Source organism: Cellulomonas sp. PhB150, assembly GCF_003755175.1.
In the GTDB taxonomy this organism is placed as follows: Bacteria; Actinomycetota; Actinomycetes; order Actinomycetales; family Cellulomonadaceae; genus Cellulomonas.
In genome coordinates this window covers 456,320-512,175 of record NZ_RKHX01000003.1, presented here as the reverse complement: position 1 = coordinate 512,175, position 55,856 = coordinate 456,320, and the positions used below count along the sequence as shown (strand labels likewise).

Annotated in this window: 55 protein-coding genes and 1 tRNA gene (2 of these 56 running past the window's edge); 33 read left to right on the top strand and 23 right to left on the bottom strand. The window is 72.5% G+C overall.

The annotated features are described in order from the left end of the window. Positions 1-58 carry the 3' portion of a hypothetical protein gene (locus EDF34_RS12690; RefSeq protein WP_123371829.1) on the top strand. Its footprint begins 374 nt before the window's first position, so 58 of the gene's 432 nt are visible here — the last part of the coding sequence; its start codon lies beyond the left edge, outside the window; it ends in the stop codon at positions 56-58. Continuing rightward, the gene (locus tag EDF34_RS12685; RefSeq protein WP_123371828.1) at positions 48-239 is read left to right on the top strand and encodes a hypothetical protein; all 192 of its coding nucleotides are present in this window, start codon (positions 48-50) and stop codon (positions 237-239) included. The genes EDF34_RS12690 and EDF34_RS12685 overlap by 11 nt, the downstream gene beginning before the upstream one ends. 170 nt (positions 240-409) lie before the next feature. Here the strand turns inward: EDF34_RS12685 and EDF34_RS12680 are convergent, their stop codons facing one another. Beyond that, positions 410-3,631 carry a glycoside hydrolase family 9 protein gene (locus EDF34_RS12680; protein WP_123371944.1) on the bottom strand — a complete coding sequence of 1,074 codons (3,222 nt, stop codon included), beginning with the start codon at positions 3,629-3,631 and terminating at the stop codon, positions 410-412. 127 nt (positions 3,632-3,758) lie between these two features. Continuing rightward, positions 3,759-4,418 (bottom strand): GNAT family N-acetyltransferase, encoded by a 660-nt coding sequence (locus tag EDF34_RS12675; protein ID WP_123371827.1) that lies wholly within the window; start codon positions 4,416-4,418, stop codon positions 3,759-3,761. Positions 4,419-4,501: 83 nt separating this feature from the next. Here EDF34_RS12675 and EDF34_RS12670 point away from each other — a divergent pair, with 83 nt between their 5' ends. From EDF34_RS12670 to EDF34_RS12660, 3 genes are read left to right on the top strand one after another with little or no spacing between them, the layout of a single operon-like run. After that, positions 4,502-5,428: an ABC transporter ATP-binding protein gene (locus EDF34_RS12670; RefSeq protein WP_123371826.1), complete on the top strand. Its 927-nt coding sequence runs from the start codon at positions 4,502-4,504 to the stop codon at positions 5,426-5,428. Continuing rightward, positions 5,425-6,261, top strand: a complete 837-nt coding sequence (locus EDF34_RS12665; RefSeq protein WP_123371825.1) for an ABC transporter permease — start codon at positions 5,425-5,427, stop codon at positions 6,259-6,261. Before EDF34_RS12670 ends, EDF34_RS12665 begins: the two co-directional genes overlap by 4 nt. After that, entirely contained in the window at positions 6,258-7,082 is an 825-nt protein-coding gene (locus EDF34_RS12660; RefSeq protein WP_123371824.1) for an ABC transporter permease, read from the top strand. Before EDF34_RS12665 ends, EDF34_RS12660 begins: the two co-directional genes overlap by 4 nt. Positions 7,083-7,148: 66 nt before the next feature. Here the strand turns inward: EDF34_RS12660 and EDF34_RS12655 are convergent, their stop codons facing one another. Further along, complete coding sequence (locus EDF34_RS12655) at positions 7,149-8,021, bottom strand: hypothetical protein (protein WP_123371823.1); 873 nt, start codon at positions 8,019-8,021, stop codon at positions 7,149-7,151. A gap of 155 nt (positions 8,022-8,176) precedes the next feature. Here EDF34_RS12655 and EDF34_RS12650 point away from each other — a divergent pair, with 155 nt between their 5' ends. After that, complete coding sequence (locus EDF34_RS12650) at positions 8,177-8,716, top strand: peptidylprolyl isomerase (protein ID WP_123371822.1); 540 nt, start codon at positions 8,177-8,179, stop codon at positions 8,714-8,716. Positions 8,717-8,783: 67 nt separating this feature from the next. Continuing rightward, complete coding sequence (locus EDF34_RS12645; RefSeq protein ID WP_233575368.1) at positions 8,784-9,575, top strand: rhomboid family intramembrane serine protease; 792 nt, start codon at positions 8,784-8,786, stop codon at positions 9,573-9,575. Positions 9,576-9,678: 103 nt separating this feature from the next. Here EDF34_RS12645 and EDF34_RS12640 read toward each other — a convergent pair whose 3' ends face one another. Continuing rightward, the gene (locus EDF34_RS12640) at positions 9,679-9,927 is read right to left on the bottom strand and encodes a cell division protein CrgA (protein ID WP_123371821.1); all 249 of its coding nucleotides are present in this window, start codon (positions 9,925-9,927) and stop codon (positions 9,679-9,681) included. A 146-nt stretch (positions 9,928-10,073) separates the two neighbouring features. Here EDF34_RS12640 and EDF34_RS12635 point away from each other — a divergent pair, with 146 nt between their 5' ends. The 4 genes from EDF34_RS12635 to EDF34_RS12625 are packed head-to-tail and all read left to right on the top strand — an operon-like array spanning position 10,074 to position 12,488. Beyond that, complete coding sequence (locus tag EDF34_RS12635) at positions 10,074-10,907, top strand: DUF881 domain-containing protein (RefSeq protein WP_123371820.1); 834 nt, start codon at positions 10,074-10,076, stop codon at positions 10,905-10,907. After that, positions 10,904-11,707 (top strand): class E sortase, encoded by an 804-nt coding sequence (locus EDF34_RS12630; RefSeq protein WP_123371819.1) that lies wholly within the window; start codon positions 10,904-10,906, stop codon positions 11,705-11,707. The genes EDF34_RS12635 and EDF34_RS12630 overlap by 4 nt, the downstream gene beginning before the upstream one ends. Further along, positions 11,704-11,865 (top strand): hypothetical protein, encoded by a 162-nt coding sequence (locus EDF34_RS17545; RefSeq protein ID WP_158580775.1) that lies wholly within the window; start codon positions 11,704-11,706, stop codon positions 11,863-11,865. The genes EDF34_RS12630 and EDF34_RS17545 overlap by 4 nt, the downstream gene beginning before the upstream one ends. Continuing rightward, positions 11,865-12,488: an aminodeoxychorismate/anthranilate synthase component II gene (locus tag EDF34_RS12625; protein WP_123371818.1), complete on the top strand. Its 624-nt coding sequence runs from the start codon at positions 11,865-11,867 to the stop codon at positions 12,486-12,488. Before EDF34_RS17545 ends, EDF34_RS12625 begins: the two co-directional genes overlap by 1 nt. 63 nt (positions 12,489-12,551) lie before the next feature. Here the strand turns inward: EDF34_RS12625 and pknB are convergent, their stop codons facing one another. Genes pknB through EDF34_RS12590 form a run of 7 tightly spaced genes read right to left on the bottom strand, consistent with a single transcriptional unit; the run spans position 12,552 to position 21,216 of the window. Next, positions 12,552-14,546: a Stk1 family PASTA domain-containing Ser/Thr kinase gene (gene pknB, locus EDF34_RS12620; RefSeq protein ID WP_123371817.1), complete on the bottom strand. Its 1,995-nt coding sequence runs from the start codon at positions 14,544-14,546 to the stop codon at positions 12,552-12,554. After that, the gene (locus tag EDF34_RS12615) at positions 14,546-15,796 is read right to left on the bottom strand and encodes a serine/threonine-protein kinase (RefSeq protein WP_123371816.1); all 1,251 of its coding nucleotides are present in this window, start codon (positions 15,794-15,796) and stop codon (positions 14,546-14,548) included. Before EDF34_RS12615 ends, pknB begins: the two co-directional genes overlap by 1 nt. Next, a complete protein-coding gene (locus EDF34_RS12610) occupies positions 15,793-17,244 on the bottom strand; it encodes a penicillin-binding protein 2 (RefSeq protein ID WP_123371815.1) in 1,452 nt (483 codons plus the stop codon). Before EDF34_RS12610 ends, EDF34_RS12615 begins: the two co-directional genes overlap by 4 nt. After that, positions 17,241-18,677, bottom strand: coding sequence for an FtsW/RodA/SpoVE family cell cycle protein (locus EDF34_RS12605; protein WP_123371814.1), 1,437 nt, complete (start codon positions 18,675-18,677; stop codon positions 17,241-17,243). Before EDF34_RS12605 ends, EDF34_RS12610 begins: the two co-directional genes overlap by 4 nt. A gap of 10 nt (positions 18,678-18,687) precedes the next feature. Then, positions 18,688-20,010: a Stp1/IreP family PP2C-type Ser/Thr phosphatase gene (locus EDF34_RS12600; RefSeq protein ID WP_123371813.1), complete on the bottom strand. Its 1,323-nt coding sequence runs from the start codon at positions 20,008-20,010 to the stop codon at positions 18,688-18,690. After that, complete coding sequence (locus EDF34_RS12595; protein WP_123371942.1) at positions 20,007-20,498, bottom strand: FHA domain-containing protein; 492 nt, start codon at positions 20,496-20,498, stop codon at positions 20,007-20,009. The genes EDF34_RS12600 and EDF34_RS12595 overlap by 4 nt, the downstream gene beginning before the upstream one ends. A gap of 10 nt (positions 20,499-20,508) precedes the next feature. Then, positions 20,509-21,216 carry a DUF3662 and FHA domain-containing protein gene (locus tag EDF34_RS12590; RefSeq protein WP_123371812.1) on the bottom strand — a complete coding sequence of 236 codons (708 nt, stop codon included), beginning with the start codon at positions 21,214-21,216 and terminating at the stop codon, positions 20,509-20,511. A 255-nt stretch (positions 21,217-21,471) separates the two neighbouring features. On the opposite strand from EDF34_RS12590, the gene EDF34_RS12585 reads away from it, so the two are divergent. Next, a tRNA-Leu gene (locus tag EDF34_RS12585) sits at positions 21,472-21,554 on the top strand. Between the two features lie 86 nt (positions 21,555-21,640). Here the strand turns inward: EDF34_RS12585 and EDF34_RS12580 are convergent. Further along, complete coding sequence (locus EDF34_RS12580) at positions 21,641-23,308, bottom strand: carboxypeptidase-like regulatory domain-containing protein (RefSeq protein WP_123371811.1); 1,668 nt, start codon at positions 23,306-23,308, stop codon at positions 21,641-21,643. Positions 23,309-23,558: 250 nt separating this feature from the next. Here EDF34_RS12580 and EDF34_RS12575 point away from each other — a divergent pair, with 250 nt between their 5' ends. Then, the gene (locus tag EDF34_RS12575) at positions 23,559-25,235 is read left to right on the top strand and encodes a fibronectin type III domain-containing protein (protein ID WP_158615087.1); all 1,677 of its coding nucleotides are present in this window, start codon (positions 23,559-23,561) and stop codon (positions 25,233-25,235) included. A 61-nt stretch (positions 25,236-25,296) separates the two neighbouring features. Then, positions 25,297-28,335 (top strand): hypothetical protein, encoded by a 3,039-nt coding sequence (locus EDF34_RS12570; RefSeq protein WP_123371809.1) that lies wholly within the window; start codon positions 25,297-25,299, stop codon positions 28,333-28,335. 19 nt (positions 28,336-28,354) lie between these two features. Here EDF34_RS12570 and EDF34_RS12565 read toward each other — a convergent pair whose 3' ends face one another. After that, on the bottom strand, positions 28,355-28,867 hold the full coding sequence (locus EDF34_RS12565; protein ID WP_123371808.1) for a hypothetical protein: 513 nt from the start codon (positions 28,865-28,867) through the stop codon (positions 28,355-28,357). A 103-nt stretch (positions 28,868-28,970) separates the two neighbouring features. Continuing rightward, positions 28,971-29,489 (bottom strand): flavodoxin, encoded by a 519-nt coding sequence (locus tag EDF34_RS12560; RefSeq protein WP_123371807.1) that lies wholly within the window; start codon positions 29,487-29,489, stop codon positions 28,971-28,973. 463 nt (positions 29,490-29,952) lie between these two features. On the opposite strand from EDF34_RS12560, the gene EDF34_RS12555 reads away from it, so the two are divergent. Both EDF34_RS12555 and EDF34_RS12550 read left to right on the top strand, forming a co-directional pair. Further along, on the top strand, positions 29,953-30,522 hold the full coding sequence (locus EDF34_RS12555; protein ID WP_123371806.1) for a hypothetical protein: 570 nt from the start codon (positions 29,953-29,955) through the stop codon (positions 30,520-30,522). A 3-nt stretch (positions 30,523-30,525) separates the two neighbouring features. Next, positions 30,526-31,593 carry an OmpA family protein gene (locus EDF34_RS12550; RefSeq protein ID WP_123371805.1) on the top strand — a complete coding sequence of 356 codons (1,068 nt, stop codon included), beginning with the start codon at positions 30,526-30,528 and terminating at the stop codon, positions 31,591-31,593. 12 nt (positions 31,594-31,605) lie between these two features. On the opposite strand, the gene EDF34_RS12545 is transcribed toward EDF34_RS12550, so the two are convergent. Both EDF34_RS12545 and EDF34_RS12540 read right to left on the bottom strand, forming a co-directional pair. Beyond that, positions 31,606-32,391: a CAP domain-containing protein gene (locus tag EDF34_RS12545; protein ID WP_148076624.1), complete on the bottom strand. Its 786-nt coding sequence runs from the start codon at positions 32,389-32,391 to the stop codon at positions 31,606-31,608. Between the two features lie 51 nt (positions 32,392-32,442). Next, positions 32,443-33,006, bottom strand: a complete 564-nt coding sequence (locus EDF34_RS12540) for a hypothetical protein (protein WP_123371803.1) — start codon at positions 33,004-33,006, stop codon at positions 32,443-32,445. 246 nt (positions 33,007-33,252) lie between these two features. On the opposite strand from EDF34_RS12540, the gene EDF34_RS17540 reads away from it, so the two are divergent. Then, a complete protein-coding gene (locus EDF34_RS17540; protein ID WP_158615086.1) occupies positions 33,253-33,420 on the top strand; it encodes a hypothetical protein in 168 nt (55 codons plus the stop codon). Positions 33,421-33,436: 16 nt separating this feature from the next. On the opposite strand, the gene EDF34_RS12535 is transcribed toward EDF34_RS17540, so the two are convergent. Then, on the bottom strand, positions 33,437-33,808 hold the full coding sequence (locus EDF34_RS12535) for a glyoxalase superfamily protein (protein ID WP_123371802.1): 372 nt from the start codon (positions 33,806-33,808) through the stop codon (positions 33,437-33,439). A 120-nt stretch (positions 33,809-33,928) separates the two neighbouring features. Here EDF34_RS12535 and EDF34_RS12530 point away from each other — a divergent pair, with 120 nt between their 5' ends. Continuing rightward, the gene (locus EDF34_RS12530) at positions 33,929-34,111 is read left to right on the top strand and encodes an antitoxin (protein ID WP_123371941.1); all 183 of its coding nucleotides are present in this window, start codon (positions 33,929-33,931) and stop codon (positions 34,109-34,111) included. 1 nt (position 34,112) lies between these two features. Here the strand turns inward: EDF34_RS12530 and EDF34_RS12525 are convergent, their stop codons facing one another. Further along, positions 34,113-35,576, bottom strand: a complete 1,464-nt coding sequence (locus tag EDF34_RS12525; protein ID WP_123371801.1) for an XRE family transcriptional regulator — start codon at positions 35,574-35,576, stop codon at positions 34,113-34,115. A 151-nt stretch (positions 35,577-35,727) separates the two neighbouring features. On the opposite strand from EDF34_RS12525, the gene aceA reads away from it, so the two are divergent. From aceA to EDF34_RS12505, 4 genes are all read left to right on the top strand, one after another. After that, the gene (gene aceA / locus EDF34_RS12520) at positions 35,728-37,062 is read left to right on the top strand and encodes an isocitrate lyase (RefSeq protein WP_123371800.1); all 1,335 of its coding nucleotides are present in this window, start codon (positions 35,728-35,730) and stop codon (positions 37,060-37,062) included. Positions 37,063-37,083: 21 nt separating this feature from the next. Beyond that, positions 37,084-38,739: a malate synthase A gene (aceB, locus tag EDF34_RS12515; RefSeq protein WP_123371799.1), complete on the top strand. Its 1,656-nt coding sequence runs from the start codon at positions 37,084-37,086 to the stop codon at positions 38,737-38,739. Positions 38,740-38,885: 146 nt separating this feature from the next. Next, the gene (gene wrbA, locus EDF34_RS12510; protein WP_123371798.1) at positions 38,886-39,488 is read left to right on the top strand and encodes an NAD(P)H:quinone oxidoreductase; all 603 of its coding nucleotides are present in this window, start codon (positions 38,886-38,888) and stop codon (positions 39,486-39,488) included. A gap of 9 nt (positions 39,489-39,497) precedes the next feature. Further along, a complete protein-coding gene (locus EDF34_RS12505; protein ID WP_123371797.1) occupies positions 39,498-39,719 on the top strand; it encodes a hypothetical protein in 222 nt (73 codons plus the stop codon). Here EDF34_RS12505 and EDF34_RS12500 read toward each other — a convergent pair. From EDF34_RS12500 to EDF34_RS12490, 3 genes are all read right to left on the bottom strand, one after another. Next, positions 39,691-40,386: a GNAT family N-acetyltransferase gene (locus tag EDF34_RS12500; RefSeq protein WP_123371796.1), complete on the bottom strand. Its 696-nt coding sequence runs from the start codon at positions 40,384-40,386 to the stop codon at positions 39,691-39,693. The genes EDF34_RS12505 and EDF34_RS12500 overlap by 29 nt on opposite strands. A gap of 52 nt (positions 40,387-40,438) precedes the next feature. Then, complete coding sequence (locus tag EDF34_RS12495; protein WP_123371795.1) at positions 40,439-40,852, bottom strand: VOC family protein; 414 nt, start codon at positions 40,850-40,852, stop codon at positions 40,439-40,441. 177 nt (positions 40,853-41,029) lie between these two features. After that, positions 41,030-41,665: an NADPH-dependent F420 reductase gene (locus tag EDF34_RS12490; RefSeq protein ID WP_123371794.1), complete on the bottom strand. Its 636-nt coding sequence runs from the start codon at positions 41,663-41,665 to the stop codon at positions 41,030-41,032. Between the two features lie 342 nt (positions 41,666-42,007). Here EDF34_RS12490 and map point away from each other — a divergent pair, with 342 nt between their 5' ends. Next, positions 42,008-42,772, top strand: coding sequence for a type I methionyl aminopeptidase (map, locus tag EDF34_RS12485; protein WP_123371793.1), 765 nt, complete (start codon positions 42,008-42,010; stop codon positions 42,770-42,772). On the opposite strand, the gene EDF34_RS12480 is transcribed toward map, so the two are convergent. Next, the gene (locus EDF34_RS12480; RefSeq protein WP_123371792.1) at positions 42,756-44,018 is read right to left on the bottom strand and encodes a M18 family aminopeptidase; all 1,263 of its coding nucleotides are present in this window, start codon (positions 44,016-44,018) and stop codon (positions 42,756-42,758) included. The two genes, map and EDF34_RS12480, sit on opposite strands and share 17 nt — an antisense overlap. 178 nt (positions 44,019-44,196) lie before the next feature. Here EDF34_RS12480 and EDF34_RS12475 point away from each other — a divergent pair, with 178 nt between their 5' ends. From EDF34_RS12475 to EDF34_RS12465, 3 genes are read left to right on the top strand one after another with little or no spacing between them, the layout of a single operon-like run. Then, positions 44,197-47,331, top strand: a complete 3,135-nt coding sequence (locus EDF34_RS12475) for an esterase-like activity of phytase family protein (protein WP_233575367.1) — start codon at positions 44,197-44,199, stop codon at positions 47,329-47,331. Between the two features lie 58 nt (positions 47,332-47,389). Next, positions 47,390-47,899 carry a GNAT family N-acetyltransferase gene (locus tag EDF34_RS12470; RefSeq protein ID WP_123371791.1) on the top strand — a complete coding sequence of 170 codons (510 nt, stop codon included), beginning with the start codon at positions 47,390-47,392 and terminating at the stop codon, positions 47,897-47,899. Beyond that, positions 47,896-48,354: a low molecular weight protein-tyrosine-phosphatase gene (locus tag EDF34_RS12465; protein ID WP_123371790.1), complete on the top strand. Its 459-nt coding sequence runs from the start codon at positions 47,896-47,898 to the stop codon at positions 48,352-48,354. Before EDF34_RS12470 ends, EDF34_RS12465 begins: the two co-directional genes overlap by 4 nt. A 54-nt stretch (positions 48,355-48,408) precedes the next feature. On the opposite strand, the gene EDF34_RS12460 is transcribed toward EDF34_RS12465, so the two are convergent. Beyond that, the gene (locus EDF34_RS12460) at positions 48,409-49,893 is read right to left on the bottom strand and encodes an MFS transporter (RefSeq protein ID WP_233575366.1); all 1,485 of its coding nucleotides are present in this window, start codon (positions 49,891-49,893) and stop codon (positions 48,409-48,411) included. Between the two features lie 107 nt (positions 49,894-50,000). Here EDF34_RS12460 and EDF34_RS12455 point away from each other — a divergent pair, with 107 nt between their 5' ends. The 7 genes from EDF34_RS12455 to EDF34_RS17880 form a co-directional block, all read left to right on the top strand. Beyond that, a complete protein-coding gene (locus EDF34_RS12455) occupies positions 50,001-50,594 on the top strand; it encodes a TetR/AcrR family transcriptional regulator (protein ID WP_199737871.1) in 594 nt (197 codons plus the stop codon). Between the two features lie 25 nt (positions 50,595-50,619). Continuing rightward, positions 50,620-51,798: a pyridoxal phosphate-dependent aminotransferase gene (locus EDF34_RS12450; protein ID WP_123371937.1), complete on the top strand. Its 1,179-nt coding sequence runs from the start codon at positions 50,620-50,622 to the stop codon at positions 51,796-51,798. A gap of 66 nt (positions 51,799-51,864) precedes the next feature. Next, positions 51,865-52,164: a zf-TFIIB domain-containing protein gene (locus EDF34_RS12445; protein ID WP_123371789.1), complete on the top strand. Its 300-nt coding sequence runs from the start codon at positions 51,865-51,867 to the stop codon at positions 52,162-52,164. A 132-nt stretch (positions 52,165-52,296) separates the two neighbouring features. Further along, positions 52,297-53,454, top strand: a complete 1,158-nt coding sequence (moeB, locus tag EDF34_RS12440; RefSeq protein WP_123371788.1) for a molybdopterin-synthase adenylyltransferase MoeB — start codon at positions 52,297-52,299, stop codon at positions 53,452-53,454. 62 nt (positions 53,455-53,516) lie between these two features. Continuing rightward, positions 53,517-54,716, top strand: coding sequence for a gephyrin-like molybdotransferase Glp (glp, locus tag EDF34_RS12435; protein WP_123371787.1), 1,200 nt, complete (start codon positions 53,517-53,519; stop codon positions 54,714-54,716). Position 54,717: 1 nt separating this feature from the next. Continuing rightward, positions 54,718-55,191, top strand: a complete 474-nt coding sequence (gene moaC / locus EDF34_RS12430) for a cyclic pyranopterin monophosphate synthase MoaC (protein ID WP_123371786.1) — start codon at positions 54,718-54,720, stop codon at positions 55,189-55,191. Continuing rightward, on the top strand, positions 55,188-55,856 hold the 5' portion of the coding sequence (locus tag EDF34_RS17880) for an NTP transferase domain-containing protein (protein WP_233575365.1). 225 nt of this gene lie beyond the right edge of the window; 669 of the gene's 894 nt are visible here — the first part of the coding sequence; its start codon is at positions 55,188-55,190; the stop codon falls past the right edge of the window. Before moaC ends, EDF34_RS17880 begins: the two co-directional genes overlap by 4 nt.

The window sequence follows — 55,856 nt, the reverse complement described above, 5'->3', positions numbered from 1 at the left end:
AGCAGGAGACCTGCTCGTGTCGCCGGGAGCGGAGGATGGTGAGACCGATGGCGGATGAACGCATCATCTACGTCGACGCCAAGACCGGGATGACGCTCGGCGTGCAGGCGAAGCGGAAGCCGCTGACTCCCGCCCAGATCGCCCGCGTGCGCCGCATGCAGAGTCGCATCGACACCGACCTGGCTCTCAAGTACGACGTCGAGCTGCCCGCCTCGTCGCGCCGCGTTCAGGCGGACTGACGCCGCGGTTCGTCCACGGGGATGTCCACCGGTGTGGATTCCGCCGCGCGGACGATCGTGCCATTCCCGTGCCTGTTGATGACGTCCCCGGCGGCTCGTGCTGACGGCCGAGCCCGGGCCGCCGCGCCCTGACAGGGAGCGCGGCGACCCGGGCCCGGGTTCGTCCGAGGTCAGCTCACCGCGCAGGCGACCCCGTTGACCGTGATGCTCGTCGGGCGCGTGTTCGTGCCCGTGTGCGAGGCGTTGAACCCGACCTCGGTGCTCGCGCCCGGCGTGAGCGTGCCGTTCCAGCCGAGGTCGGCGCCCGTGAGGACCGCACCCGTCTGGGACCAGGTCGCGCTCCAGCCCTGCTGCAGGACCTGACCGGCCGGGAAGGTGATCGCGACCTTCCACCCGTTGATCACCGAGCTGCTCGTGTTGGTGATCTTGACCGTGCCGGTGAACCCGACGTTCCAGTCGTTGGTGGAGTACTTCACCGCGCAGCCGCCCGTCGGTGCCGTCGGCAGCGTGGTGAAGGTGATCGCGGTGCTGCTCGCCGAGACGTTGCCGGCCGTGTCCTTGGCGCGGACGACGTAGCTGTACGCGGTGCCGGCGGTCAGGCCGGTGAGCGTGGTGGTCGCGGTGGTCGGTGAGGCGACGAGGGTCGTCGTCGTCCCGTTGACGCGCAGCACGTCGTAGCCCGCCAGTCCGCTTCCGCCGGTGTCGGTGGAGGCGGTCCAGGACAGGGTCGCGCCGGTCTGCGTGATCGCCGAGGCCGTGCCGCCGCCCGGCACGGACGGTGCCGTGGTGTCCGGGACGGTGACGGGCGCCGTGGTGAAGGTGACCGGCGTGCTCGACGCCGAGACGTTCCCCGCGCCGTCCTTGGCCCGCACGGCGTAGGTGTACGCGGTGCCGGCGGTGAGGCCGGACAGCGCCGCGGTGGCCGTGGTCGACGAGGCGACGACGGTGCTCGTCGTGCCGGCGACCCGCAGGATCTCGTAGCCGACGAGACCGCTGCCGCCAGTGTCGGTCGAGGCGGTCCAGGTCAGGGTCGCCCCGGTCTGGGTGACTCCTGATGCGGTGATACCGGCCGGGACCGACGGAGCCGTCGTGTCCGGGACCGTGGCGGGCAGCGTGGTGAAGGTGATCGCGGTGCTGCTCGCGGAGACGTTGCCGGCCGTGTCCTTGGCGCGGACGACGTAGCTGTACGCGGTGCCGGCGGTCAGGCCGGTGAGCGTGGTGGTCGCGGTGGTCGGCGAGGCGACGAGCGTGGTCGTCGTCCCGTTGACGCGCAGCACGTCGTAGCCCGCCAGTCCGCTTCCGCCGGTGTCGGTGGAGGCGGTCCAGGACAGGGTCGCGCCGGTCTGCGTCACGGCCGAGGCCGCGCCGCCCGCCGGGACGGACGGCGCCGTGGTGTCGGGCGTCGGCGGGACGGTCGTCGGCTCGGTGCCCCAGATGAGCTTGCCGCCGTCGTAGAGCGTGATCGCCTTCGTCTTGACCAGCGCCGTGCCGTCGAGGCCGGCGAACGACGGGTCGTTCGCCGCGTTCCACGTGGAACCACCGGTCACCCGGAACTGGATCTCACGCCGGTGCTGCGACTGGCCGCCCGGGTAGATGTTCTGCCCGATGCAGCTGACCTCGACGTAGTACAGGCTGCCGCCCGCGGACACGGGCTTGCCGGTCTGCGGCCCGCACTCGCTGTAGTTGGCCGAGAACGCCAGGTTGGCCGCCGAGTCACCGGAGTCGAGCGTGAACCAGTAGCGCAGCGTGCCGTTCTTCAGCGACCGGGCCGGGAACGCCGACTGGTTGCGGATCATGGCCTTGATCTCGGTGAAGTTCGACGTGGCCGGCTGGTTGAGCTTGGCCTCCACGAAGATCTCGTCGCCGTCGGGCTTCTCCGCGACGGGGAAGTTCGTCAGCGCCGTGCCGCCGTACTCCTGGACCAGTCGCGCCAGCGCGCTCGAGAAGCCGGCGTTGTAGTCGGTGGCGACCTCGTTGGACACGTAGTCGGAACGGCTGTCCGTGTACGCGTCGTTCGCCCCGCTGGGTCCGCCGACGAGCGCGCCGTACAGGACGTGGCGCGTCGCGACCGGGTCGGTCAGCGAGTCCAACCACGAGCCGTGCGCCGTGCGGTGGTGGGGGTTCTGCGGGGCGTTGGTCCCGAAGCCGACGACGTAGCTCGACTTGCGGGGGTTGTCGCCGAGCGCGTAGTTGATCTGGCGCACGCCGAAGTCGTGGTACCTGGCCTTGCGCGTCGCGTCGGTGAGCCAGTCGGAGTACACGAGGGCCACGAACGAGGTGTTCGCGGCGTAGCGCAGCGACCCCCAGCTGTCGAGGACCGCCTCACCGCCGGGCGAGTACGGCACGCGCTGCCCGTTCACGCCGACCGTCCAGTAGTCGAGCCAGCGGTTCGCGTCGTCGATGTACTTCTGCTTGCCGGTCTCCATGGCGAGCAGCGCGTACGTCGCGTACGTTTTGTCGTCCCAGGCCACGGTCCACTTGTAGGAGTGCGTGGTCGTCTGGTTCTCCACCGACAGGCCGTCGTACGCGGCCTCGGCCTTGGCCAGGTAGGACGCGTCGCCGGTCGCCTTGTAGAGCCAGTAGGCGCCCCAGACGAGCTCGTCCTGGTAGCCCGACCACGACTTGTAGTAGGCCGCGGCGGCCGTGACGCAGTCGGAGTACTTGCCGCGGTAGGTGTCCGCGAAGCTGTAGAGCTGCTTGGCGTTCGTCAGCAGCTTGGCCGAGTAGGCCGGGTCATCGGTCTTGAAGAGGATCGAGGCGGTGGCCATCGACGCGGCGGTCTCGCCGGCCACGTCCGAGCCGGGGCAGGACGGGTCGATCTTGTACGACGGGCGCGCCATCGTCATGACCTCGGCCGGGCCCCACCACTTGTGGTCGGCCTCGCCGTCGCCCACCTGCACGTACAGCTCGTTGGGAGCGGTGTGCGCCTTGAGGAAGTAGTCGTTGACGTGCCGCAGGCTCGACTTGAGCTCGTCGAGCTGGCCCGACTTCGTGTAGCCCTGCGGGCTGGCGATCGCGCCCCACGCGAGCATCGTCGACGTGAAGGCCATCGGCAGGCCGAACTTCACGTGGTCGCCGGCGTCGTACCAGCCGCCCGTGAGGTCCTTGCCGACGTCGGCACCGTCGGTCATCCCCGAGTCCGCGCGCCAGCTCACGCGGAAGTCGTCGGGCAGGTCGCCCGAGCGCTGCGCGTCGTAGAAGAACATCGACTTCTGCAGCGCCTCGGCGTAGTTGAAGGCGGGGTCGGCGGCGGTCGCGGCGGTCGCGAGCGGCGCGGCGAGCATGCCGGCCGCGAGGGCGAGGGTGGCGCTGACGGCGACGGCCGCGCGGCGGCCGCGCGGCCGCGGTGGGTCGGCGGGCCCGGACAGGGTGCCGGGATCGAGGCGTGACATGGGGATCCCCTTCTGCGTCATCGGAGATGGGCGCGGGCACACGCCCGCTCGCGCATCGTCCAGTGAGGGCGCAGGGGGGTCAACGAGCCGAATCGATTAGGAGTCGCCGTTGGTTCCACGTGAAACGTCAGGTGATCTGCAGGAACTCCCGCACGGCGTCGAGGCCGGTGTACGAGACGTCGAGCCTCTGCTCGTCGGGACGGGCCGCCCACGCCTCGCGGGTCAGCACGTACCGGAGGTTGATCGCCGGCTGGTCCTCACGCAGCAGCACCTCGCTGCCGTTCTCGGCGTAGCCGATGCGCCGGGTGACCGCGTTCGACGCCGGGTTGTCCTGGAAGGCCCCGGTCGTCGCCCGCTCGGCGCCGAGGCCGTCGAACAGGAGGTGCAGGACCAGGAGGCGCATGCGCGTGCCGACGCCCTGGCCCTGGAACCGGCGGCCGAGCCACGAGCCCGACTCCGCCGTGCGCAGCCGGGGGTAGTGGCTGCTGCTGATCGACTGGATGCCCAGCACCTCCCCCCGCCTGAGCACGGCCAGCTCGAGCGCCCAGGCGTCGGGCGCCATGCGGGACCGCGTGCCCCAGTGGTAGGCGAGCACCGAGCGCGCCACCTCGGTGGGTGTCCCGCGCGTCCACGGGAAGAAGAACGGCATCGCGTCGGGCGCGTGCACGCCCGCGGCGGCGAGCTCGGCGAGGGCGACCAGGAGGGCGTCGTCGGCGTAGCGCAGCTCGAGGTCCTCGCAGGTCAGCGCGAGACCGGCGGGTGGCCAGAGGTCGGCGAGCGTCGTCATCTCTGCAGGCTGCTCGACACCGGTTCACGGGTCAAACCGATTCTGCTCGTCGCGTGTGGGGGGCACCGCATAGGTTGTCCGGCGTGAGTGCTCCCGTCATCGCCGCCCAGGGTCTGACCAAGACGTTCGGTGACCTGACCGCCGTCGCCGGCATCGACTTCGAGGTGCCGCCGGGCGAGTCGTTCGGCCTGCTCGGTCCCAACGGAGCCGGCAAGTCGACGACGATGCGCATGGTCGGTGCGGTGTCGTCGCGCACCTCCGGGTCGCTGACCGTGCTCGGTCTCGACCCCGAGACGCACGGGCCGGAGATCCGCTCGCAGCTGGGCGTGGTCCCGCAGGACGACAACCTCGACACCGAGCTGCGCGTGCGCGACAACCTCATCGTCTACGGCCGGTACTTCGGCCTGCCGCGCCGCACGTGCGCCACGCGGGCCGACGAGCTGCTGGCCTTCGCCCAGCTCGAGGACAAGGCCCGGGCCAAGGTCGACGACCTCTCGGGCGGCATGAAGCGCCGGCTCACGATCGCGCGGGCGCTGATCAACGAGCCGCGCATCCTCATGCTCGACGAGCCGACGACCGGCCTCGACCCCCAGGCCCGCCACGTGCTGTGGGACCGGCTGTTCCGGCTCAAGGAGCGCGGCACCACGCTCGTGCTCACCACGCACTACATGGACGAGGCCGAGCAGCTCTGCGACCGCCTCGTCGTCGTCGACCACGGCCGGATCATGGCCGAGGGCAGCCCGGCGTCCCTGATCCGCGAGTACTCGACCCGCGAGGTCGTCGAGCTGCGGTTCGGCTCGGACCACAACGCGTCCGCAGCCGCGCAGCTGGAGGGTGCCGCGCAGCGCGTCGAGGTCCTCCCCGACCGCGTCCTGCTCTACACCGACGACGGCGAGGGCCTGCTCGAGCGCGTCGCGCACCTGGGTCTGCACCCGACGACGAGCCTCGTGCGCCGGTCGAGCCTCGAGGACGTGTTCCTGCGCCTGACCGGGCGGAGCCTCATCGAATGACCGTCGTCGAGCCCATGACCGAGGCCGCGATCCGGGGCGCCGAGCGGCCCCGGCGGTTCGGCGCGCTCTACATCGCCGAGCACCAGCTGCGCGCCATGCGGGCGTACGGCTGGACCATCGTCGTGACCGCCGTGGGGTCGCCGCTCGTCTACCTGCTCGGCATCGGGCTCGGGCTGGCCGCGTTCATCGACGAGCCGGTCGCGAGCGGGACGGCCGGGCCGGTCGACTACGTGTGGTTCGTCGCGCCCGCGCTGCTGGCCACCGCCGCCGTGGGCGTCGCGCTCGACGAGTTCACCTACGTGGTGATGGCGGGGTTCAAGTGGCGCCGGATCTTCTGGGGCATGAACGCCTCACCGGTCTCCCCCGAGCAGATCTGCACGGGCCTGGTCCTGTCGGTCGGCGCCCGCATCCTGTTCACCACGACCGCGTACTACGCGCTGATGCTCGCGTTCGGAGCGGTGGGAAACCCCTGGGCCGGCCTCGCGATGCCGTTCGTCGGGCTGCTCGCCGGCCTCGCGTTCGGGCTCCCGCTGCTCGCCTACTCGGCCAGCCTGAAGGACGACGGCGGGCAGTTCGCGGTGGTGCAGCGGTTCATCTTCACGCCGCTGTTCCTCTTCTCCGGCACCTTCTACCCGCTCGACAGCGTCCCGACCTGGCTCCAGTGGATCGGGTGGGTCTCCCCGCTCTGGCACGCGAGCGAGCTCGGGCGTGACCTGTCCTACGGCACGAGCGGCGGCTGGCCGTGGTGGACCCACCTCGCGGTGCTCCTGGCGATGGCCGGGGTCGGCTGGGTCCTCGCCCGCCGCACGTTCGTCGGGAGGCTGCGCGGGTGAGCATCGTCGAGAAGGCCGTCAACGCGCGCTCCGGCGGTGGGGTGCGCGCGCTGTACTCGGGCAACGCCCGGATCGTCGTCGCGCGCGGGCTGCTCGCCACCAAGAGCACCAACTGGGTCGTCGTGTTCTCCGGGTTCTTCGAGCCCGTGTTCTACCTGCTCGCGATGGGCTGGGGGCTCGGGCAGTTCATCGGCGACGTCACGCTGCCGTCCGGGACCGTGATCTCCTACGCGGCGTTCATCGCGCCCGGCCTGCTGGCGGTCTCCGCCATGAACGGCGCGGTCTACGACTCGACGTGGAACGTGTTCTTCAAGATGCACTTCGGCAAGCTCTACGACTCGATGCTCTCGACGTCGATGGGGCCGCTCGACGTGGCGCTCGGCGAGATCCTCTACGCGCTGCTGCGCGGCGGCGTCTACGCGATCGGGTTCCTCACCGTGATGCAGGTCCTGGGGCTCAACCTGTCGTGGACGGCAGCCCTGGCGATCCCCGCCGTGCTCCTCGTGGCGTTCGGGTTCGCGAGCGTGGGCATGGCGATCACCAGCTACATGAAGACCTTCCAGCAGATGGACTGGATCAACATCGTCATGCTGCCGATGTTCCTGTTCTCCGCCACGTTCTACCCGCTCAGCGTCTACGCCGAGCCGATCCAGTGGCTCATCATGGCGCTGCCGCTGTGGCACGCGGTCGAGCTGGTCCGCTCGTTGACCACCGGCGACCTCACGGGCTCGCTGGCGATCCACGTGGCCTACTTCGTCGCGATGATCACGCTCGGGCTGTCGTTCACCACGGTCCGGCTGCGCGCGCTCTTCCTCGACTGACGCGCAGCCGACGAGGCCGCGGCCTCCCCGGAGGGTGGTCGCGGCCTCGTCGGTCGAGCGGTGGGACTACGCCTCGGCGTCGCCCGACTCGGTGGGCTTCTTCGGTGCGGCGCGGCGGGTGACCTTCTTGGCGGTCTCCGCGGCGGCGTCGGTCGCCTCGCTGATCTTCTCCGCGGCGACGTCCTTGACCTCGGTGACCTTCTCGCCGAGGTGCTCGGCTGCGGCCGAGACGGAGTCGGCGGCCTTGCGGGTCGCCTCGCGGCCCTTGGCGACGGCGCTGCCGGCGGCCTCACCGATCGAGTCCGCGGCGTTGCCGAGGTCCGACTTGGTGCTCGCCGAGCCGAACGTGTCGGTCGGCTCCCACGGCTCGGCCCACGGGTCGACCGTCGTCTGCGACCGGCGCCACGCGGCGAACGCCGCGCCGAGCCCGAGCAGGCCGATGACCAGCACGAACACCTTGCCACCGCGGTGCTTCTTGCCCGCCTTGGCAGCCGCTGCCGCCGCGACGGCGGCTGATCCGGCGTTCGCCTTGTCGGCAGCGGCGTCCGCGGCCTTCTCGACCGCCGCACCCGCACGAGTGGCGGCGTCGTTCATCGCCTGGATGAGGCGCGGCAGCACGTCGTCGACCAGCTTGTCGTGCGCGGTGTCGATGGCGGGGCTCGCCTTCTCGGCTGCCGTCTGCACCTTGGGGGCGGCGACCTTCACGCTCTCCTTGTAGAGGTGCTCGACGCGGGGGACGAGCCAGTCCACGAAGGCTTCGACCTTCGGCGTCGTCCACTCCTTGGCGCTCTCGGCGGCGTCCTGCGCCTTGCCGGCGGCCTGCTTCGCGCCGGCGGCGGCCGACGTGGCGGCGTCGCTGAGGGTCGAGCTCAGGTCGGCAGCCTGTTCCTTGATCTTGTCCGTGTCCACGTCGATCTTCGGGTGGCGGGTGAAGGGCATGTCTACTCCCTGGTCAGTCGGCTGCACTGACTGCCCACTCTGCCATCTAGTGGGTCGGCGCGCAGGGGGGAATCCGCGAGAACGAGGGCACCGCCACACAACCTGCACTCACGGGCGCGGGCGGTGCCCGACAGGTGCGTGACAGACTGGGCGCCATGTTTGCGACCCTGCACACGTCCGCCGGAGACATCCGGATCGAGCTCTACCCCCACCACGCGCCGACGACCGTCGAGAACTTCGTCGGCCTCGCCACGGGCACCAAGCCGTGGAGCGACCCCCAGACGGGCGAGGACCGCACGGACCCGCTCTACAACGGCGTCGTCTTCCACCGCGTGATCCCCGACTTCATGATCCAGGGCGGCGACCCGCTGGGCACCGGCCGCGGCGGCCCGGGCTACCGGTTCGACGACGAGATCCACCCCGAGCTGCGCTTCGACCAGCCCTACCTGCTGGCCATGGCCAACGCGGGCAAGCAGCTGGACCCGGTCACCGGCAAGCCCGGCGGCACCAACGGCTCGCAGTTCTTCATCTCGGTCGCCCCGACCGAGTGGCTCACGGGCAAGCACACGATCTTCGGCAAGGTGGCCGACGACGAGAGCCGCGCCGTGGTCGACGCGATCGCGTCGGTGCGCACCCGCCCGGGTGACCGCCCGGTCGACGACATCACCATCGAGTCCATCGACATCGAGGACTGACATCTCCGAGGAGCTCGCCGCGAGCCGGCCGGCCGCACCTCCGGTGTGCCCGCGACACCCCGACCGGGTGTCGTACGTGCGCTGCCAGAGGTGCGGCCGGCCGGTCTGCGCCGACTGCCAGCGGCCGGCGCCGGTCGGTGTGCAGTGCCCCGACTGCGTCGCCGAGGCCGCCGCGGCGGTGCCCGCCAAGCGCACGACGCTCGGTGGCCAGCTCCGGCAGGGCCCGCCCGTCGTCACGCTGACGTTCGTCGGGCTGTGCGTGGCGAGCTACGTGATCGGGCTGGTCAACCCCGCGTGGGTCGACGAGCTCGCGTTCAACCCCCTGCTCGGCCAGGCCGAGCCGTACCGGTTCCTCACCGCCGCGTTCCTGCACGCCTCGACGATCCACATCGCGTCCAACCTGATCGCGCTGTGGTTCATCGGCCCCTACCTCGAGCAGGCGCTCGGGCGGGCGCGGTTCGCCACGCTCTACCTGCTGTCCGCCGTGGGCGGCCAGGTCGGCGTCGTGCTCCTCGCGGGGCCGACCCACAGCTGGAGCACCTGGGTGGTCGGGGCGTCCGGGGCCGTGTTCGGGCTGTTCGGCGCCATCTTCTTCGTCATGCGCCGGCTCGGCGGGAACGCCTCGGGGATCATCGGCGTGATCGTGCTCAACGTGGTGATCGGCTTCGTCGTGCCCGGCATCGCGTGGCAGGCGCACGCGGGTGGGCTCGTCGTCGGTGCGCTGCTGGGCGCCGCGTACGCGTTCGCACCGCCCGCGCGTCGACGGCTCGTCGCCGTGGCGGCGCCCGTCGCCCTCGTCGTCGTGATGGTCGTGGCCGTGAAGCTCGTCTACGCGAGCGTCAACATCGTCTTCCTGTAGGTCGCGGGGCCGTCCACAGCGGGACTCACACCTGTGGAACTACACCGGTGTAGTTATCCACACTGTGCGTAAGTCCTGTGGACGGACCCGCGAAACCTGTGGGCTAGCGCCAGCGGGTCGTCATGCCGAAACCGGCGACGATGAGCACGCCACCGATCGCCAGGTTCCACGACCCGAGCGACGGGATCGGGTACTGGGACTGCGACAGGTACGTCACGACGATCCACGCCAGGCCGACGAGCATGAGCCCGAGCATGACCGGCACGAACCACGGCGGGTTGACCTTGGGACCGGCCGACTTGGTGGGCGGCGGGATGTACGCGGCCTTCTTGCGGGACCTCGACTCGGGCACGTCCGGTAGCTCCTGTCCGACGGCGGCCGCTCCGCGCTCGTCGCGGGTTGACCGTGGGGCATGGTGGTGGCGCGAGCGCACCTTCGCGCGCGAACCATGGCCTAGCGTAGTGCGCGGGAACAACCGCCTGAGCACCCGGAGACTTCGTGAGCGACCACCCGCACCGCGCGCGGCGTTCCGTGGCGCGCGGAACGGTCTCCGTGGCGGTCGTGCTCGCGCTGTCCGGCGCGCTGTTCGCCGCCAACGCGAAGTTCGCCCAGGCCTCCGGCGGGGACCGGCACCCGCAGGACCTCGACGACCTCGCCCGGGTCGAGCTCGGCCGCGTGGACTCCCTGACCAGCGAGGTCGATGCGCTGCACACGGACGTCGATGCGCTGGCCGCATCCGCGAACGAGGCCACCGGGACGACGGTCGGCACGCCGTCCGCCGGGTACCTGATCGAGTCCGGTTCGACCGAGGTCACCGGTCCGGGCCTGACCGTCCGGCTCGACGACGCACCGTCCGACTCCCCGCGCCGGGACGACATCGCCCCCGACGTGCTCGTCGTGCACCAGCAGGACCTGCAGTCCGTGATGAACGCGCTGTGGGCCGGCGGCGCCGAGGCGATGGCGCTCATGGACCAGCGCGTGATCTCGACGAGCGCCTTCCGTTGCGTGGGCAACGTGCTCCGGCTGCACGGCCTGCTCTACTCCCCGCCGTACGAGGTCCGCGCGATCGGCGACCCGGACGCCCTGCGGGCCGCGCTCGACGCGGACCCCATGGTCGACGCCTACCAGCGCGACGCGTCGGAGGTCGGGCTCGGCTGGGACGTCTCGTCGGGCTCGCTCGACCTGCCCGCCTACGCCGGCGCGACCGAGCTGACGTCGGCGTCCGTCCCGAAGGGCACGCCGATCCTGCCCGGGCTGCCCGCCGCCGGTGACCCGTCGCCCGCACTCGACGCACCGGCGACGACCAGCACGCCAGACGAGCGCACCCGATGACCGAGACCCCCGCCCGGCCGAGGCGGCAGTCGTCGCGGGGTGCCCGCATCGCCTACGGCGTCGTCGGCGTGGTCGGTGAGCTCCTCATCACGCTCGGCGTCCTGCTCTTCGGCTTCCTCGTCTGGCAGCTGTGGTGGACCGACGTGCAGGGCAACCGCGCGCAGGCGGAGGTCGTGCGCGAGCTCGTGCGCGAGACCCCGCCCGCACCCACGGCCGGGGCGACCGACTCCGTGAAGATCGCCGAGCCGCGCCACGACGCCCCGCCGGTCCTCGAGGAGCAGTCGCACGCGACGACGTTCGCGACCATGCAGGTGCCGCGGTGGGACGGCGAGCCCGAGCGGCCGATCAGCGAGGGCACCGACCGAGCCACGGTGCTCGACGTCCTGGGTGTGGGCCACTACGAGGGCACGGCGATGCCCGGCGACGTCGGCAACTTCGCCGTGGCCGGTCACCGGACCACGTACGCCAAGCCGTTCAACCGCGTCGCCGAGCTCAAGAAGGGCGACCCCGTCGTCGTGCGGACCTCCACGCTCGACGGCAGCGCGGGCACCGACACCTGGTACGTCTACCGGGTGGTCTCCACGCAGATCGTCGCGCCGACCGACGTGCAGGTCATCGCACCGGTCCCCAACGAGCCGGACGAGCAGCCGACGAAGCGCATGATGACCATGACGACCTGCCACCCGATGTTCTCCGCGCGCGAGCGCTACATCGTGCACCTCGAGCTCGACTACTGGGCCCCGGTCTCGAGCGGGACCCCGGCCGAGCTCGTCGGGTCGACGACCGCGAAGGGGCGATGATGTACGGATGGTTGTGGCGGCACCTGCCGGGGCCGACCCTCGTGCGGGTGCTGATCTCGCTCGTGCTGCTCGCCGCGGTCGTCGCGGCGTGCTTCGCCTGGCTCTACCCTGCAATCGCCCCGCACATGCCCTTCAACGAGACCACGGTGGGTGAGTGATGACCCGGATCCTCGTGATCGACAACTACGACTCGTTCGTCTACACGATCGTCGGCTACCTGGACCAGCTGGGTGCCGAGACGGTCGTGGTCCGCAACGACGCCGTGCCCCCGCTCGAGGAGCGCGCCGAGTACGACGGCATCCTCGTCTCGCCCGGGCCCGGCACGCCGGCAGAGGCGGGCGCGAGCATGGACGTCATCCGCGACTGCGCCGCGACCGGGACGCCGATGCTCGGCGTCTGCCTGGGCCACCAGGCGCTCGGCGAGGTGTTCGGCGGCACCGTGACGCACGCACCCGAGCTCATGCACGGCAAGACGAGCGAGGTCGCGCACGACGGCGAGGGGGTGCTGACCGGGCTCCCGACGCCGTTCACCGCGACGCGTTACCACTCGCTCGCGGTCGTCGACGGGACGGTGTCCGACGAGCTCGAGGTCACCGCGACCGCGAACGGCATCATCATGGGCCTGCAGCACCGGACGCTGCCGCTGCACGGCGTCCAGTTCCACCCCGAGTCCGTGCTGACCGAGGGTGGGCACCGCCTGCTCGCGAACTGGCTCGAGATCTGCGGGTCGACCGACGCCGTGACCCGCTCGGAGGGGCTGCACCCGCTCGTCCGGCTCTGACGCAGGACCGATCTGGACGCACGAAGGGCCGGTGACCGCGAGGTCACCGGCCCTTCTGCCGTCCTACGGCGCGGGTGGCGCCGGTGTCGTGGCGTTCGGGTCCGGCGCCGCCGGGCCCGAGGAGACGTGGATCTCGATGACGTCGTCGACGCCGACCGTCGCCCCGCCGTCCGGGTTGGTGTAGAGCACGTCACCGGCCGGCGTGTCGTCGGACGGCTCGTCGACGCGGGTCGGCGTACCCGTGATGCCGGCATCCTTGAGCGCGGCGACCGCGTCGTCGTAGGACATGCCCCGCAGGTCGTCCGGGACGGTTGCGGTCGTCGGGGCGGTCGCGACCTGGAGCGTGATCGTGGTGCCCTGCTTGAGCAGGCCGTCGCGGTCCTGGCTCACGACCGTTCCCGGGTCCGCGTCAGCGGTCTCGACCTTCTCGACCACGGGCCTCATGTTGAGGTCGTTGCTGAGCTTGTCAGTCGCTTCCTTCTGGTCCTTGCCCTTGAAGCTGGGCACGTCGACCAGGCCCGTGGAGACCGACAGCTTCACGGAGGTGCCTGAGTTGACGGACTCGTCCGCCGCCGGGTCGGTCTTGGTGACCTGGCCCTCGTCGAACTTGGGGTTGTCGTCGTTGTCGCGGTTGGGGTCGACCGTGAGGCCGAGGCCGGTGAGGATCTCCTCCGCCTCGGCGGCGGTCTTGCCGGTCACGTCGGGGACGTCGACCTTGCCCGTGCCGGTCGAGATGGTGACCGTCACGGTGTCACCGACGGTCGCGGTGGCTCCCTCGGCGGGGTTCGAGGAGATGACGCTGCCCTCGGGGATGCTGTCGGACGTGCCCTCGGCCCCCTTGTAGACGAGGTCGAGGCCTTGCAAGAGGTTCTTCGCCTCGGTCTCGGTCTTGCCGACCAGCGTCGGGACCTTGACCGTCTCGGGCTCCTTCTCCTTGTTCGCGTTCGCGATCAGGAGCGCCACGATGCCGGCGACCGCGAGCACTGCGATGGCCACGAGCAGCCAGATGAGCCAGGGGCGCTTGCGCTCCTCCTCGTCCTCGGCGACGGTCGCGACCTCCGTGAGGCCGGTCGTGCCCCACGGCGGCTGCGTGGGCGGCAGCGCCTGCGTCACGGGCGCCTGGGGCGCGAGCACCTGCGTCGCCTCGGCCGCGGCGACCGCGGGGACGATCGTGCCGACGGCCGGTGCGGCGACGGCACCGCCGCGCAGCACGGCCTCGAGGTCGGAGCGGAACTCGGCGGCGGTCGAGTAGCGCGAGTCGCGCTCCTTGGCCAGCGCCTTGAGCGTGATGCGGTCCAGCGAGTCGGGCACGTCGGAGGCCAGCGTGCTCGGCACCGGCGCGGGCTCGCGCACGTGCTGGTAGGCGACCGAGACGGGCGAGTCGCCGACGAACGGCGGGCGGCCCGTGAGGAGCTCGAAGAGCAGGCACCCGGCGGAGTACAGGTCGGAGCGCGCGTCGACGGTCTCGCCGCGCGCCTGCTCGGGCGACAGGTACTGCGCGGTGCCGATGACGGCCTGCGTCTGCGTCATGGTCGCGGCGGAGTCGGCCACGGCGCGGGCGATGCCGAAGTCCATGACCTTGACCGCGCCCGTGGGCGTGAGCATGACGTTGGCGGGCTTGATGTCGCGGTGGACGATCCCCGCGTGGTGGGAGTACTCGAGCGCCGAGAGGACGCCGGCCGAGATCTCGACGGCCTCCTCGATCGGCACGGCGTGGCCGTCGCGCAGGATGTCCCGCACCGTGTGGCCCTCGACGTACTCCATGACGATGAACGGCACGTGCCCGACGACGCCGGTCGCCTCGGTCGTGACGTCCTCGCCGGTGTCGTACACCGCGACGATCGCCGGGTGGTTGAGGGAGGCCGCCGCCTGCGCCTCACGGCGGAAGCGGTTCTGGAACGAGGGGTCGCGCGCCAGGTCCGAGCGCAGGATCTTGATCGCGACCGTGCGTCCGAGCCGGGTGTCGTGGCCGATGTGCACCTCGGCCATGCCACCACGGCCGATGAGCTCGCCGACCTCGTACCGTCCGGCGAGGATCCGGGATCCGTCGTCCACCACTAGGCGTCCTTCACTTCCGTCGCATGAGGGTCTGCGTCACGCACACCCTGAGGGATCATCGCATCGAACGCACCGTCACGAGGGTACTGACCGGTCACCGGCCCCGCCACGACCTGCGGTGTCGCGCCCGGATCAGCCCCTGAGGCGCCGATCAGCCGGTCGGCGAACGCCGCCCCGAGCAGCCCGACGAGCAGGAGCAGCAGCGCCACGAGCGGCCAGCCGAACCGTCGAGACCCCACCTGGACCCCGGTCTCGCCACGGTCCGTGCGGTGCACGTGCGCGCCGTGGCCGCTCGTGCGCGCCGGCGGGCGGCGGTCGGCAGGCGGCGGGAACGACGGCGGCGGCGCCGGGTTGCGGCGCGTCGGCTGCACGAGGGGGTCGGGTGCGCGCTCCGGCACCGTCGTGACCAGCACGGGCACCCCGCTGGGCGGCGTGCGGGGGACGAGGCGGTCGAGGGTCTCGGCCAGCTCCGCGCCGGACTGCGGGCGCGCGGCGGGATCCTTGGACAGCAGCCGCATCACGAGGTCGGACAGCGCACGGTCCACCGTGGCGGGCAGCGGGGGCACGGGGTTGTTCACGTGCGCGACGGCGATGTCGACGGCCGTCGGCCCGGTGAAGGGCCGGTGCCCGACGAGCGCCTCGTACGCGATGATCCCCAGCGAGTACAGGTCGGACAGCGGCGTGGCGGCCCGGCCGACGGCCTGCTCGGGCGAGAGGTACTGGGCGGTGCCCATGACCATCCCCGTGGCGGTCATCACCATCTGGTTCTGCGCGAGGGACACCCCGAAGTCGGTGATCTTCACGCGCCCGCCGCGGCCCAGCAGGATGTTGCCGGGCTTGACGTCGCGGTGCACGACGCCGGCCTCGTGCGCCGAGTGCAGGCCCCGCGCGGTCTGCGCCAGGATCGGCAGCAGCTTGCGCGTCGGGAGCACGGGCTCGCGCTCGAGCAGGTCGGACAGGGGCTCGCCCACGACGAGCTCGATGACGAGGTAGCTGGACCCGTCCTGCTCGCCGTAGTCGAAGAGCTGGGCGATGTTCGGGTGCGAGAGCGCCGCGGAGTTGCGCGCCTCGGTGCGGAACCGGTCGAGGAAGCCCCGGTCGCCGGCGAACTCCGCCTTGAGCACCTTGACGGCGACCGAGCGCGCGAGGGACTCGTCGTACGCCTCCCACACCTCGCCCATGCCGCCGACGGCGATCTGCCGCACCAGCCGGTAGCGGTCGCCGAGCGCGATCCCGATGGACGTCCTCATGAGCCGAGCACCGCCTCCATGACGGCGCGCGCGATCGGCGCGGCGACGCGACCGCCGGTCGCCTCGCTCCCCGCGTTGCCGCCGTGCTCGACGATCACCGCGACGGCGACCCTCGGGTTGTCGGCAGGAGCGAACCCGGTGAACCAGGCGTGCGGCGCGGCACCCTCGGCGTTCTGGGCGGTGCCGGTCTTGCCGGCCACCTGGACGCCGGAGATCTGCGCCGCCGTGCCGGAGCCGCTCTGCACGACGCCGATCATCATGTCGGTGAGCGTGGCGGCCGTCCCGGGCGAGACGGCGGTCGACTTGAGGGTCGGCTTCGTCTCGGACACCACGCTGAGGTCGGCCGCGCGCACCCGGTCGACGACGTACGGAGTCATGAGGCGGCCGCCGTTGGCGATCGCCGCCGAGACCATCGCCATCTGGATCGGTGTGGCCTGCACGTCGAACTGGCCGATCGCGGCCTGAGCCGTCTGCGGGGCGTTGGCCGTGGCGGGGAAGCGGCTCGTGGCGGTGCCCATCGGGATCACGAGGTCGTCGTCGTCGAACCCGAACCGGTCGGCCTGCTCGCGCAGCGCGTCGGCGCCGACGTCCATGCCGAGCTGGGCGAACGCGGTGTTGCACGAGACGCGCAGCGCGTCCGCGAGGGTGATCGGGTCGGCACCGCACCCGCCGCCGCCGAAGTTGCCGATGCTGGCGGTGGTCTGCGGGAGGTCGAGGCGGACGGGCGCGGGCAGCTCGGTCGACGCCTCGTACTCGCCGCTCTCGAGCGCCGCCGCGGCCGTGACGAGCTTGAACGTCGAGCCCGGCGGGTAGGTCTCGCGGGTCGCGTTGCTGCGCAGCGGGTTGCCGTCCGCGTCGAGCAGCTTGCTGTAGGCCGCGGACGCCTTCTTGCTGCTGTGCGACGCCAGATCGTTGGGGTCGTAGCCCGGGGAGGAGACGAGCGCCAGGATGCGGCCGGTGGACGGCTCGATCGCGACGACCGCGCCCGCCTGGTCGCCGAGACCGTCGAACGCCGCCTTCTGCGCCTTGGCGTCGATCGTCGTCTCGACGGCCGCGCCCTCCGGCTGGCGACCCGTGAGCAGGTCGCGCACGCGGCTGAAGAACAGCTGGTCGCTCTTGCCCGTGAGCTGGTCGTTCTCGGCGTACTCGAGCTCGGTGCTGCCGTTGACGATCGAGTAGAAGCCCGTCAGGGCGGAGTACAGCTCGCCGTCGGTGTACTTGCGCTGGTAGTTGAAGGGGTCGTCGACCTTGACCGACTCCGCGACGGCCTTGCCGTCCACGACGATCGGGCCGCGCGCGTTGCCGAACTCGCGGTACAGGGTGCGCGCGTTGCGGGGGTCGGCGTTGAGGTCCTTGGCGGAGAAGAACTGGACCCACGTGGTCGCGCCCATGAGCGCGATGAACATGACGATGACGACCGTGGCCAGGCGGCGCAGGGGCTGGTTCATCGCACCGTCCTGATCCGCTCGGTGGGCTCGTCGTCGCCCTCCGGCTCGTCGAGGGCGGGGATGCCGCCCGCGGGCGTGAGCGCGGACATCACCGGTGCGGGCCGGCGGGCGTCGTTGGAGATGCGCAGCAGGAGCGCGACGATGACCCAGTTGGCGAGCAGGGAGGAGCCGCCGTAGGCGAGGAACGGCGTGGTCAGGCCGGTCAGCGGGATGAGGCGCGTGACACCGCCGACGACGACGAACGTCTGGAAGGCCACGACGAAGGCGAGGCCGCCCGCGAGGAGCTTGCCGAACCCGTCGCGCACGCCGATCGCGGTCCGGAGGCCGCGCTCCGCGAGCACGAGCGAGATCATCAGCAGGGCCATGAGGCCGGTCAGGCCGAGCTCCTCGCCGAGGGACGCGACGATGAAGTCCGACTCGGCGTACGGCACGATGTCCGGCCGACCCTGCCCCAGGCCCGTGCCGAACAGCCCGCCGGCAGCCATGCCGAACAGGCCCTGCACGAGCTGGCCCGACCCGCCCGGGCTGCGGGAGTAGACGTCGGGGTCGAGCGCGTGAAGCCAGGCCTCGAAGCGCGCGCCGACGTGCGAGAACGCCGTCGCGGCCAGCGCGGCGCCGCCGATGAACAGCACGATGCCGATCACGACCCAGCTGAGCCGCTCGGTCGCGAGGTAGAGCATCGCGACGAACATGCCGAACAGGAGCAGCGAGGTGCCGAGGTCCCGCTCGAAGACGAGGACGGCGAGCGAGGCGGCCCAGACGATGATGATCGGGCCGAGGTCGCGCGCGCGGGGCAGCTGCAGGCCCAGCACCTTGCTGCCGGCCAGCGCGAGGGTGTCGCGGTGGGTGACCAGGTAGCCGGCGAAGAAGATGGCCAGCGCGATCTTGGCGAACTCGGCGGGCTGCATGCCGATCGGGCCGATGCGGACCCAGATGCGCGCGCCGTTGATCTGCTGCCCGATGCCGGGCACGAGCGGCAGCGCGACGAGGGCGAGACCCACGACCATCGCGGTGTAGGTGTAGCGGCGCAGTGTGCGGTGGTCGCGCAGCAGGATCAGCACGATCGCGGCGAGCGCGACCGAGATCGCGGTCCACGCGAGCTGCCGGCCGGCGAAGCCGTGGTCGTGGTTCGGCTTCGCGGCGTAGGCCAGGTCGAGCCGGTAGATCATCGCGAGGCCGACGCCGTTGAGGGCGACGGTCAGCGGCAGGATCACCGGGTCGGCGTAGGGCGCGCGCCAGCGCAGCACCACGTGCATGGCGAGGCCGAGCCCGACGAGGCCGGCGGCGTACCCCACGACGTCGGGCGGGACCTCCCCCTCGACCCCGAGGCCGACCAGCGCGTACGCGCCGATGCCGATGAGGAGCGCGACGGCCAGGAGCCCCAGCTCCGTGCCTCGGCCCGCTCGCACGCGGTGCGGCTCGATGGTGGTCATGACAACCGGCTCACGCGTCGGCCGTGGCGGCCGCCGACGGGGTCGGCGGCGTCGTCGACGGCGTCATCGACGGCGAGGGTGCGGGCGTGATCGTCGGGCTGGGCTCCGGCGGCACCGAGTCCTGCACGAGCAGGTCCACCTGCGTGCGGGCGGCCTCGAGGCTGTCGGCGTGGATGGTCTCGTCGACCCGGACGCGCAGGTACGCCGACTGCAGGTCGTCGACCGCGACGTCGGTGGTCTCGACGACCGTCGAGAGCTCGATCGGGCCGAGGGACTGCGGGATGCCGCGGAAGATAGCGACCTGGCCGTTCTCCGACCCCACGTAGTACTGCGTCTGCGTCCACGCCCACGCGCCGACCCCGACGGCGACGAGCAGCACGACGACGCCCACCGCGACGACCCAGCCGCGCCGGCGACGACGCGGCGGGGCCTCGTCGTCGTGGTCGTCCTCGTCGTCGTCCTCGCCGTCCTCGGACTCGGGCTTGGTCAGGCTCGCGGCGCGGGCGGCGGGGCCGTCGGCCGCGCTCGTCGGCGCGTCGAACGTGGCGGCCGCCGAGCCGACGATCGTCGCGTTCGTCGTCGGGCCTGCGCCGTCCGCGAGGTCGTCGAGCTCGACGACGTCCGCGAGGACCACGGTGACGTTGTCGCCGCCGCCGGCGCGCAGGGCGAGCTGCACCAGGCGGTCCGCGCACTGGTCGACGTCGGTGAGGGTGCGCAACGTCTCGGCGATCGTGTCCGCGCTGACGAAGCCGGACAGCCCGTCGGAGCACAGCAGCCAGCGGTCGCCGACGCGCGCCTCGCGCATCGACATGTCCGGGGTGACCTCGGCGTCGAAGTCGCCGAGCACCCGCATCACGACGGAGCGCTGCGGGTGGTGCTCGGCCTCCTCGGGCGTGATCCGGCCGATGTCGACGAGGTGCTGGACGAACGTGTGGTCGGTGGTGACCTGCGTCAGGACGCCGTCCCGCAGCAGGTAGCCGCGCGAGTCGCCGAGGTGCACCATCGCGAGCTTGTTGCCGGCGCGCAGGATGGCGATGACGGTCGTGCCCATGCCTGCGAGCTCGGGCTCCGCCTCGCTGCGGGCGATGATCTCGTCGCGCGCGTTCTCCAGCGCGGCCTCGAGCTCGTCGAGCGCGTCGTCGGGCCCGTGCGACTCGCCGTCGAGGGGCGCGAACGCGGCGACCGCGACGCTCGACGCGACGTCGCCGCCGGCATGACCGCCCATGCCGTCGGCGACCATGAGCAGGTGCGGGCCGGCGTAGCCCGAGTCCTGGTTGTTGCTGCGGACCAGCCCGACGTCGGACCGGGCCGCGTAACGGAGCGCGACGGTCACCTCTGCAGCTCGATCACGCTCTGGCCCACGCGGACCGGTGTACCGGTCGCGAGCTGCGTGGGCGCCTCGACGCGCTGGTCGCCCACGAAGGTGCCGTTCGTGGAACCGAGGTCCTCGACGAACCAGGCGCCGCCCTGGGGGAAGATCCGAGCGTGCCGCGACGAGGAGTAGTCGTCGTCCAGCACCAGCGTGCAGCCGGGCGCTCGGCCGATGAGGACCGATGACGAGCCGAGCGGGACGATCGTGCCCGTCAGCGGCCCCTCGGTGACGACGAGGCGCAGGTTCTGGGTGCGCTGCTGGCGCGGCGCGGGCGTGCTCTCGGGCGCGCTGGCCTCGGGCGCGGCCGCGCTGCGCTTGCGGGCGGCGCGCCGCTCGACGATCCGCGTCCCGTACAGGTCGCGGCGGAGCACGGCGATGGCGGACAGCACGAAGATCCAGAGCAGCGCCAGGTAGCCCAGCCGCAGCAGGGTGATCGTCAGCTCGCTCATCGCGTCGGCGTCACTCGTCCGGGTCCGGTTCGCCACCCGTCCAGAACAGGATCCGGGTGCGCCCGATGGTGAGGGTGTTGCCGTCCAGCAGCGTCGCGGCCGGGACCTGGTGGCCCTCGACGAACAGCCCGTTGGTGGACCCCATGTCGCTCGCGACGACGCCCTCGGGAGTCACGCGGATCTCGAGGTGCTTCCGCGAGACGCCGGGGTCGTCGACGATGATGTCGGCCTCGCTCCCGCGTCCGATGACCGTGACCGGCCCCGTCAGCAGGTACCGCTGCCCGTCGATGTCGACGAGCGGGTGCCGCGCACTGGGCGCGTTGTTCGCCGCCGGGGCCACCGCGCCGCGCACGGTGGCGCTGTGCACCTTGAACCGGCCGGCCTCCTGCTCGGTGTCCTCGGAGAAGCTCACGGTGACCGGCCCGACGAATGCGTAGCGCTGGCTCGCGGCGTGGTCGGTGACGTTCGCGGCGAACTCGTCCGCCAGCGCCTCCGCTCCCCATGCCTCCACCTGGTCGTAGTCGGCAGTCGAGAGCTCGATCGTGAACTCGTTGGGCACGACAGTTCTGTCGCGGCCCACCACGGCTGCCCGCTCGTCGACCTCGCGGCGCAGCGCGCTCGCGAGCTCGACGGGCTTGAGCTCGCCGCGGAAGGCCTTGGCGAAGGCGTTGTTGACCACGCGCTCCACGCCGTTCTCGAACTTGTCGAGGAAGCCCATGCCCACCTCCTTCTTGCGCCGTCGGCCGTACCGCGGGTGCGGTCGGTGGGATGCGGCCAGCGTGCTCGTCGCGAGACGGCCGCGGTCGATCCGCCTTGATGGTATCCACGTGACCGGTGAACCCGTGGTCAACGGCCCGCGGCGGGCGCGAGTCGTACCCGTGCGGGCGCCCGTTCTCGGCCCTCGTCGGGCCTGCGCCGGCGCGCTCCGGGCGGATTCGGGACCACCCGCGGACCGTGCTAATCTTCTCGGCGCGCGCGAGTGGCGGAACGGCAGACGCGCTGGCTTCAGGTGCCAGTGTCCGAAAGGGCGTGGGGGTTCAAATCCCCCCTCGCGCACACAGGATGTCTTCGCCAGACATCGACGAACAGGCCGGACCCCCAGGGGTCCGGCCTGTTCGCGTCGGTGGGCCGGACGCCGTCCGCTAGGAGGTCACCGCGAGGTCCGGCATCGTGACGTGCTCGCCCGCGGTCGTCCGCACGGTGGTCTGGGACCGCGCGTAGCCACCGCGGTACTCCTCGTCCTCCGCCCAGATCGTGGCGGGGCCGGGAGTCACGGACGAGAACGTGTAACGGCCCCGGCTGTCGGTGACCGCGAAGTCGTAGAAGCGCGGAGCCGTCGACGGCCGGATGTTCACCGTGATCCCGACGACGGGCTTGCCGGCGTGGGTCACGACACCGCTGATCGTCGCGCCCTGGGGTACCACCAGCGACGCGGTGGCGTTCTTGCCCGGGGTCGCCGTCACGGTCGTCGACGTAGGTGCGAGAGAGCCGAGTGCGTGCGAGACGAGCGTGTAGCGACCGGCGACGAGGCCTTTGATCGCGTAGTGACCCGACGCGTCGGTCAGGCCCCCGTTGACCTCGATGCCCCACTGGTCCTGCAGCTCGAGGTAGATGCCGGCGACCGGCTTCTTGGCGACGTCGGTCACCGTGCCGCTCAGGGTCGTGGCTGCCGGGATGCCCAGGGTGCCCAGGTTCGTGTGCTGGCCCGGCCGGAGGGTGACCTTGTGGCCGACGTTGCTGCCGTCGAGCGAGACGACGTAGGTCCCCGACTTGAGGCCGGTGAACGAGAGGTGGTTCGTCGTCGCGCAGTCGCCGTTCTCGTCGTACACGCACCCGTCGTCCGTCGCGATCCGCTCGCCGCTCGTGCTGTGCAGGGTCGCGCCGACGCCGTAGTACCCGTACGGGCGCTTCTGGGTGAGGCTGATGCTGGCGGTGCCGATCTTGGCGACGATGGTCGTGGCGGTCGTCGTCCTGCCCAGCTCGGCGACGGCGTAGGTGCCCGACCTCGTCGGGACGTCGCGCCCGCGGGAGACCCACACCTTGGCCTTCCCGGCCTCCATGCCGTGCAGGTAGTAGACGCCCGCAGCGTTCGTCCGCGCCGGCAGGTTGCCCTCGGTCGAGGAGTTGACGTCGATGCCCGCGATCGGCTTGCCGTGCGAGTCCACGACCTTGCCCGTGATGGTCGCGCTGCGCTTGACCGACACGTCGGCGACCTTCGCGACGTCCGTGGCGAGGGTGATCTGCCGTGCGTCCGGCTGCCGGACCGTGTCGCCGTAGTAGGTGGAGAAGAAGTTGGACGTGAAGCTCCGGTAGACGATCACCGTGACCTTGCCGGGCCGCATCCCCACGACCGAGTACGAGCCGTCCGACGCCGTGATCGCTCGCGCGCCCTGTCCGTGACCGACCCACGACACCCAGACGCTCGCCCCGGCGACGGGCGTGGAGCCCTTCGTCACGACGCCGCGGACCCCCGTCAGCCCGGAGACCTTCACCTGCGCGACCATCGTGTCGTCGACGACGACGGTCGCCGACCCGGTGTGGACCTTCTTGGCCTTGTCGGTCACCGAGGCCTGCGCGCGGTAGCGCCCTTCGGGCACGTTCGAGAAGGTCGCGACGCCGCGCGCGTCGGTGTGCTTCGCGTAGTCCTTCGCTCCGTCCAGTCGGACCGTGACGCCCGGGATGCGGACGCCGGCCGAGGTGACGAGCCGGACCTTCAGGACGTGGTGCTCCGCTGCGACGGCGGGCGGGCCGACGAGCCCCAGCGCGACCATCACGGCCATCGCGAGCAGCACTGCCGCGGACTTCTTCATCGAGACCCTCCAGATCGGCGCCGACGCCTCGGCTTCTCCGATGGTAGGCCGCATCGTCGCGTGCCTCGGGGAACTGACGTAGCCTGATTGCTCGCGACGGCGCGGAGCCACCCGTTCGGAGTGCTCAGTCTCCACCAGGTGGCTGCCGATGCGTTCGGGTAGGTGCGCGGACGCGCACCAGCTGTCACGGAAGAGGTCCCCCGCGGTCATGCAGACGAACCCAGGTACACCCCGGACGCGCCGCTGGCGCGTGGCTCTCGCCGTGCTGGTCGCCTGCGTCGTGGCTCTCGCCGGCCTCGCTGCTCCCGCGCAGGCCGCGACGCCGACCAAGGTGACCAGGGTCGTCGCGACGGCCACCGGCTCCACCTCCCTCCGCGTCACGTGGCGTGCCGTCTCGGGCGCCACGGCCTACGTCGTCGCGGTGTCGACCAAGCCGGGGATGTCCTCCCCGAAGAAGCTGCGCGGCACGGGGACCTCCCTCAAGGTGACCGGTCTGAAGAAGGACGTGCGCTACTACGTCGCCGTACGGGCCAAGGCGGGCTCGAAGGTCGGCGCCCGGTCGGCCGTCGCGACGACGCGGACCTGGAAGACCCGTCCCGCAGCTCCGACGGGCGTGCACCTGACCGGCGTCGGTGTCGCCAAGTTCAAGGTCGCCTGGAGCAAGGCGAAGCGCGCGACTCTCTACCAGGTCGTCGTCTACAGCGACAAGGCGAAGAAGCACGTGGTCCTGAGGACCGCGCTCTCGAGCCGGACGGGCCGGCTCGTGGACTCGTCGACGATCAAGGAGGGGGCCCGCTACTACTACGCGGTCCGGGCCTTCAACACCCGGTCGACGCCCGGACCGTTCAGCAAGCTGTACTCCGTCAAGACCCAGGCGCACCAGGTCAAGCGGGCGACCAACATCGTCGTGCGCCCGCAGACCACCAGCTCGCTCGCGGTGTCGTGGACGAAGGGCGCGCTGGCCACCGGCTACACGGTCTCCGTGAGCAGGACGCGCGACGGCGCCGCCTTCATCTCGAAGCGCACGACGGGCACGTCGACGACAGTCACCGGGGTTCCTCGTGGCGTCTTCTTCGTCTCGGTGACCGCCGATCGCCTCAGGACGACCTTCGCTCCCGCCCGCGCGGTGACCGCGGCTCCGCGCGAGCCGGTCCCGGCAGGGTCGCACTCCTCGATGAAGGTCGGCAGCTACAACGTGCTGCGGGACAGCGCCGAGCGTCCGTTCTACAAGCGGGTGACGGCGATGGCGCACCTCATCAGCGACCTGGACGTCGTCGGGGTGCAGGAGGCGACGTACGGGAAGGTCTCGAAGTACGACGGGACCTCGACGCAGTACCGCCCCGTCGAGCTGCTGGCCCGCTCGAGCGGCCTCAGGCTCGGCACCGGGTGCAGCACCCACTCCGAGCACGTGCTGTACGACGACGCCAAGTTCGACCTCGTCTCGTGCGGCGAGTTCACGTACACGGTCGGTGACGACCGCTACGTGGCGTGGGACCGCCTGCGTGACACCACCGGCCGTCAGGTCGTCGTCGTCAGCACCCACCTCACCAACGGGAAGACCGCGAGCGACGCCGCCAAGCGGCTCAAGCAGGGAACCCAGCTCGCCGCGTGGCTCAAGACCCTGGGGTCGGTCCCCGTGGTCGTGGCCGGGGACTTCAACGCCTGGTACGGCGACGGCAGCAGCACGCCCATGGAGCAGGTGCTGAAGAACGTCTACTACCCGAGCGACCTCGCGGCGCCGTCGATCGTCAACGGCCAGTACGCGAGCTTCCACGCCTGGCTCCCGACGGGCGTGCGGGCGACGCGCATCGACCACATCCTGACGTCGTCGAAGGTCGTGCCGCGCTCGTTCGCCGTGCGTCGGACGACTGAGAAGACCGCGCCGTCCGACCACCACCCGATCTGGGCGGTCGTGGACGTCTACTGACACCGGCGAGCCGTCGCGGCGCGCGGGGCGTCGCGCGCGCACGCCGTGACACACTGCGCGCGTGTTCCGTCGGACCGATGCCGCTTCGCCGCGAGCCGCCACCGTCACGCTCGTCGTCGGGCTGCTCCTCGCGCTGGGCGCGGTCGTCGCCTGGCAGGTCGGCGGCCTGCTCGGGCTGAGCCACACGGCCGCGGACGTCCCGGCGGAGCGGACGTCGGCTCTGCCCGCCCGCGCCGACGTCGCCCCGCCCGCCGTCCGGGCGGTCGTCGCGCCTGACGACCCGGCGCTCCAGCTGGCGGCGCGGTCCGTCGCCGACGCGTACGCGGGTCGGGGGCTGAGCCGCCCGAGCGTGTCCTCGCAGGACGACGGCCGGGGACCGTGCTGCAGCATCGTTGCCGACGTCGACGCCACCTCCGGCCTGACGGGCGAGCAGTTCCGGCTGCACGCGGGGTCCGGGGTGACGATCACCGCAGGGACGCCCGCGGGCGCCCGGGCTGGGCTGACCACGGTGGCCGACCGGGTCCGGTCGGCCACCGCCGTGGTGCCGGCGGACGAGCAGGACGTCACGCAGGGGCCCAGGCTCGGGCTGCGGCTCACGGACGTGGGTGCCGTCGGCCTCGACGACGATCCTGCGCAGTTCGCCTCGGGCGAGAACTACTCGCTCAACTCGGACATCGTCGGTTCCGCGGTCCTTCCCGAGGCGCCGTGGGTCGACGCGGACGCCGTGGCCACCATCTCCCGGCAGTACCGGACCCTCGTCGACCACGCGCTGTCGCAGGGCTACAACGGCATCGTCCTGCAGGGCTTCCTGGAGTACGTGACGTTCGAGGGCCTCGACGTGTACCCGCCGGGCGACCCGCACGTGGCGCGGGCCCGGGCGATGGTCGAGGCGTTCGGCCCGGTCTGGCGGTACGCGCACGCCATGGGCATGAAGGTCTACCTGATGACCGACATGCTCGCCCTCGACCCCGAGCTGGAGGACTACCTCGAGCGCACGGTCGGCAGCCTGGACACGAGCTCGCCCGAGCTCTGGTCGGTGTACCAGGCGGGTCTGGCGGAGCTCTTCGGCAGCATGCCGTTCGTCGACGGTCTGATGGTGCGGATCGGCGAGGGTGGGTCGGCCTACCAGCTGCCGGGCTGGGACTACACCTCGAAGATCGCGGTGACGACGCCGGCGGCGGTGCAGGCGATGCTGCACGCGCTGCTCGCCACGGCCGGCGCGGCGGACAAGGACATCATCTTCCGGTCGTGGACCGTCGGGGTCGGCGCGGTCGGCGACCTGCACACCAACCCCGACTCCTACGAGACCGTGCTGGGTGCGATCGACGACCCGCACCTGGTCGTCTCCACCAAGTACTCCGCCGGGGACTTCTACAGCCACCTCGCCCTCAACCCCACGCTCGAGGTGGGGGACCAGCGGCGGATCGTCGAGCTGCAGGCACGGCGCGAGTTCGAGGGTCAGGGAGTGCTGCCCAACGACCTCGGCGCGCTCGAGCAGCGCGCGCTGCGCGAGCTGCTGGCGGCGAACCCGAACATCGAGGGGATCTGGGACTGGGCGCAGACTGGCGGTCCCCTGTACGCCGGCCCGCGCGCGCTCTACCTGCGGGACGGCCTGTGGCAGACGTGGGACCTCAACGCCTACCTCGCCGCGCGCCTGGCGTCGGACCCGGACCTCGACGTGCCCGGCGCCCGCGCGGACTGGGTCCGGCAGACGTTCTCCTCCGACCCCGGGACGGTCGCGGCGATCTCGCGCGCCTTCGCCCTGTCGCGGACGGCGATCACCCAGGGCCTGTACATCGGGCCGTACGCCGACCGGTCCGTCAAGGCGCTCGGCCTCGAGCCGCCGCCGATGATGTGGATCTTCGAGTGGGACATCGTCTCGGGCGACAGCGCCACGTTCGACACGATCTACGCGCTGGCGAAGGGTCGCGTGGACGAGGCCGTCGCCGAGGGGCACGAGGCCGCACAGGCTGCCGCGACCATGCGGGACGTCATCGCGAGCACACCCTCATCGACGTGGACGGACCCGGCGCAGCGCGAGGCGCTCCTGGCCGCAGCGGAGTACGAGCAGGACCTGCTGACGACCCTCGACGCGTACCGCGAGACGATGCTGCGCCGCGCGCAGTGGCTCGACACCGGCTCGGCCTCCGCGCGCACCGCCTGGCGGGCCGCCGAGGCGCGGTTCGCGGCGGCACGCGCCGGGCACGAGGAGCGCTACGGGAACGACCTCGACCTGCCCGCGTACAACTTCACCGCCGCCGACCTGGGCCTGGAGCGCGCCGACCGGGACGTCGCGATGTCCTGGACCGCGCGCGGTCTGCTCGTCCTCGTCCTGCTCGCGCTGGGTCTGGGGGCGTGGTCTCGGGGCGCCCCGCGGTTCGCCGGCCACCGTGGCCTGCGGGTGCTGTGGATCGGCGCGACGAGACCCTGGCGGCTGGGCGGCGAGCACGCGCTCGGCCGCGTGGACCGCATCGTGGTCGGGGCCCTCCCGCTCCTTGTACTTGTTGCGTCACGGCTTGTGTACACATGGTTCGCGGCGCCCGTGCACGTCGCGGCGACGCTCGGTGCGTGGCTCCTGTTCGCCCTCGTGACCTGGGCGCTCGCCGGGCGGCGGCGCTGGCCCGTGCTGGCGGCGATCGGCGGCGTCGCGCTGCTGCGCACGACGCTGCTGCTCGCCGTGCTCGCCTGGCGAGGGCCGGGGCGCTACTGGTTCGGCTTCTGGACGTTGCCGGGCCAGCGGGCGGCCTACGTGACCGTCGCGTTCGCCGGCTTCTGCTGGCTCTTCGTGGCGACGTGCGCGGCGCTGCGCAGCGGCTCCTCGATGACGCGCCGACGCGCGGTGGGCGTGGTCACGACGGCGGTCGGAACGGTGCTCCTCGTCGGGGGCGTCGTCGTCGCCGGCATCGGCCTCGAGACCGTGCTCAGCACGTGGAACGACCAGATGGTGCTGCTCCCGTGGGGCCTGCACCGCATCCTCGGGTTCACGACCTACCTGGGCATCCCCGCGTCGTTGCCGGTCGACGCCGCGCTGGCGGGAGCCGTGCTCTGCGTCGCGGGAGCCGCGCTGGCGCTGGTGCGTCGGCGCCCGGTCGTGCCGTGAGCCCCGCCGTGAGCCCGGCCTACGACGACGGCTCGAACGTGTGGGTCCACAGCTGCGACCCGTCGGCGTTGACGTACGTGTAGGCCACCTTGGGCTCGATCGTGATCCCGGCTTTCTCCATGGCCGGGACGACCGCCGAGTCCACGACGCCCTGGAGCGCGGGGACCGTGTCGTCCAGGGCATCGGCTGCGGCGGCGTCGACCTGCTCGGCGTACGTGTAGGTGTACTCGATGGTGCTGGGACGCACCGCCGTGAGGGTGATCGCGGAGTACAGCCCGTCGAAGGTGTCGATGAGCCCGTCGAGCTGCGGCTGCACGGCCGTGACGAACTCCTCGAGGTCGTCCCCCTGGGCGGCGAGGTCGGAGGACTCGGCGTCGGCGGGCGCCTCGGTCGCTGCCTCGGTCGCTGCCTCGGTCGCGGTCGTCGAGGGTGCCGACGCCGGCGTCTCGGCGCTGCTGTCGCACCCGGCGGCCAGCGCCGTGACGAGGAGGCCGCCGGCGAGGACGGCGGTGAGGCGGGTCGTGCGGGTCATGGGGGTCCTCCGCTGGTGGTGGCCGAAGGTCACATCGTTGCTGTGCGTCCCCTGTGCGGCGCGCCGTTCGCGGGTGAAATTGCCCGAGGCGCCTGGTGCGGGCTCACCCGACCCTGGTTGCGGCGGCGGCCGCGAACAGGGCCAGGGAGCGCCCCCACTGCCGCGCGCGCTCGACCTCGTCCGACCGGAGCCCGCTGCTGCGGCCCGTCACGGCGAAGGACTCCGGCGGGACGACGAGAGTCGCACCTGCCTTGGTGAACCGGCGGGCGATCGTGTGCGCGGCGGAGCCGGCGAGGCGGCCGGGGAGCGCGGTGTCGAACACGGCGACGGATCGGCCGCGTGCGCCGGCTGCGAGCTCGTCGAGCCACTCACGCACGCCGTCACCGGGCGAGACCGTCGCGTCGACACCGCCCCGGGCGGTCTCACGGGTGCGTGGCGTCGACAGGCCGCGCTGGTGGGTCGGCGCACCGACGATCAGGAGGCTCGGTGCGTCGTCCGTCGGCGCCAGCCCCACCTCGCAGACCGTCGCCGGGACGCGGACGTCGGCCAGGCCCGCGGCGATGGCCTCGGCGATCGCGGCCGTGCTCCCGTACATGGACTCGAAGACGAGCAGCGCAGTCATGGCCCCACCGTGACGCGGCATCGCCTGCCCGGCGCGGGTCGAAGGTCCCTGAGGCGATCTGCCTGCGGACCCTCGTCGTCGGCGCGCCCGGCGCCGACCCAGCCGGGTGACAGCAAAGGACCGACACCCGAGCGCAGGGGGGCAGCTCGAGTGTCGGTCGCCGTCATCTTGCCCCATCGCGGGTCGTCGTGCGCCGCGTTCGGCGGGTGATGTGCCCCGACTGCGACCTGATCGGGACCAGCGCGGCCGCCACCCGATCCCTCCTCGGGTGGCGGCGCGTGGTCGCGGGTCCGGAGACGGCCCCTTGACGCCTCCGATGCGCTCAGTGGGTAAGTCCCCGGGGGGCATCGATTCGTCACGTCCAGACGGTGTGACCTGCATCACACGAGATGCCGCCCGGCGCCGGGTCCTCGACGGTCGTCGGCTAGCCTGCGGAGCACGATCGGACATCGGGGGGCAATTCGTGCGCAGGAGAGTCGTCGTCGCCACCGTCGTCGGAGCGGTGCTCGCGCTCGCGGGCTGCACCGGGGACCGTGACGAGCCGTCGCCGACAGGGTCGACGGGCCCCACCCCCAGTGGGTCTGCGACGGCTGCGACGGTCGGCGACGACGCCGCGTCGCTCGAGGGCGACGGCCTGGCGAGCGCGACGTTCTCCGTCCCGGGCTCGCCGGAGGACACGGTCGACGTGGTGATCCAGTCGCTGGTGGTCTCGGGCAAGACGACCGAGCTGCGCGTGGTCCTCACACCCCACTTCACCTCGGTGGCGGCGGACGACACCGTCACCCTGTCCGACATGACCGACCAGAACCTGCGGCCCGTGCTGAACGACACGATCGGCCTCACGCAGTACTTCGTGCTCTCGAACACCGGGCTCGAGTGGGAGACGGACGTCTCCACCGGGGTCACCAACGGCACGCCCGTGCTCTACCAGGCCTGGTTCGCCGCACCCCAGTCCCGCGCGGAGGTGCTCGACCTGCAGCTCACACCGGCGTGGCCCCCGTTCGAGAACCTCCCGCTGACCTACGAGGGCTGACCCGTGCGCCGCTCGCTCCGCACCGCCGCGCTCGCGGCCGCCCTCGTGCTCGTCGCACCCACGGCGGCGACGGCGGCCGACGACGTCCTCACGCTCGACGACCTCCCGCCGATCACGGACGGGATGCTGACCAGCCTCTTCAACGTCCGCACGTACGACAACCTCACGGGGATCCTCACGACGAGGACCTACGACCCGACGTACGCCGTCAAACAGCTCGGTGACGTCTCCACGGGTTCCGGCGAGACCGTCGTGACGCTCGCCTCCGACATCCTGTTCACCTCGGACAGCGACAAGCTGTCTGCCAACGCGAAGAAGCGCATCGGCCAGCTCGTCGACGACGTGCCGAAGTCGGCGACCCTGCACGTCGACGGGCACACCGACTCCGTGGACACCCCCTCCCACAACCAGGCGCTCTCGGAGCGGAGGGCGAAGGCCGTGGCGGCCGCCGTCGCCGACGCGCGGCCCGACCTCGACCTCGAGGTGCGCGGGTACGGGGAGTCGAAGCTCAAGGAGAGCGAGTCGGGCGACGACGTCGACGCGGCGCGGGCCGCCAACCGGCGGGTCGAGCTCCGTTACGAGGGTTCGGCCACCCCGAGCCCGACCGCCACCGCGACGACGTCGACGACCGCGCCGACCGGGTCGGCGGCCGTGCGTGCCGTGCCGACCTGGGAGGGGGTCCTCGCCGACACGATGGCCGAGTCGCCGGACGTCCCGGGTGCGAAGGTGCGGGTCGGGGTCGAGTCGGTCGTCGTGCGGGGCAACGTCATGCAGGTCAGCGTGCTGGTCGAGCAGGTCGGCGGGGCGCCCGCGCGTGCGCACGACCTGGTGCCGGGCCTGTCGCGACCGTTGGTGGTCGACCGCGAGAACCTCGTGCAGTACTCGGTGCTGTCGAACACCGGCCAGACGTGGTCGACCGACCAGCTGGGCACCGTCGACCTGGTGGCCGGTGCGCCCACGCGGTTCGTGGCGACGTTCCCCGCGCCGGTCGCTCCCGCGTCCGCGGTCGACGTGATCGTCACGCCGGGCTCGTTCGAGCTCGCCGGCGTGCCGGTGACGACCGCGAGCTGATCAGCCGTCTGATCAGCCCAGGAACACCTGCGCGCAGAGCTGCCCCTTCGGGCCCTTCGTGCAGCCGACGCCGATCTTCGTGTAATGCTCGCCGAGGATGTTCGCCTTGTGCCCGGCCGAGCCCATCCAGCCGGCGACGACCGCCGTGGCCGTGGGGTAGCCGAGGGCGAGGTTCTCCCCGACCGTGCCGATCCCGCACGCCTCGACGATCGGGTCGAGCAGGTCGTGCTCGAAGCGGTCCTCGGCGACGAGCACGGCGGTGCGGGACGCGGCCTGCTTCGTGGCGCAGCTCGATACCTTGAGGGCCGGGAGGCCGGCCTTCGCCCGCTCGGCGTTGGTGCGCGTGACGATCTCGTCGACCAGGGACCGGGGTGCTGTCTCAGCCTTGGTGCTGGGCTTCGGGCTTGCGGCCCTGCGGGTGGGCTTGGGCTCGGCCTTGGCCGTGGTCGGCTTCGCGGTGGTCTTCGCGGCGCGCGTGGGGGCGGCGGATGGGCGCGACGACCTCGTCGCTGTCGGAGTCGTTGACGCCCGTGACGAAGCGGACGGCTTCGGAGTCGTCGTCGGGGTCGCCGACGACCTGGAGGGTGACGGAGCGGGGGACGACGGGGCCGCCGACGTCGCTGGCGCGCTCGGCTGCTCGGCGACCGGCGGCTCGACGGTCGGGCTCGGGTCGCCCCGCCCGGCGAGCGCTGCTGCGGCCACGACGCCGACGACGGCGACGATCACTGCGAAGGCGCGGAGCACCGCCGTCGCGCGGGGCGGCCCGGCGGCGCGGTCGTGCTGAGGCGCGGGAGACATGCGGGAACCGTACCGGGCTGCTCACCCGATCGGCCTAACCGCGACCGGCTGTCAGGCGACCGACGGGGTCCTCGCGCGCAGCACGCCGTCCATCGCGGCGCGGAGCCCGATGCGCGGCGCGAGGCCGTCCACCTGCACGAGGGCGGCAGGCCCGAAGGCGCGGTGCAGCCCGACGATCTCCTCGAGCAGGGCACGCTCGAGCGGCCCCGTGTGCTCGAGCAGGGTCGTGGCCCCGTCGTGCACCAAGTACGTCACGTCGCCCGTGAACACGTCGGCAGGAGCGACGCGGAACTGCACGCCGTCGACGGTCACCAGCGGCGGGAGGAGGCGCCCGCGAACGTGCGCGACCTCGAGCAGGTTGCGCAGGCAGCGCGCCTCCTCCTCGTCGAGGCCGTCGGTCGCATCGAGCGCGTCGAGGTCGAGCAGCACCACGCACGCCTCGGATGCGTCGTCCTGCGCGGGGTGCCAGGACGCGTCGACCTCGAGCGTCGCGAACCCCGCGTGGACCGAGTAGGCGGCGCGGACGAGCTCGACCCGGTCCTCGAGGGACAGGCCGCGCAGCGGGTTGCGGCGCGTGGTCGAGACCGAGCCGCAGGAGCAGGAGATCGTCACCATGTCTCCAGGGTGCGCCCGACCACTGACACGACCGCTCCCGGCGCGCCGTGACGGCTCACCCGCGGGTCGCGCGCCTGGTCGCCACCGGGGTGATTTCTGCCACGGGTGTCCGTGGAGATGTCCCCAGGTGTCCTGATTTGCGAGGTCGGTCGCCCAGGGCCCGTGGCTACAGTCGGCCGTTGGTCCCACTCCCGCGCTCCGGCTCGGGGTTCTGATGGAAGTTCCACGCACGAGAGGAGGACGACGATGAGCGAGCAGTCGAACGGCGCCGTCGCCACCGCCGCCCCGGTGAACCACGCGTTCACGGAGCCCAACCTGTTCCTGTCCGAGACTGGTCCCCTGCGCGTCGAGGGGCGCACGACGCCCATGCAGCGCACGATCAACGAGGTCCCCACCCAGCGCGACCAGGCCTGAGGCTGGTCACGCCACCTCACGCGCGAGGCGGCAGCTGCTGGATCGACCACTCGTTGCCGTCCGGGTCCGAGAACCCCGTGAACCGCCCCCACGCCAGCTCCTGGACCTCGGGGGCGTCGACGCCGTTGGCCACGAGGAACGCCCGTGTCTCGTCGGCGTCGTCGACGACCACCTGGATCCCCTTCATCGAGCCGGGGACGGTGTCGATGATCCCCTCGCCGATCGCGATCGAGCAGGCCGACCCCGGCGGCGTCAGCTGGACGAACCGCAGCGTCTCCGAGACGCGCACGTCATGGTCGACGACGAAGCCGACCTGGTCGGCGTAGAACGACTTGGCTCGGTCCACGTCCGTGACGGGGACGAGGATGAGCTCGATGCGGATGTCCATGGCGGTGCCTCTCGTCGATCTGGATCTTCCGGACATCGTCCCGCCGACCACCCACACGTGCGCCTGGCGTCGGGCGAGGGCATGGTGGTGGTCCAGGAAGAGCGACGCGAGGAGACGGCGATGGGGCTCGACGATCTGGTCAACAAGGCGAAGGGTGCGCTCGGAGGCCACGAGGAGCAGGCCAAGGACGCGCTCGACAAGGCGGCCGAGGCCGTGAAGGCGAAGACGGGCGACGGGACCGACACCAAGGTCGACGACGTGGTCGACAAGGCCAAGGAGTACCTGGACCAGCAGAAGGGCTGACCTACTGCTCCGGCGCGTGCCGGTCGAGGAACCGGTACACCTCGGTGGTGTCCACCCCGGGGAACACCCCGACCGGCAGCGCCGCGAGCAGCGACGCGTGCGGCCGGGCCGACGGCCACGACTGCGTCGCCCACCGTGCGGCGAGCTCGGGCGGCGCCTCGCGGCAGCACGTCGGCTCGGGGCAGCGCGACGCGGACCGTTCCGTCGTCTCGCGGCCGCGGAACCAGCGCACGTGCGCGAACGGCACGCCCACCGAGACCGAGAACGCGCCCTGCGAGGAGGTCTGGACCCGGGAGGTGCACCAGTACGTGCCCGACGGGGTGTCGGTGTACTGGTAGTACGGCGTGAACCGGTCGGCGAGCGTGAAGACGACGCGCGCGGTCCACTGCCGGCACACCGGCTGGCCCTCGATCGCGCCCAGCGGGTCCGAGGGGAACACGACGCCGTCGTTCTCGTACGCCTTGTGCAGCGTGCCGCCCTCGTGGACCTTCATGAAGTGCACCCGGATGCCCAGGTGCTGGGTCGCGAGGTTGGTGAAGCGGTGGGCCGCGGTCTCGTACGGCACCGCGAACGCGTCGCGCAGGTCCTCGACGGACAGGCGCCGCTCGTTCTTCGCGGCCTGCAGGAACGGCGCCGCGCCGTCCTCGGGGATCATCAGCGCCGCGGCGAGGTAGTTGGCCTCCACGCGCTGGCGCAGGAAGTCGCCGTAGTCGGCCGGCTCGGCGTGGCCGAGCACGTGGCTGGCGATCGCCTGCAGCAGCGGTGAGCGCCCGTCGCTGAACCCGGGGTTGCCCTGGGGCAGGTAGATCCGGCCGTTGGCCAGGTCGGTGACCGTGCGCGTGGAGTGCGGCAGGTCCTGGACGTAGTGCAGCGAGAAGCCGAGGTGCGCGGCGATGTCCGCGGTCGAGCGCTGCGAGAGCGGACCACCCGGGTGGCCGATGGCGGTCAGCAGGCGCCGTGCGTGGTCCTCGAGCTCGGGGAAGTAGTTGTCCTGCGCGCGCATCCGGGCGCGCAGCTCGGCATTGGCGCGGCGGGCCTCCTCCGGCGTCGCGGCGTTCTCGGTGAGCAGGCGCTGCACCTCGTTCTGCAGCCGGACCAGCGCCTCGAGCGCGTCGGCCGGCAGCGAGCGGCCGACCTTGACCGGCGGGACGGCGAGGTTGGCGAACAGCGGGCCGCGCTGGGCGCGCTCGAGCTCGATCTCCATCGCGGCGCGGCGGCTGGGCGGGTCCGTGCGCAGCAGCTCGGCCAGCGGCACCTCGAGCGCGTCGGCGACGACGGCGAGCAGGGACAGCTTGGGCTCGCGGTGCCCGTTCTCCAGCATCGAGACCTGCGAGGCCGCGCGCCCGACGGCCGCGCCGAGGTCGTCGAGCGTCATGTTCCGCGCCGTGCGCAGGTGCCGGATGCGCCGGCCCAGCACGAGGGTGTCGATGCCCCCGGAGGCCGTGGTGGTGGACGTCGTCGTCATGCCTCCCACCGTCACACGCCGCCAGGCTTCCGTCCAGGAGAAGGAACGCCGATCTTCTGCGCACCCGGCGGGGGAAGAACGTGACTGCGTGCAGGAACGTGGTGGTCAGGCCACAGGGCCGAGAAGAACGCACAGATCGAAGGAGGCAGCCATGACCACGCAGACTCACCCGGCAACGACGTCGGGTGGCACGACGGTCCGCCCCGGCGACCAGACGCAGACGGCCGACGAGCTCGCCGCGGACTGGGAGCTCGACCCGCGGTGGGCCGGCATCCGCCGCACCCACACCGCGCAGGACGTCGTCGCGCTGCGTGGATCGGTGCGCGAGGAGCCGACGCTCGCCCGCAGGGGGGCCGAGCGCCTGTGGGAGCTGCTGCACTCGCGGACCCACGTCCCCGCGCTGGGCGCGCTGACCGGCAACCAGGCGGTCCAGCAGGTCCGGGCTGGCCTCGAGGCGATCTACCTGTCCGGCTGGCAGGTGGCCGCCGACGCGAACCTCTCGGGTCAGACGTACCCGGACCAGTCCCTGTACCCGGTCAACTCCGTGCCGGCCGTCGTGCGGCGGATCAACAACGCGCTGCTGCGCGCCGACCAGATCGACGTCGCCGAGAACGGCCGCCGCAGCCGCGAGTGGCTGGCGCCGATCGTCGCCGACGCGGAGGCCGGCTTCGGCGGGTCGCTCAACGCCTACGAGCTCATGCACGCGATGATCGCGGCCGGTGCCGCGGGGGTGCACTGGGAGGACCAGCTCGCGGCGGAGAAGAAGTGCGGTCACCTGGGCGGCAAGGTGCTGGTCCCGACGTCGCAGCACGTGCGCACGCTGTCCGCGGCGCGGTTGGCCGCCGACGTGGCCGGGGTGCCGACCGTCGTCGTCGCCCGGACCGACTCGCTGGGTGCTGACCTCCTGACGTCCGACGTCGATCCCCGCGACGAGCCCTTCCTCACCGGCGAGCGCACCGCCGAGGGGTACTACCGGGTGCGGCCCGGCCTCGACGCGGTCGTAGCGAGGGCGTCCGCCTACGCGCCGCACGCCGACCTGATCTGGGTGGAGACCTCGACGCCGGACATCGGGCTCGCCATCGAGTTCGCGGAGCGGATCCACGACGAGTTCCCGGGAAAGCTGCTCGCCTACAACTGCTCGCCGTCGTTCAACTGGCGCCAGCACCTGTCCGACCACCAGATCGCGCGGTTCCAGCGCGAGCTCGCCGGCCACGGGTACGCGTTCCAGTTCATCACCCTCGCCGGCTTCCACGCCCTCAACCACTCGATGTTCGCGCTGGCCAGCGGCTACGCGTCGTCGGGCATGTCCGCCTACGTCGAGCTGCAGGAGGCCGAGATCGCCTCCGAGGCCGCCGGGTACACCGCGACGCGACACCAGCGCGAGGTCGGCACCGGCTACTTCGACCGCGTCGCCACCGCCATCAGCCCCGACAGCGCCACCCTCGCGCTCGCGGGCTCCACCGAGACGGCGCAGTTCAGCCACTGACTTTTCGACAGGAGCAGTCCCATGACCGTCATCACCCCGTCGCCCAGCCGCAACCGGCTGACCGACCCGTTCGCCCGCCCGCGCCTCGACATCACCGGCCCGGCCGTCCCCGGCACCGCCGAGATCCTCACGTCGGAGGCGCTCGACTTCCTCACCGACCTGCACACCCGGTTCGCCGGCCGTCGCCACGACCTGCTGCTCGGCCGGCAGCACCGCCGCGACCGGTTCTCGAACGGCATGGACCCCCAGTTCCAGCCCCTGACCGCGGGCATCCGCGCCGACCCGGCGTGGCGCGTTGCCGGTCCCGGTCCCGGGCTCGAGGACCGTCGGGTCGAGATCACCGGCCCGACCGACCGCAAGATGACGGTCAACGCGCTGAACTCGGGCGCGAAGGTGTGGCTCGCGGACCACGAGGACGCGATGAGCCCCACGTGGACGAACGTCGTCGGCGGCCAGCTCAACCTGTTCGACGCGATCCGCGGGCAGGTCGACTTCACGACCGACGAGGGCCGCTCGTACGTCGTGGGCGAGGAGACGCCGACGATCGTCTTCCGCCCCCGCGGTTGGCACCTGACCGAGAAGCACCTCGACTTCGTCGACCGGGCGGGCCAGCACGGCGCCGCCTCCGCGAGCCTCGTCGACGCGGGCCTGTACCTGTTCCACAACGCGCAGGCACTGATCGACTCGGGCCGCGGCCCGTACCTGTACCTGCCCAAGCTGGAGGGCTACCTCGAGGCGCGGCTGTGGGACGAGGTGTTCCGGTTCACCGAGACCTACCTCGGCCTGCGGTACGGCACGATCCGCGCGACGGTCCTCATCGAGACGATCACGGCCGCGTTCGAGATGGAGGAGATCCTCTACGAGCTGCGCGACCACTGCGCCGGCCTGAACGCGGGCCGGTGGGACTACATCTTCAGCGTCATCAAGAACTTCCGGAACCGCGGCCCGCGCTTCGTCCTTCCGGACCGGTCGCAGGTGACGATGACCGTCCCGTTCATGAAGGCGTACACCGAGCTGCTGGTCTCGACCTGCCACCGCCGCGGCGCGCAGGCGATCGGCGGGATGAGCGCGTTCATCCCCAACCGGCGCGATCCCGAGGTCACGGCGCGGGCGCTCGAGCAGGTGCGCGCGGACAAGCGGCGCGAGGCCGGGCAGGGGTACGACGGCACCTGGGTCGCGCACCCGGACCTCGTGCCGGTCGCGCGCGAGGCGTTCGACGCGTTCCTCGGCTCCCGGGTCGACCAGCGCGACCTGCTGCGGTCCGACGTGCACGTCACCGCGGCCGAGCTGCTCGACATCCCGTCGGCCGGCGGAACCGTGACCGACGACGGGCTGCGGGCGAACGTCTCCGTGGCGGTCCGGTACCTCGAGTCGTGGCTGCGCGGCGTGGGGGCGGCGGCGCTCGACAACCTCATGGAGGACGCGGCGACCGCGGAGATCTCGCGGTCGCAGGTGTGGCAGTGGGTGCACCAGGAGGTCGTCACCGCCGAGGGGACGACGATCACCGCCGCGCTGGTGCGCTCCGAGCTCGCCGCCGTCCTCGCCGCGGTCCCGCGCTCCGAGGGTGACCGGTTCGACGACGCGGCCACCCTGTTCGAGCAGGTCGCGCTCGCGGAGGACTTCCCGACGTTCCTCACCGTCCCCGCGTACACGCAGTTCCTGGTGGAGCAGGGGTAGCTCGCGGCCCTCGTCGGGCGCTGCATCGCTGGTTGAACGACACGCCGCAGATCTCGCGGCGTGTCGTTCAACCATGCGTGCAACCGAGGTGCGGGACCGCGGGCAGCGGGTGACGATCGAGGGGTCCCCACCACGAAGGAGCCCCCATGAGCGTCCGCGTCGCGATCGTCTACTACTCCGCCACCGGAAGCCTGCAGGCGATGGCGGAGCGGCTGGAGCAGGCCGCCGCCGGCACGGGGGCTGAGGTCCGACGTCGCCACGTGCGCGAGATCGCGCCGCGCGAGGCGATCGATTCCAACCCGGAGTGGGCCGAGCACGTGGCGGCACTGGCCGACGAGCCCGTCGCGGAGCCGGACGACATCGCCTGGGCCGACGTCGTCCTGCTCGGCTCACCGACCCGGTTCGGCAACGTCACGAGCCAGTTCCAGCAGTTCATCGACCAGCTCGGCCCGCTGTGGTCCGAGGGCAGGCTCGCCGACAAGGTGTACGCGGCGTTCACGTCCTCGCAGACAGCGCACGGCGGCCAGGAGACGACGCTGCTCGCGATCTACCGGATGGTCGCCCACTTCGGCGGCATCGTCGTCGCGCCCGGATACACCGACCCGCTGAAGTTCGCCGACGGCAACCCGTACGGCGTCTCGCACGCGAGCGGCGCGGACAACGACGCACCGCTGGGCGACAAGGAGCTCGCCGCCCTGGACCACCTGGCCCACCGGGCGATCGACATCGCGACCCGGCTCGCCGCTTAGGGTGGCCCGATGCTCGAGTCGATCCCCGGAGGCAAGGCGCCCGGCGCACCGCGTGACCCGATGGTGCAGCCGCGCTACCTGGGCGTCGTGCGCGACGACGGCGTCGAGCTGATCTACGGCACCGACGAGCGCGACGAGGTGCCCGACGCCCTCATTGAGGCCCTCGAGGCGGAGCTCCGCGCCGAGCCTCAGCCGCGCGGGCTCACCCTCGTCCCGGACCAGACCGACTGACGTCGATCGCGATCTGCAGACCGGTCCGGACGAAGCCGAGCCGGTCGGCGACCGCCTTCGACGCGGGGTTATCGACCGACGCGCGCCACTGCGGGACGAGCCCGGGCGCGTGGTCCATCGCGGCCCGCGCCGCGGTGCGTGCGAGTCCGCGGCCACGGGCGTCGGGCACGACGAGGACTCCGAGGTGGGCCACCGCGTCGTCCCAGACCTCGTAGCCGGCGAGCGCGACGGGACGCCCGTCCTCCCGGGCCACGACGCGCGTCGGCATCTCCCGGATGCCGCTCTCGTCCTGGTCCGCCTCGCTGCAGGCCTCCACGACATGTCGGACGTCGTCGTCCGTCGCGAGCTCGGCGGGTGCGCCCGCGGTGGGCTCGGCGTAGGCCAGGCTCGCCGAACCGATCGGGTCCGGCGCATGGTCACGGAGCGCCTGGAGCAGGTCCGGCAGGTCGAGCAGCCGACCCGCACCGAGGGGCGCCAGGGCGCTCAGCGCGGGGACGGGTCCCGTGGCGACGACCGTGTCGCCCAGCGCCACGATGACGACCGCGTCCATGTCGTCCCGCTCGACGAGAACGACCCCGGGCGATGTCAGCGCCTGCTCGTCGACCCGCAGTCGTGCCGCCCAGACGCGCCGCACGACCGCGAGGGTGGCTGGGCTCAGGCTCGGCATCGGCCGAGTCTGGCATCGTGCCGCGTCGCGAGCGCGACCGCGTCGGCCGGGGTCACCCGTTCTCGTCGAAGAAGCAGAAGGGGTGGCCGGCCGGGTCGAGCAGCACGCGCACGTGCTCCTGCGGCTGGTGCTCGGCCAGCCGGGCACCGCGGGCCAGCGCGTGCTCGACGCCGCGCGGCAGGTCGCTGACCAGCACGTCCAGGTGCAGCTGCATCTGCTGGTGCCCGGCGTCCGCGGGCCAGACCGGCGGCTCGTAGAGCGGGTCGCTGCTGAACGAGAGGCCCGTGCCGCCCTGCGGCGGGCGGAGCATCGCCCAGCCGGGCTCGTCGTGGATCCGGACCCAGCCGAGCAGAGACTCGTAGAAGTCGGCCAGGGCGTTGGCGTCGCGGGACTCGAGGACGGTCGCGGAGATCGAGAAGTCGAGGCCCTCGTGCGTGTTCGGGACGGCGCGCGGAGGGGTGTCCATCGCTCCAGGTTCCCGCGCGGCGCCCCGGAACGCGACCGATCCCGCCGCACTTGGTGCAGGAGTGGCCTCCTGAGACCAGATCGAGTGCTCAGGAGGCCACATCCGTCACAAGTGCGGCGGGATGCGTCCGCGTGGACGCGCGACGGCCGCGAGAACGGCCGGCAGGGGGGGCCGGGGTCAGCGGGTGGCGGCGGCCAGGGCCTGCGTCAGGCCGGCCGCGTCGAGCTCCGGGCCGTAGGCGGGCAGGTCGCGCTGGTAGCGCCAGCCCTCGGCGAGGTCGCCGGCGTCCACGACGTCGAAGCCGATCCGGTCGATGAACGCGGCCGCGGTCGACTTGGCAGAGTCAGAGTCGCCCGCGATGGCCAGCGCGCGGCGGCCGGGGGTGCCCGACGGCTTGCCCTGCGAGCCGAGGTGGTCGGACTGGATGTGGTTGAACGCCTTGACGACCTGGTCGCTGCCGAGGTGCTCGGCGAGGACCTCGGCCGAGGTGGTGGCCCCGGAGTCGAGGGCCTCGTGGTGGCCGTCGCGCTCCCAGTAGTAGTTGTTCGTGTCGATCACGACCTTGCCCTGGAGCTGCTCGACGGGCACCTGGTCGACGGCGAGGAACGGGACGCTGACGACGACGAAGTCGCCGGCCTCGGCGGCCTCCGTCGCGGTCGCGGCGCGGGCGCGGTCGCCGAGCTCGCCGACGAGGTCCACGAGGGTCTCGGGCCCGCGGGAGTTGGAGACGACGACGTCGTAGCCGTGCTGGACGGCCAGGTGGGCGAGCGTGCCGCCGATGTGGCCGCTGCCGATGATTCCGATGGTGGTCATGGCACCTCGCAACCCCGCCCGTACGGCACGTGTTCCCTTCTCGGAGAAAACGCTTGGCACGTCACACGGAGCGGACGTACGGTCGAGGAACACTGGAAGGAGGTGGTCTGAGACATGAAGTCTTCTTGGACGCGTGAGGTGACTGCCCGCTAGTCGCCCGAGTACTCGGACGGATTGCTGATCCGCCCGCAGGCTCCGCCGGACCTCCGGCAGGGCGGCGAGCGAATACCCGGCAGTCACCGCAGCCCGTGGGAGCCGCGATCTCGTCCATCGCGGCAGGGCCCCGTCGAGGGGCCCAGCCCACGGGCTGTTTCCTGCCCGAACTCTGGCAGGGTGGGAGCCGTGGCCCTCAAGACCCCTGCCGAAGTCAACGCGATGCGCCCCGCCGGGAAGTTCATCGCGAGCGTCCTGTCCTCCTTGCGCGAGGTCGCGCGCGAGGGCATGACCCTCAAGGACCTGGACCGCCACGCGCACCAGATGATCGACGCGGCCGGCGCGCACTCCGTCTACCTGGGCTACCACCCGTCGTTCGGCGCGATGCCGTACCCGGGCGTGCTGTGCACCTCGGTCAACGACGCCGCGCTGCACGGGCTGCCCAGCGACTACGTCCTGCAGGACGGCGACGTGCTGAGCATCGACTTCGCCGCGCAGCTGCAGGGCTGGGTGGCGGACTCCGCGCTGACCTTCCAGATCGGCACGACGACGCCCGAGGCGACGAAGCTCGTCGAGACGACCGAGCGCGCGCTCGCGGCCGGCATCGCCGCAGCGAAGCCCGGCGGCCGGATGGGCGACGTCTCCGAGGCGATCGGGAAGATCGGCCGCGCCGGCGGCTACGGGATCAACGCGGACTTCGGTGGCCACGGCGTCGGCCGCACGATGCACGAGGACCCGCACGTGCCGAACCTCGGCCGCGCCCGGACCGGGCTCAAGCTCAACCCGGGCCTGGTCATCGCGATCGAGCCGTGGTTCATGGCCGGCGGCGACGGCTACGTGATCGACCCCGACGGCTGGACGATCCGCACCGCGGACGGGTCGATCGCCGCGCACGCCGAGCACACGGTCGCGATCACCCGCGACGGCCCGGTCGTGCTCACCGCGCGGGACTGAGGAACGCGTACATCGCGCGCGTCAGGTACCACGGGTCGACGACCGCGGTCAGCTCGCGCGCCGAGTGCATCGACAGGATCGGCACGCCGACGTCGACCGTCCGCAGGCCCAGCCGCGTCGCGGTGATCGGCCCGATGGTCGAGCCGCAGGGCACGGCGTTGTTGGAGACGAAGCTCTGGCTCGGCACGCCCGCGCGCTCGCACGCGGCGGTCCACAGCGCGATCCCGACCGCGTCGGTCGCGTAGCGCTGGTTCGCGTTGATCTTGAGGATGGGCCCGCCGCCCGCGACCGGGACCGTCGTCGGGTCGTGCCGCTCGGCGTAGTTCGGGTGCACGGAGTGGCCGACGTCGCTCGAGACGCAGACCGACGACGCGAGCGCCCGGTGCGCCTGCTCGGCGTCGGCACCGAGGCCGGAGCGGATGCGCGCCAGCACGTCCGACAGGAACGGGCCGGCCGCGCCCGAGCGGGTCTCCGAGCCGACCTCCTCGTGGTCGAACGCCGCGAGCACCGTGATGTCCTCGGAGTCGGCGAGGAGCAGGGCCGTCAGGGCGGCGTGCGTGGAGAGCAGGTTGTCCAGGCGCGGGGAGGCGAACAGCTCGTCGTCGGCCCCGAACGTCCGCGGCTCCTGCGTGTCGACGAGCGTGAGGTCCCAGCCGAGCACGTCGGCCGGGTCGCACACGTCGCCGACGACGGCTGCGAGCAGCCCGGGCGCGTCACCGAGCCCCCACACCGGCTGGGTGTGGCGCTGCTTGTCGAGCGTGAGGCCATCGTTGACCTGCCGGTCCAGGTGGATCGCGAGCTGCGGGATGCGCAGCAGCGGCCCGGTCCGCACCAGGTGCTCCCCGGAGCGGGTCGCGATCCGGCCGGCGACGGCCAGCTCGCGGTCGAGCCAGGAGTTGAGCAGCGGGCCGCCGTAGACCTCGACCGACGCCTGCCGCCAGCCCGCGCGCGAGGCGTCCGGCGTGGGCTTGAGCTTGAAGCCCGGCGAGTCGGTGTGGGTGCCGAGCACCGTCACGGGCGTCGTCGGGCCGGCGGTCGGCGGGACCACCCAGGCGATGACGGCGCCGTCGCGCACCACGACGTGCCGGCCCGGTCCGGTGGGCCACTCCGCGGACTCGTCGAGCGGGGTGAACCCGGCCGCGACGGCCCGGCGGGCCACCTCGTGGGCGGCATGGAACGACGAGGGCGACGCGGTGACGAAGGCGGCGAGGTCGGCGGCGTGGGCGTGGGCATCGGTGTGAGGCACACCCCGATCGTCTCAGGTGGCGGGGCTCACCGTGCCGTCGTCGGCCCGCCTGCCGCCGTTCACCTGGACGTCCGCCCGACGACACCGGGGCCCGAGAGCCTCGACCGACACCCCCGTCACCTGGAGGAACTCGATGCTGCCTGTGCCCCCGCGTCGTCGCGGCCGCACCCTGACCGCCGTGACGACGACGCTCGCCGTCGCCGCGGTCTCGACCCTCGGCGGAGCGCTCGTCGCGCACGCCGCCGACGCACCTGCCCCCGGGTGGTCCGCCGCGGGCTGGACCGCGCCGGCCGCCGACCAGACGTTCCACCGTCTGGCGACCTACCCCGTCTACCTCAACCGCCCCGCCACCGCCGCGGCCGCCGACCCCACGGTCGCGGAGATCTCCGCGGTGAGCGAGGACGGCAAGACGTTCATCCACACCGACGCCCTCGCGCGCCGGATCGGCTTCGTCGACATCACGGACCCGGCGAACCCCGTCGGGAAGGGCACGCTCGACCTCGCGGCGGACCTGAACGTCGGCGCGCACGCCGAGCCGACCTCGGTCGCCGTCGTCGGCGGATACGTCCTCGTCGTCGTGGACACGTCCGAGTCGTTCACCGCACCGAGCGGCAAGCTCGTCGTCGTCGACCTGGCCACGCAGGGCGTGGTCCGCCGGTTCGACCTCGGCGGCCAGCCCGACTCGATCGCCCTCACGCCGGACAAGAAGCACGCGGCGATCGCCATCGAGAACCAGCGCGACGAGGAGTTCAAGCCTGCCGGCGGCAAGAAGGGCGACCTCCCGCAGGCGCCCGGCGGCTTCGTGCAGCTCGTCGACCTCCCGTCGAAGAACTCGCCGGCCGACTGGGAGCTGCGCAAGGTCGAGCTGACCGAGGCCGACCTCGCGGGCGTCGACACGCCCTCGGACCCCGAGCCCGAGTACGTGGCGATCGACCCCACCGGCTCGACCGTGGCCCTCACGCTGCAGGAGAACAACGGCGTCGTCCTCATCGACATCGCCTCGGGCGCGGTCACGAAGGTGTTCAGCGCCGGGTCGGTCGCGGTCAGCGGCATCGACGTGGCCAAGGACGGCGTGATCAACCAGACCGGGTCCATCCCGGCCACGCCGCGCGAGCCCGACGCGGTCGCGTGGCTCGACGCGACGCACATCGCGACGGCGAACGAGGGCGACTGGAAGGGCGGCACGCGCGGCTGGTCCGTCTTCGACACCACGACCGGGCTGCCGGTGTGGGACGCGGGCAACACGCTCGAGCGCCTCGCCGTGCGCACGGGCCTGCACTCCGAGGACCGCGCCGCGAAGAAGGGCGTCGAGATCGAGGGCCTCGCCGTCGCGACGCTCGGCGGCACGACGTACGCGTTCGTCGGCTCGGAGCGGTCGAACTTCGTGGCCGTGTACGACGTGAGCGACGCGCTGAACCCCGTGTTCGTGCAGGTCCTGGCCACGACCAACGGGCCCGAGGGCATCCTGCCGATCCCGTCGCGTGACCTGCTGCTGGTCTCGAGCGAGACCGATGACGCGACCAAGAACGTGCGCTCGTCCGTGTCGGTCTTCGGCCGCGGAGCCGCCTACGCCGACGCGCCGGCGACGTTCCCGTCGGTCGTCTCGGCCGACGACAGCGCGGGCCACCCCATCGGCTGGGGCGCGCTCGGCGCCCTGACGCCGGACCAGGCCGACCCGACGCACCTGTGGTCCGCCACCGACGCGGCCTACACCGACACGCGCCTGCTCTCGCTCGACGTGAGCACGACGCCCGTGGTCGTCGACGACGCGGTGCGGGTCACCGAGGCCGGCGCGGGCGTCACGCTCGACGTCGAGGGCATCGCCTCTCGCCCGGCGGGCGGCTTCTGGCTCGGCGTCGAGGGCGCGACCGGCGCGGCCAACCAGCTGGTCCGGACGTCCGCGGCCGGCGAGGTGCTCGAGCACGTGGCCCTGCCCGCCGAGGTGGCGGCCGGGCTCGACAAGTGGGGCATCGAGGGTGTCACCACGGTGAATGACGCGGCCGGCGAGCACGTCTGGGTCGCCCTGCAGCGTGGCCTGTCCACCGACCCGGGTGGCCTCGCGGGTTCCGCGCGGCTGGGCCGGTACGACGTGGCGACGCAGGCGTGGGCCTGGTTCGCCTACCCGCTCGAGACGACGTCCGTCACGGGCGACTGGCTCGGCCTCTCGGAGGTCGTCGCGGTCGACGCCGACACCCTGGCGGTCATCGAGCGCGACAAGCTCAACGGTCCGTCCGCGCAGGTCAAGCGCATCTACACGGTCGACGTGCCCGCCGACCCGGCCCCCGGGGCGGTCGCGCCGCTGACCAAGAAGCGCGCGCACGACGTGCTCCCCGACCTGCGGGCCACCGCGGGCTGGACGCAGGAGAAGCTCGAGGGCCTGACCATCGGCATCGACGGCCAGGTCTACGCGATCACCGACAACGACGGCGTGCTCGACGCGACCGGCGAGACGGTCTTCCTCCGCCTGGGCAGCAAGGCCCACGTCTTCGGCGCGGTCGCCACGTCGACCGGCCTGGCCGTCACCGGTGCGCTGACCTACGGGTCGAAGCAGACGCTCACGGCGACGGTGACCCCGGCCGCCGCGGGCACGGTGACGTTCCGGGACGGCACCCGGGTGGTCGGCTCCGCCGCGGTCAAGGCCGGCAAGGCCACGACGAGCGTCGCGCTCGGCGTCGGCACGCACGCGCTGACGGCCACGTTCGTCTCGTCGGCCGAGAACTGGGCGGGGTCGTCGTCGGCCTCCGTCTCCGTCACCGTCGCGAAGGTGACGAGCCGGACGGCCCTGCGGGTGGCGCCGACGAAGGTCACCTACGGCTCTGCCGCGAAGGCCACCGTCACGGTGACGGGGACCGCGTCCGGCACGGTCGCGATCCGCGACGGGAAGAAGAGGATCGCCACCGGTCGCCTCGCCGCCGGCAAGGTCACCGTGACGCTGCCGCGCACGCTCGCGGTCGGCAAGCACGCGCTCAGCGCCGTGTACGCCGGATCGACGACGGTCGCCGGGTCGTCCTCGTCGGCCGCCTCCGTGACCGTCGCCAAGGCCAAGCCGAAGGTCGCGATCACGGCGAAGAGCTGGACCGTGAAGAAGCACGCGAAGCCGGTCGTCACGGTGACGGTCCGCGGCGCCACGACCCCGACCGGGAAGGTGACGGTCAAGGTCAACGGCAAGAAGGTCGCGACGAAGACGGTCCGCAATGGCCGCGTCTCCGTCACGCTGCCGAAGCTCACGAAGTCGTCCACGGTGACGGCGACCTACGAGGGCTCGTCCTCCTACCTCCGCGTGACCGCGACCCACAAGGTCCGGGTGCGCTGAGCGGGGCCGGTGCCGGGCGCGCTCGACCAGGGCGCGCCCGGCACCGGAGGATGGGGCGGTGAGCCGCTTCGCTGCGTACGAGCCGCCCCGGCACGGGGTGCCGGATCCGGCGGTCGTGCTGCGGGCGGCCGCGCCGTCCGACGTCGACGGGATCCTGGCCGTCGCGGCCTCGCGCGGGGCGGTGACGTTCGGGCCCCGCGTGCCGTCGTGGGTCGTCGATCCCGGGCGGGTGGTCCTCGTGGCGGTGCTCGACGGCGTCGTCGTCGGCTGGGGCATGGTGGCCCCGTGGGCGGGGTTCGACGACGTGCCCGACGGGCTCTACGTGTCCGCCCTGACCGTCGCGCCGGCGGTTCGGCGCCGGGGGATCGGGGAGCGGCTGCTCCTCGACCTGATCGGGTGGGCGGCGCCGCGGTCCGCCATGCTGGGCAGCGTGATCAACGCGAGCAATGGCCCGTCCCTCGACCTGCACCTGCGGCACGGCTTCCGCGAGGTGGCCCGCTCCGACGCCTTCGCCGGCATCACGTTCACGGGCGGCGTCGGCGTCCTGCTCGTGCGGAGCGCCGCATGACGTACCGCGTGATGACCGTGTGCACGGGGAACATCTGCCGGTCGCCGATGGCCGAGATCGTGCTGCGGTCCCGGTTCGAGGCCGCCGGGCTGGACGTCGAGGTCGACTCGACCGGGATCAGCGACGAGGAGCACGGGAACCCGGTGGACCCGCGGGCTCGCGCCGTCCTGGCGCGGCACGGGTATCCGACCGGCGATGGGCACCACGCCCGGCAGGTGAGCGCCGCGGACCTGCCGTCGCGGGACCTCGTGCTGGCGATGACGTCGCAGCACTTCCGGGCGCTGTCCCTGCTCGGGGCGGAGCCGGCGATGTTCCGCAGCTTCGACCCGACCGCGGACGCGCCCGACGTCGACGATCCCTGGTACGGCGGGCCGGACGACTTCGAGCGGTGCCTCGCGGAGATCGAGGCGGCGGCGGACGGCATCGTCGAGCACGTGCGGGCCGAGCTGGCCTGAGGGACGACGAAGGGGCCCGCGGACGGGCCCCTTCTGCCGTGCTGGTGGATCGGGTCAGTCGACGAGCGCGAGCTCCGGCTCGTCTGCCGTCCGGTTCGGTGCCGCCTGCGTGGTCTGCGCGGCTCTGCTCGGCCGGATCGTGACCGCCAGCAGGATCACGGTCGCCGCGAGGAACATCGCCGAGACGAAGAACGCCCGGTCTGCCCCCACGACGAACGCGTGCTGCGCGATCTCCGCTGCGGTCGTCCCCGTGGGGGTCGCCCCCCGCGCCCCGGCGCTCGCCACGGTCACGAGGATCGCGAGCCCGAGCGAGCCGCCGACCTGCTGGCTGACGTTCACCAGCCCGGACGCGGCACCCGCGTCCTGCGGGGCGACACCGGCCAGGCCGGCAGCGGTGAGCGGCACGAACGCGAGCCCGTTGCCCGCGCCGAACAGCAGCAGCGGCACGAGCACCGCGAGGTAGCTCGAGTCGGCCGAGATCTGCGACAGGATCAGCAGCCCGGCGGTCGACATGGTCAGGCCACCGACCATGAGGGCCCGCATGCCGATCCGACCCATGAGCGTCGCGCTGACGCGGGACATGACGAACAGCATGACCGTCAGCGGGAGGAACGCGACGCCCGTCGCGAGCAGCGAGTAGCCGAGCACGTCCTGGAGGAACTGGGTGAGGAAGAAGAACATCCCCATCATCCCGGCGACGAGCAGCAGGCGGGCGACGGTGGCCGACGAGCGCGTGCGGTCGGCGAACAGCCGCAGCGGCGTGATCGGCGACTCGGCGCGCAGCTCGACGAGGACGAACGCGGTGAGCAGCAGGACGCCCACCCCGAAGGCCGCGAGGGTCTCGGGGTCGGACCAGCCGGCCGTGGCCGCGCGGACGAAGCCGTAGACGAGGGACGTCATGCCGATCGTCGAGGTGGCCGCGCCGAGCAGGTCGAACCGGCCACGGTGGCGGGGCGTCTCGGGCAGGACGGCCCGGGCGACGACGATCAGCGCGATGCCGATCGGCACGTTGACGAACAGCACCCAGCGCCAGGACACCCACTGCGTGAGCATCCCGCCGGCGATGAGGCCCAGCGCGGACCCGCCGATCGAGACGGCGGAGTAGTAGCCGATGGCGCGGGTGCGCTCGCGGCCCTCGGGGAACCGGGCCATGAGCAGCGCCAGGCCGGACGGGGCGGCGAGCGCCGCGCCCATCCCCTGCACCGCACGGGCGGCGAGGAGCTGGCCGGGCGACTGCGAGAACCCGCCGACGAACGACGCGAGCGTGAACAGCGTGACGCCGGCCAGGAGCACGCGGCGGCGGCCGAGGATGTCGCCGGCGCGGGCGCCGAGCAGGAGCAGCCCGCCGAAGGCGAGCGTGTAGGCGTTCATCACCCAGGAGAGCCCGGTGGCGGTGAAGCCGAGCGAGCGCTGGATGTCGGGGAGAGCGACGTTCACGATCGTCGCGTCGAGCACGAGCATGAGCTGCGTGGTGAGGATGGCGGCCAGCACCAGTCGCGGTGACGCGAGCCGGGCGGCGGAGAGGGAGGGTGCGGACACGAGGGCCTCCGCGGCGTAGGATGGGGGAAGTGGAGAGAGCCTCCGGTTAAAACTATACGGAGGCTGCCTCCGGTTATGCAAGTGTTCTCTGCCAGGAGGTGTGCCGCGTGGGTCAGCAGGGCGCGACGACGACGTCTCGACCGTTGCGCGCGGACGCCGCGCGCAACCGCGAGAAGCTGCTGTCTGCCGCCCGCGTGATGTTCGACGAGCAGGGCACGGACGCGTCGCTCGAGGAGATCGCCCGCCGCGCCGGCGTGGGGGTCGGCACGCTCTACCGGAACTTCCCGACCCGGATCGAGCTCATCGAGGCCGTCTACCGGCACAACGTCGACGAGCTCTGCGCGTCCGGCGCCCGGCTGGCCGACTCCCTGGAGCCTCGTGCGGCGTTCGAGGCCTGGCTCCTCGAGTTCGTCGCGTACGCGGGTTCGAAGCGGGGGCTGGCGGGCGCGTTGCGTGCCGCACTGGGCGACGACGCGTCGCACGTGTTCGCCGACGTCCACGACCGTCTCACCTCGTCGGGCGACCTGATGCTGCACGCGGCCCAGGCCGACGGCACCATCCGGGACGACGTCGAGACGATGGACGTGCTGCGCGCCGTCTCGGGCGTCTGCATGGCGGCGCCGGACTGGCGCGACCCGGCCAAGACGCAGCGTGCGCTGCGGATCGTCCTCGACGGCCTGCGGTACCGCCCGGCCGACTGACGCCCCGGGGTGAACAATGGCGCCCGTGAAGGTCGCCGCGAGAGCCCACGTCCCGCCGTTCGCCGTGATGGAGATCCTGGCCGCCGCCAACGCGCGCCGAGCCGCCGGCGAGCACGTGCTCAACCTGTGCGCCGGCGAGCCGTCGACCGGTGCCTCCGACGTGGTGCGCAACCGGGCCATCGAGCTGCTCACCGCGGGCGACCTCGGGTACACCGAGTCGCTCGGCGCCCCCGGGCTGCGCGCGGCCATCGCCCAGCACTACTCCGACTGGTACGGCGAGGCGGTCGACCCCGCGCGCGTCGCGGTGACCACGGGGTCGTCGGGCGGGTTCGTGCTCGCCTTCCTCGCCGCGTTCGACGTGGGCGACCGGGTCGCCCTGGCCAGGCCGGGATACCCCGCCTACACGAACATCCTCCGCGCCCTCGGCTGCGAGGTCGTCGAGCTGCCGTGCGGGCCGGAGACCCGGTACCAGCCGACCGTCGCGCAGCTCGAGGCCCTCGACGAGCCCATCGAAGGGCTCGTCATCGCGAGCCCGGCCAACCCGACGGGCACGATGATCGACGCCGGCGAGCTGGCCGCACTGGCGCAGTGGTGCGGCGAGCACGGCGTGCGGCTGATCAGCGACGAGATCTACCACGGCATCGTCTACGCCGGCGGTTCCGTCCCGACCGCCGCGTCCTACCTGGACCGCGGGGCGGTCGTCGTGAACTCCTTCTCCAAGTACTGGGCGATGACGGGGTGGCGGCTCGGGTGGCTCGTGCTGCCCGACGACCTCGTCGCGCCCGTCGACGCGCTCGCGGGGAACGTCGCGCTGTGCCCGCCCGCGCTGGCGCAGCACGCCGGGGTCGCCGCGTTCTCGGCGGACGGCATGGCGGCGGCGCGGGACAACGTGACCCGGTACGCGGCCTCGCGCGCGCTCCTGCTCGAACGGTTGCCGGAGCTGGGGTGGACCCGGGTCGCGCCCGCCGACGGCGCGTTCTACCTCTACGCCGACGTCTCGTCGTCCGGCCTCGACTCGATCACCTGGTGCGCGCGGCTGCTCGACGAGGCGGGCGTCGCGCTCACGCCCGGTACGGACTTCGACCCCGTGGACGGGCACCGGTGGGTGCGGCTGTCGTTCGCGTCGTCGGTCGAGGTGGTGCGCGAGGCCGTGGACCGGATCGTCGCGTGGCAGGGGTCGCTGGGTCGTTCGTCGGGCACCTGACGCCGCGTTCGTCCGTTGGGTCCTGGTGACGGCACACGCCGTCGTCTCCTGCGGAAGGACGAACCCATGCGCTGCCCCGTCGACCAGGCCGAGCTGGTGATGTCCGAGCGGCAGGGGGTGGAGATCGACTACTGCCCCACGTGCCGCGGGGTGTGGTTGGACCGCGGCGAGCTGGACAAGATCATCGACCGGGCACCGTCGTCGGCGCCCTCGTCCGTCCCCGCGCCGGCCCGGTACTCCGACGAGCGGCGGTACTCCGAGGACCGGCGCCCATCCGACGACCGGCGCTACGACTCGTCCGGCCAGGCGCCGCGCAAGAAGAAGAAGGAGTCGTGGCTCGGGGACCTGTTCGAGTTCGGCGGCTGACCCGCGCGTCCCTACCCGCCCCCCTTGTGACGAGAGTGGCTGGTGGGACCTCATCGGGTGGTCACGAGTGCGCCACCATTACAAGAGGGGCGGATCCTGAACCGTGCGCGGCCCGCGACGTAGGTTGAGGGCGTGATCCCGCTCGTCGCACCCGGTCCGCCGCTCACGCCCGAGCAGACGGCTCGCGCCTCGCGCCACCTGCTGCTGCCCGGCATCGGCGTCGAGGGGCAGCGGCGGCTGCGGGCGGCGCGGGTGCTCGTCGTCGGGGCCGGGGGGCTCGGAGCGCCCGTGCTGCAGTACCTCGCGGCCGCGGGGATCGGCACGCTCGGCGTGGTCGACGACGACGTGGTCGACGTCAGCAACCTCCAGCGGCAGGTCATCCACGGCACCGCCGACGTCGGCCGGCTCAAGGTCGACAGCGCGCGGGGGGCCATCGCGGACCTCGACCCGTCCGTCGCGGTCGAGACCCATGCCGTGCGCCTCACCGCGGCGAACGCCGACGCGATCCTCGGCGCGTACGACCTCGTCGTCGACGGGACCGACAACTTCCCCACCCGCTACCTCGTCTCCGACGCGTGCGAGCGGCTCGGCCTCCCCGTCGTCTGGGGCTCGGTGCTGCGGTTCGACGCGCAGGTCTCGGTGTTCTGGTCCCGGCCGCCGGCCGGCCCGGGCGTCACCCTGCGCGACCTCTTCCCGACGCCTCCCGCCCCGGACGAGGTGCCGTCGTGCGCCGAGGCCGGGGTGATCGGCGCGTTGTGCGGGCAGGTCGGTTCGGTGCTGGCGACCGAGGTGGTCAAGCTCGTGACGGGCGTCGGCGAGCCGCTGCTCGGGCGGGTGCTGGTGATCGACGCGCTGCGGGCGCGGTGGAGCGAGGTGCCACTGGTGCGGTCGTCGGGCCGGCGCGCCGTCGATGGTCCCGACGCTGTGAGTGGAGCGTCCGTGCCCGACGATGGTGCGGTGACTGCTGACGGTGCACCCGACGACCGCGTCCCGACGATCTCCGCCGCCGCGCTCGCGCTCCGCCTCGCGGACCCGGCCGACCCGCTCGTCCTCGTCGACGTCCGCGAACCGGCCGAGGCCGCGCAGGCGTCGATCCCGGGCGCCCGCCTGATCCCGCTCGGCCGGGTGATGGACGGCAGCGGCATCGCCGACCTCCCGCGGGACCGCGAGGTCGTGGTCCACTGCGCCGTGGGCGGCCGGTCCCTGGTCGCGGCCGAGGTCCTGCGCGCCGCGGGCGTCGACGCCACCAACCTCGAGGGTGGCATCCACGCCTGGCTCGCCCTGCCCTGACCGGCACGAGCACGTGGCAGGATCGCTGCTCACCGTCGAGAGGGACCGTCGAGAGGACCGTCGTGCGACCGTTGGACGAGCACCGCGCGGCAGCCCTCGCGCTCGCCGAGCCGCTGCCCGCGGTCGAGGTGGGGCTGGCGGACGCGCTGGGCCTGGTCCTGGCCACCGACGTGCGCACCGACGAGCTGCTGCCCCGGTGGGACAACTCCGCGATGGACGGCTACGCCGTGCGGCGTGCCGACGTCCTCGCGGTCCCGGTCGTCCTGCGGGTGGTCGCGGACCTGCCGGCAGGATCGCCCGACGAGCCCGCCCTCGAGCCCGGCACCGCGGCCCGGATCATGACGGGCGCGCCGCTGCCGCCCGGGGCAGACGCCGTCGTCCCGGTCGAGGTGACGGACGCCGGCGCCGCGACCGTCGAGATCCGCGTCGCCCCCGAGCCGGCGGCGCACATCCGGCGGGCGGGCGAGGACGCCGTCCCCGGTGACCTCGTCCTCGCGGCGGGTGCGCTGCTGGGTCCGGCTCACGTCGCGGCGCTGGCGTCCACGGGCCGGTCGACGGCCCTCGTCCACCGCCGACCGCGGATCGCGGTCGTCTCCACGGGCGACGAGCTCGTGCCACCCGGTACCGCACTGCGGCGGGGCCAGCTCCCGGACTCCAACTCCTGGCTCCTGGCCGCCGCGGTCACCGAGGCGGGTGCCGTCGCGGTCCGGCTCGGTCCCGTCGGCGACGACCCGGCTGCGCTCCTCGAGCTGCTGCACACGCTCGACGCCGACCCGACGGTCGACGGGATCGTCACGTCGGGAGGCGTGAGCATGGGCGAGTACGACGTGGTCAAGGCCGCGCTCCTGTCCTCTCCGGGCGTCGAGTTCCTGCCCGTCGCCGTGCAGCCCGGCAAGCCGCAGGGACTCGGCCGGTTGCCGGGCGGGACGCCGATCTGGACGCTGCCGGGCAACCCCGTGAGCTCGTTCGCGTCGTTCGAGATGTTCGTGCGGCCCGCCATCGGGCGGATGCGCGGGCTCGCGTCCGTCGAGCGCCCGGCCGTCCGGGCCGTGGTCGACGAGGGCTGGCGGACACCGCCCGGGCGCGCGCAGCTCATGCCGGTCCGCTTCGTCGACTCTGGCCATGTCGTGCCCGCCACCGCGCGCGGGTCCGGTTCCCACCTCGTCGCGCGCCTGGCCCTCGCCGAGGGCCTCGCCGTCGTCCCCGCCGAGGTCGACGAGGTCGTCGTCGGCGCCTCCGTCCACGTCCTGAAGGTGACCTGACATGAGCGACTTCACCCACCTCGACTCGGCCGGCCACGCCCGGATGGTCGACGTGACGAACAAGCAGCCGACCGTCCGCGCGGCCACCGCCTCCGGCCGGGTCGTGTGCGGGCCGGACGTCGTGGCGGCGCTGCGCTCGGGCGACGTGCCCAAGGGCGACGTGCTCGCCGTGGCGCGGATCGCCGGCATCGCCGCCGCCAAGCGCACCGCGGAGCTGCTGCCGCTCGCCCACGTGATCGGCGTGCACGGTGCGGTCGTCGACCTGTCCGTCGAGGACGACGGCGTGCACATCAGCGCGACCGTGCGGACCGCCGACCGGACCGGGGTCGAGATGGAGGCGTTGACCGCGGTGTCCGTGGCCGCGCTGGCCGTGGTGGACATGGTCAAGGGGCTCGACAAGTCCGTGTCGATCGCGGACGTGCGGCTGGAGGCGAAGACCGGCGGGAAGTCGGGCGACTGGCGGCGCCCGGAGTGAGCGCTCCCTTCGACGCCGTCGTCCTCGCCGGCGGGGGCGCTACCCGGTTGGGCGGCGTGGTCAAGGCCGACGTCGAGGTCGGCGGGCGGGCGCTGCTCGACCACGTGCTCGCGGGACTCGCCTCGGCCTCAGCGGTCGTGGTCGTCGGTCCCCCCGCCGTGGCACGGCCCGGGGTCGCGCGCGTGCTCGAGGACCCTCCGGGTGGCGGGCCGGTCGCCGGGCTCGCCGCGGGTCTCGCTCACCTGGACGGGTCGGCCCCGCTCGTCGTCGTCCTGGCCTGCGACATCCCTCGCGGCGCGGCAGCGATCCCGGTCCTGCTCAGCGCCGTGGCCGAGTCCGACGGAGCACGGCTCGTCGCCGACGGCCGGCCGCAGCACCTCGTCGCCGTCTACCGCCGCGACGCGCTGGACGCCGCCCTCGCCCGCCTCGGCGACCCGACCGGTGCCTCGATGCGGGCGCTCGTCGCCGGCCTCGACCTGGTGGACGTGCCCGACCCCGACGACCTCGGAGCCGACGCCGACACCTGGTCCGACGTTCGTCGCCTCGACGCCTCCCTGCGTGGCACGATCGAACCTCCCGACGGCCCCTCGACGCGACGGAGCACGACCATGAGCCAGGACCCACGCCGCGCACCCGGCGCCGACCTGCCGCAGTGGGTCGACCGC

What these genes read in the sequence shown, in the direction of transcription:
- EDF34_RS12685 (WP_123371828.1), top strand. Translation starts at nt 48, where the DNA reads ATGGCGGATGAACGCATCATCTACGTCGACGCCAAGACCGGGATGACG.
- EDF34_RS12680 (WP_123371944.1), bottom strand. Translation starts at nt 3,631, where the DNA reads ATGTCACGCCTCGATCCCGGCACCCTGTCCGGGCCCGCCGACCCACCG.
- EDF34_RS12675 (WP_123371827.1), bottom strand. Translation starts at nt 4,418, where the DNA reads ATGACGACGCTCGCCGACCTCTGGCCACCCGCCGGTCTCGCGCTGACC.
- EDF34_RS12665 (WP_123371825.1), top strand. Translation starts at nt 5,425, where the DNA reads ATGACCGTCGTCGAGCCCATGACCGAGGCCGCGATCCGGGGCGCCGAG.
- EDF34_RS12655 (WP_123371823.1), bottom strand. Translation starts at nt 8,021, where the DNA reads ATGCCCTTCACCCGCCACCCGAAGATCGACGTGGACACGGACAAGATC.
- EDF34_RS12650 (WP_123371822.1), top strand. Translation starts at nt 8,177, where the DNA reads ATGTTTGCGACCCTGCACACGTCCGCCGGAGACATCCGGATCGAGCTC.
- EDF34_RS12630 (WP_123371819.1), top strand. Translation starts at nt 10,904, where the DNA reads ATGACCGAGACCCCCGCCCGGCCGAGGCGGCAGTCGTCGCGGGGTGCC.
- EDF34_RS17545 (WP_158580775.1), top strand. Translation starts at nt 11,704, where the DNA reads ATGATGTACGGATGGTTGTGGCGGCACCTGCCGGGGCCGACCCTCGTG.
- EDF34_RS12625 (WP_123371818.1), top strand. Translation starts at nt 11,865, where the DNA reads ATGACCCGGATCCTCGTGATCGACAACTACGACTCGTTCGTCTACACG.
- EDF34_RS12615 (WP_123371816.1), bottom strand. Translation starts at nt 15,796, where the DNA reads ATGAGGACGTCCATCGGGATCGCGCTCGGCGACCGCTACCGGCTGGTG.
- EDF34_RS12610 (WP_123371815.1), bottom strand. Translation starts at nt 17,244, where the DNA reads ATGAACCAGCCCCTGCGCCGCCTGGCCACGGTCGTCATCGTCATGTTC.
- EDF34_RS12605 (WP_123371814.1), bottom strand. Translation starts at nt 18,677, where the DNA reads ATGACCACCATCGAGCCGCACCGCGTGCGAGCGGGCCGAGGCACGGAG.
- EDF34_RS12595 (WP_123371942.1), bottom strand. Translation starts at nt 20,498, where the DNA reads ATGAGCGAGCTGACGATCACCCTGCTGCGGCTGGGCTACCTGGCGCTG.
- EDF34_RS12590 (WP_123371812.1), bottom strand. Translation starts at nt 21,216, where the DNA reads ATGGGCTTCCTCGACAAGTTCGAGAACGGCGTGGAGCGCGTGGTCAAC.
- EDF34_RS12580 (WP_123371811.1), bottom strand. Translation starts at nt 23,308, where the DNA reads ATGAAGAAGTCCGCGGCAGTGCTGCTCGCGATGGCCGTGATGGTCGCG.
- EDF34_RS12565 (WP_123371808.1), bottom strand. Translation starts at nt 28,867, where the DNA reads ATGACCCGCACGACCCGCCTCACCGCCGTCCTCGCCGGCGGCCTCCTC.
- EDF34_RS12560 (WP_123371807.1), bottom strand. Translation starts at nt 29,489, where the DNA reads ATGACTGCGCTGCTCGTCTTCGAGTCCATGTACGGGAGCACGGCCGCG.
- EDF34_RS12545 (WP_148076624.1), bottom strand. Translation starts at nt 32,391, where the DNA reads ATGTCTCCCGCGCCTCAGCACGACCGCGCCGCCGGGCCGCCCCGCGCG.
- EDF34_RS12540 (WP_123371803.1), bottom strand. Translation starts at nt 33,006, where the DNA reads ATGGTGACGATCTCCTGCTCCTGCGGCTCGGTCTCGACCACGCGCCGC.
- EDF34_RS17540 (WP_158615086.1), top strand. Translation starts at nt 33,253, where the DNA reads ATGAGCGAGCAGTCGAACGGCGCCGTCGCCACCGCCGCCCCGGTGAAC.
- EDF34_RS12535 (WP_123371802.1), bottom strand. Translation starts at nt 33,808, where the DNA reads ATGGACATCCGCATCGAGCTCATCCTCGTCCCCGTCACGGACGTGGAC.
- EDF34_RS12530 (WP_123371941.1), top strand. Translation starts at nt 33,929, where the DNA reads ATGGGGCTCGACGATCTGGTCAACAAGGCGAAGGGTGCGCTCGGAGGC.
- EDF34_RS12525 (WP_123371801.1), bottom strand. Translation starts at nt 35,576, where the DNA reads ATGACGACGACGTCCACCACCACGGCCTCCGGGGGCATCGACACCCTC.
- aceA (WP_123371800.1), top strand. Translation starts at nt 35,728, where the DNA reads ATGACCACGCAGACTCACCCGGCAACGACGTCGGGTGGCACGACGGTC.
- aceB (WP_123371799.1), top strand. Translation starts at nt 37,084, where the DNA reads ATGACCGTCATCACCCCGTCGCCCAGCCGCAACCGGCTGACCGACCCG.
- wrbA (WP_123371798.1), top strand. Translation starts at nt 38,886, where the DNA reads ATGAGCGTCCGCGTCGCGATCGTCTACTACTCCGCCACCGGAAGCCTG.
- EDF34_RS12505 (WP_123371797.1), top strand. Translation starts at nt 39,498, where the DNA reads ATGCTCGAGTCGATCCCCGGAGGCAAGGCGCCCGGCGCACCGCGTGAC.
- EDF34_RS12500 (WP_123371796.1), bottom strand. Translation starts at nt 40,386, where the DNA reads ATGCCGAGCCTGAGCCCAGCCACCCTCGCGGTCGTGCGGCGCGTCTGG.
- EDF34_RS12495 (WP_123371795.1), bottom strand. Translation starts at nt 40,852, where the DNA reads ATGGACACCCCTCCGCGCGCCGTCCCGAACACGCACGAGGGCCTCGAC.
- EDF34_RS12490 (WP_123371794.1), bottom strand. Translation starts at nt 41,665, where the DNA reads ATGACCACCATCGGAATCATCGGCAGCGGCCACATCGGCGGCACGCTC.
- EDF34_RS12465 (WP_123371790.1), top strand. Translation starts at nt 47,896, where the DNA reads ATGACGTACCGCGTGATGACCGTGTGCACGGGGAACATCTGCCGGTCG.
- EDF34_RS12445 (WP_123371789.1), top strand. Translation starts at nt 51,865, where the DNA reads ATGCGCTGCCCCGTCGACCAGGCCGAGCTGGTGATGTCCGAGCGGCAG.
- moaC (WP_123371786.1), top strand. Translation starts at nt 54,718, where the DNA reads ATGAGCGACTTCACCCACCTCGACTCGGCCGGCCACGCCCGGATGGTC.